The sequence below is a fragment of the Denitratimonas organivorans genome, from assembly GCF_037478135.1.
Classification (GTDB): domain Bacteria; phylum Pseudomonadota; class Gammaproteobacteria; order Xanthomonadales; family Xanthomonadaceae; genus Denitratimonas.
On record NZ_JBBHDV010000011.1, the window covers coordinates 57,173 to 114,843 of the forward strand.

The following is a 57,671-nucleotide window of genomic DNA, read 5'->3' on the forward strand; positions in this document are numbered from 1 at the left end:
CCGTCAGTTCGACGAAGCGCCGGTCGCGTTCGGAAACTTCGCGGGTGCTGATTTCGATCCGGCTGCGGCTGCGTTCGGCGCCGGCTTCGATCGCGTTCTTGATCAGGTTGTGCAGCACCTGGCGGATGCGGCCGGCATCGGCGGTGACCGCCGGCAGGGAATCGGCGAAATCACGCACCAGCAGCAGGCGCTGGTCGTGTTCGTACAGGTCCAGCACCTGGCCGGCCAGCGTGTTCAGATCCAGCGGCAGCAGTGCCAGTGAGGGCGGGCGGGCATAGTCGCCGAAGCTGTTGACCATGGTTTTCAGCGCATCGACCTGGGCCACGATGGTGTTGGTGGCGCGGTCCAGCACCTGGGCGTCGTCCTCGTCGAGCTTGGGCAGCACGCGCCGGCGCAGGCGTTCGGCGGCGAGCTGGATCGGGGTCAGCGGGTTCTTGATTTCGTGCGCCAGACGCCGAGCCACTTCCGCCCAGGCCGCGTCGCGGCGCGCGCGGTCGATCACGGTGGCATCGTCGAAGACCGCAACCGCGCCTTCGTCCGGTAGGCGTGCGCCGCGCAGCAGCAGCACGCGCGGACCGTCATCGTCCGAGTCCAGCGCGACTTCCTCGCGCCATTCGCGCGCACCCTCACGCAGGCGTTGCAGCAGCACCGTGACCAGCGGTGCGGCGCGTGGCGCGATGCGGCGCAGTTCGGTCAAGGGCCAGGTGCCGTGTCGGTCGGGTGCCAGTCCCAGCATCTGGCGCGCGGCGGCGTTCATGCTGCGCAATTGCAGGCTGCCGTCGACCACCAGCACGCCAGAGGACAGGTGCGCCAGCACGGTTTCCAGAAAGGCGCGCTGGCGTTCGGTTTCCTCGGCGCTGGCATTGGCGCGGGCGCGCGCCAGTTCCAATTCGCGTGTCATGCGGTTGAACGAGCGCACCAGAAAACCCAGCTCGTCGTCCTGACCTTCCGGCAGCTGCGCGTCGAAGCGGCCCTCGGCCACCAGCCGTGTTGCGGTGGACAGCCGCGCGATCGGTGCCACCAGCCGCCGCGCCAGCCCGAACGACACCAGCACCGTGGCAAATAGCGAGATCACCAGCACCAGGCTCAGGATCAGGATGAAGGCGACCTTCAGCGACTCCCGCAGGAATTGCGCCCGTGCTGCCGCATGCACCGCTGCTTCCACACGCAGCACGCGAGCGGCGGTGTCGTCGGGCAGGTCGAACAGCGCCTGCAGGCTGCGATCCGCGCCCAAGCGTGCCAGCACCCGAATCCGCAGACCCTCGCCGACACGCTCGGTGGCGCTGTAGAGCGAGCGGTTGCGCAGCGCGAGACGGGCTTCGTCCTGCGGCGGTCCGGGCAGCAACAGCGCTGGATCATCGGCGGCCACCGCGCGCAGGCGGCCATCGGATTCGAATACCGCCAGCTGGCGTGCGCCATGCGCATCCAATGCGTCTTCCAGCGCCAGATCCAGCCCGAGATCGCCAACCACGGCCAGTTGCGCGGCGATGCGGTCGGTGGTGTTGCGCGCCTGGCCGATATGGTCGTCCAGATAGCTTTGTCCGAGCACCAGGGCATCCTGCAGCGCTGGCACGCTGTTGGCTGGCAGCCAGGAGTCCACGGTGGAGGTGATGAAGCGCGCGCCGAAGCCGTAGACCAGCAGCAGCGGTGGCAGTGCCAGCAGCACCAGCAGCATCAGCAGCCGCCGGCTCAGGCGGGCGCCGGGTTCGCCGCGCCGCAATTGCCGGCGCAGGCGCCAGAGCTGCTGGATGATCGCCAGCGTCAGCAGCAGCAGGGCCAGCAGCGTGGCGATGAAGACCGCCGGGTACCAGCGCGAATAGGCTGGTTGCAGGCCCTGCGCATCGGCCACGACGTACAAGCCGCCGAGCAGCAGCGCCAGTAGTGCCAGCGGCAGTGCGATCCGCAGCGGCCATTGGTGGCGCAGCCGGTTCATGGTGCGGCCCACGGCATCGGCGCCGAATCCAGGCGCCATTGTTCCGGTTCCAGCAAGGCCGGAAAGCGCAGCGGCGTGGGTAGGGCAGCCGGATCCAGATGCACCGCGACCTGGCCCTCGCACTGCGCGTCGGCCGGCAGATCCAGCGGCAGGCGGACCCGGTCGAGCGCCGCTACCAGCGCCGGCAGGCGTGCGAAACCACGCACTTCAGTGTCGTCTTCGCGTTGCAGCTCGTAGCGCCGGTTCAGCGGTGCGTGGCGCAGCCACAAGGCCTGCTGTCGCGTCTGGCCGCAGGCCCGGATGCGGTACACCAGACGCAGGGCGATGCCGTGGTCCAGTGCATCACGCATTGCCTGCGACAGGTCGATGCGCTGGGTCAGTTCCAGCTGCAGGCCGTCAACGCCGGGCAGGGTGCGGGCGCTGGTGATCGTGGCGCGGTCGGGCGGCGGATCAGCGCAACCGGTCAGCAGCGCCAGCGTCATCGCCAGCGCCACGCTTTTCCAGCAGCGCGTAGAAGAAACCGTCGCCGCCATCGGTCTGCGGGAAGCGCTGGGCACCGGCACCGGCACGCTGTCCGAGCGCCTCGGGCAGTGGCAGCGATTGGGCCGAAGGGGTGCGCGCAAGGAAGGCATCGATCTGGCGGTCGTTCTCGTCACGCAGCACGGAGCAGGTTGCATAGACTAGACGCCCGCCCGGCCGCAGCATAGGCCAGGCAGCATCCAGCAGCCGTGCCTGCTGCGCGACCAGGGCCGGGATGTCGTCGGCGCGGCGGTGCCATTTGATGTCCGGCTGGCGCCGGATCACGCCGGTGGCCGAACACGGCGCATCGAGCAGGATGCGGTCGAATGGGCGGCCATCCCACCACGCCTGTGGATCGCCACCATCGCCGGCGATGCAGCTGGCCGACAGCCGTAGCCGCGAAAGCGTGGTTTCGATCCGGGACAGGCGCGTCGCGTCCACATCCAGCGCGACCAGTTCGGCCAGATCGGGGAAGGTTTCCAGGATCTGCGCGGTCTTGCCGCCCGGTGCGGCGCCGATGTCGAGCACGCGCTGGCCGGATTGCGCGTCCAGCTGCGTTGCGGCGAGCTGGGCGGAAAGGTCCTGCACCGAGATCTCGCCTTCGTGCCAGCCGGGCAGCGTGGTCGGTGCCAGCGGACGCGCCAGACGCAGCGCAGCCGGTGCGAGGTCATCTGCCGGAATGGCCTCGATGCCGGCTTCGTGCAGCTTGGCCAGATACGCGGTGCGCGGGCCGCGCCGCAGGTTCACGCGCAGGAACATCGGCGCCTGTTCCAGATTGCGCTCCAGCACGGTGGCGGCCTGTTGCGGCCAGTCGCGCTGCAGCGCGTCGATCAGCCAGCGCGGGTGCGCGTAGGCGGCTTCAACATCGGCCTGCGCGGCGCGGCGCAGTGCTTCGCGTTCACGCATGAAACGGCGCAGCACCGCATTGACCAGCCCGACCAGTCGCGGCTGGCGCAGCGTGCGCGCGGCTTCGGCGGTGGCCGAGATCGCGGCGTAGTCGGCCAGCTGCATCGCGTCCAGTTGCGCCAGCCCGGCCAGCAACAGGCCATGGATCGTGTGCGCGGCACGCGGCAACGGACGTTCGAGCAGGCGCGTCAGCCAGAATTCGTAGCGCGGCAGCCAGCGCACCGCTTCGAAACAGATCGCCTCGCATAGCGCGCGGTCGCGCGGATCGGGCAGACGCGACAAGGCGTCAGGCAATGCAGCCTTCAGCGAGCGGCCATCGAAGCGCACGGCGGCGATGACGCCGGCGGCGAGCGCGCGTACCGTAGCGCCGTCGGAAGGCTTCATCGGCGCAGCTGCGGGCGTGCGTTCAGATAATCGGCGGCGGCCATCGCCTTGCCGCCGTCGCGCTGCACATTCAGCAGGCGCAGCGCGCCTTCACCGCAGGCCACGTCGATGCCCTCGCGCCCGGCCGCGATCACCTGGCCGGGTTCGCCAGCGCCTTCGATCGCGACGGCGCGATGGATACGCAGGCGCTCGCCATCCAGCAGGGCCTCAGCCACCGGCCACGGCGAAAACGCACGCACCTTGCGCGCCAGCCCGGCTGCCGGCTGCTGCCAGTCGAGCTTGGCTTCGGCCTTGTCGAGCTTGTGCGCGTAGGTGGCCTGCGCGTGCTCCTGGACTTCGGAAGGCAGTGCCGCGCCACCCTGGCACAGTTGTGTCAGACCTTTGGCCAGGGTTTCAGCGCCCAGTTGTGCAAGGCGGTCGTGCAGGCTGCCGCCGGTGTCGTCCGGATGGATCGGCGTGGCCGCGCGCAGCAGCACCGGGCCGGTATCCAGACCTTTCTCCATCTGCATCAGGCAGACGCCGGTTTCCGTATCACCGGCTTCGATCGCGCGCTGGATCGGGGCCGCACCGCGCCAGCGCGGCAGCAGCGAGGCGTGTACGTTCCAGGCGCCGAAACGCGGGATGTCCAGCACCGCCTGCGGCAGGATCAGGCCGTAGGCCACAACGATCAGCAGGTCCGGCGCGAAGGCCGCCAGCTGCGCCTGCACATCGGCATCGCGCAGTGTTTGCGGTTGCAGCACCGGCACCTCGTGTTCGAGTGCGACCTGTTTGATCGGGCTGGCCTGCGGCTGGCGCCCGCGCCCGGCGGGGCGGTCGGGCTGGGTCAGCACGGCGAGCACGTCGCCACCTTGCAGTGCGGCGCGCAGCGAGGGTACGGCGAAATCGGGGGTGCCGGCGAACAGCAATCGGAGCGACATCTGATTCCTTCGGAAATGACAACGCGCGGGCAAGCCGCGCGCTGTGGAGCAACGGATGCGGGTGGCTCAGGCCGCGCTGCGGCGCAGTTTGGCCAGCTTGCGCTTGACCATGTCGCGCTTGAGCGGCGAAAGATAATCGATGAACAGCTTGCCCAGCAGATGATCCATCTCATGCTGGATGCAGACCGCCAGCAGGCCGTCTGCGGCCAGTTCGAACGGCGTGCCGTGCTCGTCCAGCGCCTGCACCACGATCCGCTCGGAGCGGGTCACATCGGCATTGATCGTCGGGACCGAGAGGCAGCCTTCCTGGCAGACCTGTTCACCTTCGCGTTCCACGATGCGCGGGTTGACGAACACCAGGCGCTCGTCGCGCGTTTCGGACACGTCGATGACCATGTAGCGGCGGTGGTCGTCGACCTGGCTGGCGGCCAGGCCGATACCCGGCGCGTCGTACATGGTTTCGAACATGTCCGCGATGTGGGCGCGGAAGCCGTCGTCCAGTTCGGCGGGATCGATTTCGCGCGCCACGGTGCGCAGGCGCGGGTCCGGGAATTCTAGGATGGTGAGCTTGGCCATGGCGGCAAGATGCGGGCTGGAGGCAGGGTTTGCAAGGCGGCGCGGGGGCGTCCGTGGCGTCATTGTAGTGCCCGCTGGCGGCCGATCGGAGGAAAAAACGCCGGATGGTTTCGCATCGCTCCGGATTTCCGTTATATTCGTCGCCACTTCAGGGGGCAAACCTGCTTGGGGAATCAGGTAGATGGAAGCCATGCTTAAAAAACTTCTTGCAGTTTCCGCCGCGGCGCTGTTGACCTTCGCCACCTATGCCGTCGCGGTCGAGCTCCGTGCCGACCATCCCGACACCTATGTGGTGAAGAAGGGTGACACGCTCTGGGGCATCGCCAAGCGCTTCCTCGATCAGCCATGGCTGTGGCCGGAAATCTGGCAGGCCAACCCGCAGATCGAGAACCCGCACCTGATCTATCCGGGCGATGTGCTGAGCCTGGCCTATCTGGGCAGCGGCCAGCCGGCGCTCAGCGTCAACCGGCTGTCGCCGCAGGTGCGTGCCGAATCGCTGCCGATCCCGGCCGTGCCGTTGTCCGAGGTGCAGGACTTCCTGCGCAACCAGCACGTGCTGGAAGAGGACGACTACAAGCGGCTGCCGTATGTGCTCGGGTTCGAGGAAAACCGCCTGCGCAGCGCCGAGGGCCAGGTCATCTACGTGCGCGGCGAGGGCCTGGAGCAGGGTCAGCGGGTATCGATCGTGCGCCCGACGCTGCGCTACGCCAGCATGCCGACCGCGACCGACAAGCGCCCCGAGCGCGAGCCGATCGTGCGGCGCGACGAATGGAGTACGGCCAAGGGCCTGGAGCCGAAGAACAACAGCATCCGCTGGGCCCATCACTATGTGACCGGCCGCCGTTTCGAAACGCTGGGCTGGGAAGTGATCGAAGTGGCCCAGGGCCACGTCACCCACTTGGGCGATCCGAACACCATCCTGGTGGCACCAGGTGGGCACGAAGTGCGCGATGGCGATCTGCTGATGCCGTACGAGCCATTCCCCTACGACCTGAGCTTCTATCCGCATGCGCCCGAACAGGTGCCGGACAACGCCCGCATCCTGGCGGTGACCGATCACCTGCAGTTCGGCGGCCGTCACGACGTGGTCGCAATCTCGGTCGGTGCGCGTGAAGGCGTGCGCAACGGGCAGGTCTATTCGATCTGGAACCCGGGTGCGACCGTGCGCGACGACATCCGCCACAAGCACCGCATGGCGGCCAATATGAAGCGCAACCAGGTCACGCTGCCGGACGAGTTCGCCGGCCACGTCATGATCTTCCGCACCTTCGACAAGGTCAGCTACGGTCTGGTCATGGACGGCATCCGTCCGGTCCAGCTCGACGATGTGCTGAAGGCCCCCGATCGCCTCTGAGCGGTCGGGAGCCCAGGGGCAGGTCGCCTTGCCTATACTGCCGGTCGATGCCACGCCTGAACTGATGCAACGCGATGCCTGGCTGCGCGTACTGCGCGCGCCCGGCCTGGGCGGCATCCGCATCCGGCAACTGCTGGAACATTTCGGCTCGATCCAGGCCGTGGCCAGCGCCAACGGCCAGCAGCTCAAGGCCGCCGGCGCACCGGCCGCCGCGATCCAGTGGCTGCTCGATCCCGATCTTGAACGCATCGCCGCCGACCACGCCTGGCTGGATCTGCCCGGCCACCATCTGCTCGGCTGCGATCACGAGGATTTCCCCGCACTGCTGCAACGTGCGCCGCGCGCGCCGGCGGCGCTGTTCATCGATGGCGACCCGCAGTGGTTGTGGTTCGCGCAAATCGCCATCGTCGGCAGTCGCAATCCGACCGATGGCGGGCGTGCCAATGCGCGCGATTTCGCCCGCACCCTGGCGCGCTCCGGGCTGGTGGTCACCAGCGGGCTGGCCGACGGCATCGATGCCTGCGTGCATCAGGCCGCGCTGGACGAAGGCCGCCCGACCATCGCCGTGGTCGCGACCGGGCCGGATCTGGTTTACCCGGCCCGTCACCGCGCGCTGGCCGATGCGGTCGCGGCCAATGGCGCCATTGTTACCGAGTACCCGCCCGGCACGCCCGCGCAACGTGAACACTTCCCGATGCGCAACCGCATCATCGCCGGTCTCAGCCTCGGCACGCTGGTGGTGGAGGCGGCGCAGCGCAGTGGCGCGCTGATCACCGCGCGCGAAGCGGCCGAAGCCGGGCGCGAGGTGTTCGCCTTGCCAGGTTCGATCCACAACCCGATGGCGCGTGGCTGCCACCGCCTGATCCGCGATGGCGCGGCGCTGGTCGAAGGCGCGCAGGAAATCATCGACGCACTGGCGCCACAGGCCGCGCAACTGGCGCAGGCGCTGCGTGGCCGGCTGGAGCCCGGGCCAGCCGCCGGTGCCGTGCCGGAGCGGGAAACTGCGGATACGTCGGCGCAAGGCGATGAACTGGATCCCGATTACCACCGGCTGCTTGCGGCACTGGGTCACGATCCGGTGCCGATCGACGTATTGGCGCAGCGGACCGGGTTGACGGTCGACACCCTATCCTCCATGCTGATCCTCATGGAACTGGACGGGCGGGTTTCCGCCGCGCACGGCCGTTACGCGCTCCGCCAGCCCTGACGTCCCACGACGCACCCGGCCGCGGGCGCAAGCCGAGGATGGATGAAAGAGACCTTGTTGGACGTACTGCTGTACCTGTTCGAGAACTACTTCTACGACGACCCGGATGCGGTCCGGGACCGTGACTCGCTCCAGGCCGGCGTGATCCAGGCCGGTTTCACCCCCGCTGAAGTCTCCAAGGCGTTCGACTGGCTCGATGCGCTGGCGGCGCAGCGCATGGTGTTCCAGCCCGAACGCGACGATGCCTCCGTGCCCGGCCCGGTGCGGCTGTATGCCGAACTGGAGGCCGAACGGCTGGACGTGGAATGCCGCGGCTTCCTGATGTTCCTGCTCGACAACGGCATCCTTGATGCCACCCAGCACGAGTGCGTGGTCGAACGCGCGATGGCGCTGGATCAGGACGAAGTGGATCTGGACGACCTCAAATGGGTCGTGCTGATGGTGCTGTTCAACCAGCCCGGACAGGAAGCGGCCTTCGCGTGGATGGAAAGTTTCATGTTCCAGGACGAGGGCGAGCCGGTGCATTGAGGCACCCGGCACGAAAGCTGACGCCGCCCGTGCGGCCATGATCGAGGTTCGAACGGGTGCGGCCCTGGCCGCATCCTTTGCATCCGGGGAAACACATGACACAGCAGTGGATGGAACCTGGCCGCGAACCTGGGCGCCAGGACGATGTGGTGCAGGCCGGCTTTCTACGGCGCTGGGCGGCGCTGTTTCTGGACCAGCTGATCCTGGGCGTGGCCTATTACGCGCTGCTGATCGTGTTGATGATGGTGTTCGGCATCGCCGGCGGGCTGGATCTTTTCTCGCAGGTGGATGCGCAGGATCCGCCCGGCTGGTTCGTGGCCGCCTACCTGGGCGTGATGCTGCTTTATTACGCCGCCGCCGGACTGTATTTCTCGCTGATGGAAAGCTCGCGCCACCAGGCCACGCTGGGCAAGATGGCGCTGGGCATCAAGGTGGTCAACGCCCATGGTGGGCGGCTCTCGTTCGCGCATGCACTGGGCCGCTGGTTCGCCGCGTTGCTGTCCTATGTGACGCTGTACATCGGCTTCCTGATGGCCGCGTTCACCGGCAAGAAGCAGGCCCTGCACGATCTGGTTGCCGGCACCTTCGTGGTCGATCGCTGGGCCTATACCGAATTCCCCGAGCGCCAGCAGCGCACCCTGGGTGGCTGCGTCATCGTGTTTGTGATCGCGATGATGCTGATGATCGGTATCGCGATACTCGGGATACTGGCCGCGATCGCACTGCCGGCCTATCAGGAATACACCGGCCGCGCCCGGTTCGCGCAGGTTCTGGTGCCGGTCGAGGCGCTGCGCAGCCAGGTCGAGGATGCGCTGCAACGCGATGGCTCCTGCCCGGACAACGGCAGCCAGGGCTTCCTGGCCGCCGAGGCCTACGCCGACACCGGCATCGGCATCAACCGCATCGTGGTGGACGAATTCGATCAGGGTTTCTGCGGCATTTCGGTCTGGATGCCGCCGCTGCGTGGCACGGTCGAGCGCCAGTTCATGCTGGAGCTGGATGTCGACAGCGGCCGCTGGTATTGCAGCGCAACGTCCGGGGTGGAAAACCTTCCGTCCTGGTGCCATTGAGCACGGCGACGGCCATCGGGTGTTCCTTGACAGCCCGGTGCACGGCATGGTTTCACTAAATAACCGGGTCCTGTGCCGCATGGCCCGGCCTGACGAGGCACCGGCTGCGCTGGACAAGTCGCGGCCGGACGAGGATGGTGTCGCGGCCCGCGATCCACCGGCTGCGCCGACAGCGCAGCGTTTCCACTGAACAAGAAGGCGACATGCCCAAGAATCTGCTCATCGTCGAATCCCCGGCCAAGGCCAAGACGATCAACAAATACCTCGGCAAGGATTTCCAGGTGCTGGCCTCCTACGGCCATGTGCGCGATCTGGTGCCGAAGGAAGGCGCGGTCGATCCGGAGCGCGATTTCGCGATGCGCTACGACCTGATCGACAAGAACGAGCGCCATGTCGATGCCATCGCCAAGGCCGCCAAGGGCGCCGAGGCGCTCTATCTGGCCACTGACCCGGACCGCGAAGGCGAGGCCATTTCCTGGCATATCGGCGAAATCCTGAAAGAACGCGGGCTGGTCGGCGACAAGCCGCTGCACCGCGTGGTGTTCACCGAGATCACCCCGCGTGCGATCAAGGAAGCCATGGCGGCCCCGCGCGAAGTCTCCGCCGACATGGTCAACGCGCAACAGGCGCGCCGCGCGCTGGATTACCTGGTCGGCTTCAACCTGTCGCCGGTGCTGTGGCGCAAGGTACAGCGCGGGCTGTCGGCCGGCCGCGTGCAGTCGCCGGCGCTGCGCATGATCGTGGAGCGCGAGGAGGAAATCGAAGCCTTCGTCGCGCGCGAATACTGGACCATCCAGGCCGACATGGCGCATCCGGTACAGCCGTTCACGGCGCGTCTGGTGAAGCTGGCTGGCAAGAAGTTCGAACAGTTCGACCTCACCAACGAAACCGATGCCGAGGCGGCACGCGCACGGCTGCTGGCGCTGGCTGGCGGCGAACTGGCTGTGGGCCAGGTGCAGAGCAAGGAGCGCAAGCGCCGCCCGGCACCGCCGTTCATCACCTCCACGCTGCAACAGGAAGCTGCGCGCAAGCTCGGGTTCTCCACCAGCCGCACGATGCGCGTGGCGCAGAAGCTGTACGAAGGCGTGGCGCTGGGCGATGAAGGCACCGTCGGCCTGATCAGCTACATGCGTACCGACTCCACCCACCTGTCGCAGGAAGCGGTGGAGGAACTGCGCCAGGCCATCCTGCGTGATTTCGGCGCGCACGCGCTGCCGCCCACGGCCAATGTCTACAAGGCCAAGTCCAAGAACGCGCAGGAAGCGCATGAGGCGATCCGTCCCACGTCCGCGCTGCGTTCGCCAAAGGCGGTCGCCGCCTATCTGGATCCCGATGGCGCGCGCCTGTACGAACTGATCTGGAAGCGCGCGGTCGCCTGCCAGATGATCCACGCCACACTCAACACCGTGACGGTGGAACTGGAAGCCGGCCCGGAGGACAGCTTCCGCGCCAGTGGCACGACGGTGGTGGATCCGGGCTTTCTGGCGGTGTATGAAGAAGGCAAGGACACGCGCACTGCCGAGGATGACGACGAAGGCCGCAAGCTGCCGGCGATGCGCCAGGGCCAGACCGTGCCACTGGCGGCGATCCTGGCCAACCAGCACTTCACCGAGCCACCGCCGCGCTATTCCGAGGCCAGTCTGGTCAAGACGTTGGAGGAATACGGCATCGGCCGTCCGTCCACCTACGCCAGCATCATTCAGACCCTGCTGAACCGGGAATACGTCTATCTGGATTCACGCCGCTTCCGCCCGACCGATGTCGGCCGCGCGGTGGCGCGCTTCCTGTCCGGCCACTTCACCCGTTACGTCGACTACGACTTCACCGCCAAGCTTGAAGACGAGCTGGACGCGGTGAGCCGCGGCGAACAGGAATGGGTGCCGCTGATGGCGCGCTTCTGGAAGCCGTTCAAGGCGCTTGTGGACGAAAAGAGCGAGTCGGTCGACCGCTCCGAGGCCACCGGCGCGCGCGTGCTGGGCGAGGACCCTGTCAGCGGCAAGCCGATCAGTGTGCGCCTGGGCCGCTACGGGCCGTTCGCCCAGATCGGCACCAAGGAGGACGAGGACAAACCGCGCTTCGCCTCGCTGCGCCCGGGACAAAGCATCCACACCATCACCCTGCCCGAGGCACTGGAACTGTTCAAACTGCCGCGCACCTTGGGCATGGATGGCGAGGAGGAAGTCACGGTGGCGATCGGCCGCTTCGGCCCGTTCGCCAAGCGCGGCAGCACCTACGCCTCGCTGAAGAAGGAAGACGATCCGTACACCATCGAACTGGACCGCGCGCTGTTCCTGATCCGCGAGAAGGAAGAGATCGCCGCCAACCGCATCATCAAGACCTTCGAGGGCTCGCCGATCCAGGTGCTCAACGGCCGCTTCGGCCCCTACCTGTCCGACGGTGAACTCAACGGCAAGATTCCCAAGGACCGCGAACCGGCCAGCCTGACGCTGGAAGAAGTCCAGCAGCTGATGGCCGAAACCGGCAAGCCGGCACGCAAGGGTTTCGGCCGCAAGGGCGCCGCCAAGAAGGCGGCGGTGAAAAAAACCGCAGTGAAAAAGGCGGCGGTCAAGAAGACCGCAGCGAAGAAAGCCCCGGCCAAGAAGGCGGCCGCCAAGAAGGCTCCTGCGAAGAAGGCCGCAGCGAAAAAGACGGCGGTGAAGAAAGCCGCCGCAAAGAAGGCCGCGGCCAAAAAAGCCGGCGCCGACTGAGCCGGCCCGGCAGCGCTGCCCTCAACCTGCGCGAAGATGGGCCCGGTGACTCACACCGGGCTCCCGCTATTGCAGGGCCGGTCTTGGCCGTGATGAGGCTCTCACGGTGATGCAGAGGCGTCACCTCGTGGCCAAGTTGGTTTTCTCAGGCTTTTGACCGACAGTGTTGGGGTTCCTCCGGATCAAGTCCGGGGCCATCACCAGCCTATGACAGCGCCGAGCTTTTGCAGGAGCGGCTTTGGCCGTGATGAGGCTTTCCCGGTGATACCCGGGCATCAATTCGCAGGCCGCGCCGCTTTTTCAGGATGCTGATTGACCGTGCTGGGCCAGCATCCGGGCCGGTTACTGTTCGGCCTCATCCAGCTGGCGCTGCATCGCCTCGTGCTGTTTCTGCAGCTCGCCTTCCACCGCGCGGGCCTTGTCCAGAGGTTCCTGGATCGCGCGTTGCAATGCCTTGTGTTCATCCTTTGGCGGCGGTGGCGGTTCGTTTTCGCCGCAGCCGGCAAGGGTCAGTACGGCAGCGGCAAGCAACATCGCCATGCCTGTGCGAACAGTGTTCATTCCGCTTCCTCCTGCGGTGTGCCGACCGGCCAGCCACGCAGGGTGGCGACGCCGTGGATGGCTTCGATGTCCACCGCGAGCTGGCGCTGCTGGCGACGCAATACGCCGGCATCTTCGGCATCGGGCTGGATGCGGCTTTCCAGCGCCGCATGGCGGGTTTGCAGCTCGGCCAGCGCCTCACCCAGACGAAAAGCTTCCGCATAGGATTCGCTTTGGCACTGCGTCTGGGCGGTCTTGCCGTGACGCCCGTAGTTCCAGCCGTCCACATCGGCGCAGTCGGCGAAGGCCGGCGTGCTGAGCAGCAGTCCAAAGCCAAGAGTGGAGAACAGGGGCAGCAGGGTACGGGTCGACATGGCAGGTTCCTGGAACGATTCCCTTATCCTACCCGCCTGACGCGTCTGGAGGCAGTGATATGTGGAATCCGCGCTGGGGTCTGGCAGGGCAGACTGCACTGGTCACTGGCGGCAGCGCCGGCATCGGTCTTGCCGTGGTGCGCGAACTGCTCGGGTTGGGCGCCGATGTGCTGCTGGCCGCGCGCGATGGCGATATACTGGCGCAGGTGGAAGCCGAGCTGGCCGAGGAGTTTCCCGAGCGCAGCGTGCGTGCCTTTGCCGCCGATGTGGCAATCGCCGACGAGCGTCAGGCTCTGTTCGACTGGGTCGAGGACACCGGTGCCGCGCCGCACATCCTGATCAACAACGCCGGCACCAATACCTCGCGCGCCGCGATGGACTACGCCGAGGACGAATGGCGCGGCATCTTTGAAACCAATCTGTTCGCCGCGTTCGAGATCTGCCGCTACGCCTATCCGCTGCTGCGCCAGCACCCGGCCAGCGCCATCGTCAATGTCGGCTCGGTGTCCGGCCTGACCCATGTGCGCACCGGCGCGCCTTACGGGGCGAGCAAGGCCGCGCTGCATCAACTCACCCGCAATCTCGCCTGCGAATGGGCCGCTGACGGCATCCGCGTGAACGCGGTGGCGCCGTGGTACATCCGCACCCGCCGCACCGCCGGCCCGTTGGCCTTGCCCGAGTATCGCGAAGAAGCGCTGGCGCGCACGCCGATGGGACGTATCGGCGAGCCGGAGGAGGTCGCGGCGGCGGCCGCGTTCCTGTGCCTGCCGGCGGCCAGCTATGTCACCGGCGAATGCATCGCGGTGGATGGCGGTTTCCTGCGATACGGCTTCTGAGGCAGGCCCGCGGTTCGGCAACACCGCTGGGGGTGACATCGCCTGCCTGCACCGGGAAATGGTGGGCTGGTTCATTCGGGCTCAGCCTCGTTCGGTATCCTTGTTTGACAGGGCAACCACCATCCCTTCAGGGGTGCGGAGATTCACATGATTACGATAAGCCACAGCGCCGGTGCCAGGATTCTGGCGCTGGTATTGGCGGGGTTGCCGGCTTTTGCTTTCGCGCAGACGCCGTTGACGTTGCGTCTGGATGCTGACGACCTTGCCCGTCTGAAAGGTCTGTCGGCCGAGGCCACGGTACAGGCAACACTCCGCAACGTGGGCGCGCCTGCGGAGGGAAAGGCCAAAAGCGACTGGACGTTTCGGCGGATTGAGGTCTATGCAGACGATGCTCAGCTCTGGGTCTCGCGTGCCGAGGGCCTGGAGCCTGCCCCGCGCAGCGCGCTGCGGCATTACATCGGCAGCCGCCCCGGCGAGCGCATCGCGCTGTCGCTGATGCCCGATGGCAATCAGGGCGAAGGCTTGTTGTTGGCAGACGATGGCACCTACCGCCTCGAGGTGAAGGCCGCACGTGGCGGCTTGCGTCTTACCGGGACCTCCACCGATGCGGCGCTCCCGGACGGCAGCCTGCCCGAATCGGATTGCATGGGAGGCCTGCATGGCCCGGTGGCAACCGGCAAACTGGCGGGCTTGAACCGCATCGCCCAGATGACCGAAGCATCGCCTGCCGCAGCCAAGGCCGCGACCCGCCGGGTGACGCTGGCGCTGGATACCGACAACGAACTGCTGAACCTGAAGTTCAATAACAACACGACCAACGCCAGCAACTATCTCGCCGCCCTGGTGGCCGGCATGAGTGCCTTTTATGAACTGGACGCCGCTGCGGGCGGGGCGCAGCTTCAACTGCAGATCGGCCACCAGATCCTTCGTCCTTCGACCACGGCGGACCCCTATCCCTCCGCGCCCGGCTCCTCGATGTCGGATCAGCTCAACGAGTTCGGCGGGTACTGGAAGGACAATTACAGCGCGGTCCCGCGGGCTTTTGCGCTGATGATCTCGGGAAAAATCCCGGGTGGCGGTGCGCAGGGCATCGCGTGGCTCCTGACTTCGGGCAACTTCTGCGACGCCACGGGCACGTCCTGGGGTGGACAAACGTTTGGCCACTACAGCGTCAACCGGGTGTTTATTTCGTCCTCGCTGCCGGCCGCGCAGGACGTGACGCTGGTCGCACATGAGTTGGGCCACAACTTCGGCCTGGATCACACCCACTGCACCAATACATCGGGCGCGCGCCCGGCATCGACCAATACGCTGGACCAGTGCTCGAATTTCGAAGGGTCAATCGGCTGCTACAACGGTCCGACATCTTGCCCGAGCAGCGGGGCGGGCGCGCCTCGTGGCACCTTGATGAGCTATTGCCATCTGCTGACGTGCGGTGGCAGCTACCAGAACGCGGGGCTGTTCCATCCCGTCCAGGTCACGATCCTCAATAGCCGCATCGCGAGCCAGCCGGCCAGTTGCGTGCTGCCGTTGGGCACCTCGAACCAGCCGCCGACGATCACCACACCCGCCAGTTTCACTGTCACCGAGGACGTGGCAAGTTCGCTGAATGGAATTTCCTTTGCCGATCCGGATGCCGGCAGCGGCAGTCTCACCGCGACCTTCACGGTGCCAACCGGCAGTCTGAGCGCGCCAAGCTCAGGCGGTGTTGTCGGGGGTGGCACGCCGAATGCGCGAACCCTGCAAGGCAGCCGGACGGCGCTCAACAGCTATCTGGCAGGTGGCAACGTGCGTTACACCACCGCGCTTAACGCCACCGCCAACGTGACCTTGAGCATCGCTATCAACGACAACGGCCACAGCGGCAGCGGTGGTGCGCAAAGTGACTCTGTCAGCCGCACGATCACGGTCAACGCGGTCAACGATGCGCCAACGCTGTTGGCACCGGCATTTCTGCCGGTATTCACGACTGGTAACGTACCGGTATCCGGCGTCGTTTTCGCCGATGTGGATGCCGGCGGTGGCGGCATGACGGTGACGCTGGTGGCGCCGTCCGGAGTCACGCTCAGTGGCGCCAGTGGCGGCGGGGTCACGGCCTCGGGTAGCGGCGGTACCCGAACCTTCAATGGCAGCCTGTCGGCGCTCAACAGTTATTTCGCGGCCGGCACAGCGCGCATGTCGGGGCCTGGTTTCACCGGCCCGGCCAACTTGCAGATCACGATCAACGACAACGGTAATACCGGCAGCGGTGGTGCGAAATCGGCCAGCGCCAGCGTGCAGTTGCGCGGCGGCATCCTGTTCGCCAACGGTTTCGAATAGCTGTTGTACCGGCCAGATGAGTCGGTGAATTCCAGCATCCCGCTTCGTCGGGATGCCGGGAAGCGGCGTTATGTGGAAGGCTCCGCATCCGGGTGCCGTTCCAGCCATGCCGCCAGTTGCTCGCGGTAGTACTGGAGATCCTCGCTGTAGATGTCATGCACGCAGGGGCAGCAGCTGCTGTCGCAGCAGTCGCTGGGCAGTGGCGGTTCCGGTGGCAGCGGGCGCGGGTCCGGATCGGGCAGGGGAATGGCGTCAGGCGTGCTCATCGCCTCATTTTGCCCGAGCCCGGGCGAAGGCGTCGGCCAGCGCCGAACCGGCGTTGACTGCGGCAGCTGCGCCGCCGCGTGCGGAACCGCGATCGGCACCACGCGGGCCACCATGCGGGCGCGCATCGCGTTCGCGTCCCGCCGGCCCGCCGCTGCGTGTCTGGCCCGGCTCGTCGGACAGCCGCATCGACAGGCCGATGCGCTGGCGCGGGATGTCCACTTCCATCACCTTGACCTTGACGATGTCGCCGGCCTTGACCACCTCGCGCGGGTCTTTCACGAACTTCTCCGACAGCGCCGAGACATGCACCAGCCCGTCCTGGTGTACGCCCAGATCGACGAAGGCGCCGAACGCGGCGACATTGGACACGACACCTTCCAGGATCATGCCGGGCTTCAGGTCGCGGATGTCCTCGATGCCTTCGGCGAAGGCGGCGGTCTTGAACTCCGGGCGCGGGTCGCGGCCGGGTTTTTCCAGTTCCTTGAGGATGTCGCGCACCGTGGGCAGGCCGAATTTCTCATCGGTGAAGTTTTCCGGTTTCAGCGAACGCAGGAAGCCGGTATCGCCGATCACCTGCTTCACCTCGCGCCCGCTGCTGGCCAGGATGCGTTCGACCAGCGGATAGGCTTCCGGATGAACCGAGGAAGCATCCAGCGGGTTGTCGCCATCGGCGATGCGCAGGAAGCCGGCGCATTGCTCGAACGCCTTTTCGCCCAGGCGCGGCACCTTCAGCAACGCCTTGCGGCTGGTGAACGCGCCATTGGCGTCGCGATGCTTGACCACGTTTTCGGCGACGCTGGCCGACAGCCCGGCCACGCGCGCCAGCAGTGGTGCCGACGCGGTGTTCACGTCCACGCCGACCGCGTTCACGCAGTCCTCCACGCGCGCATCCAGCGTGCGCGCCAGCTTCACCTGGTTCACATCGTGCTGGTACTGGCCCACGCCGATGGATTTGGGGTCGATCTTGACCAGTTCGGCGAGCGGATCCTGCAAACGCCGCGCAATCGAAACCGCGCCACGCAGCGAGACATCCAGCGTGGGAAATTCCTTCGCCGCCAGTTCCGATGCCGAATACACCGAGGCGCCGGCCTCGCTGACGACGATCTTGCCGATCTTCGCGCCCGGCAGCTTGGCGATCAGTTCACCGGCCAGCTTGTCGGTCTCACGCGAGGCGGTGCCGTTGCCGATCGCGATCAGGGTCACCCCGTGCTTCTTGCACAGCACGCCCAGCTCAGCCAGCGAGGCATCCCATTGGCGGCGTGGCTCGTGCGGGAACACGGTGGCGGTATCGAGCAGCTTGCCGGTGGCATCGACCACGGCCACCTTGACCCCGGTGCGGATGCCCGGATCCAGCCCCATGACCACTTTCGAGCCGGCTGGCGCGGCCATCAGCAGATCCTTGAGGTTGTCGCCGAAAATGCGGATCGCCTCGTCCTCGGCGGCGGCGCGGGCCTGGCCGAACAGGTCGATGGTCAGGTGCAGATGCAGCTTCACCCGCCAGGTCTGGCGCACCGTATCGAGCAGCCAGCGGTCACCGGCACGGCCATGATCGGCGATGCCCACATGCACCGCGACCCGGCCTTCGGCCTCGGCATGGCCGGCGGCGATGGCGTCGTCCAGCGCATCGGAAGCGACGATTTTCGGTGCGCTGCTGGAAAACGGCAGCAGCGCCAGATCGATGATGCCTTCCTTGCTGGCGCGGAACAGCGCCAGCAGGCGATGCGAGGGAATCTGCGCCACCGCTTCGACATGGTCGAAATAGTCGCGGTACTTGGCGCCTTCGGTTTCCTTGCCGGCGATCACGCGCGCCCGTACCCGGCCATGGGCGTGCAGGAAGTTGCGCATCTCGCCGACCAGCGCGGCGTCCTCAGCGAAGCGCTCCAGCAGGATCGCGCGCGCGCCATCGAGCGCGGCCTTCACATCGGCCACGCCCTTTTCCGTATCGACATAACCGGCGGCAACCGCCTCGGGTGTCAGGGATGGATCATTGAACAGTGCATCTGCCAACGGCTCCAGCCCGGCTTCGCGTGCGATCTGGCCCTTGGTGCGGCGTTTGGGCTTGTAGGGCAGGTACAGGTCTTCCAGCCGCGCCTTGGTATCGGCCGCCAGCAGGTCGGCGCGCAGCGCATCGCTCATCTTGCCCTGCTCCTCGATGCTGGCGATCACCGCCGCACGCCGATCTTCGAGTTCGCGCAGATAGGACAACCGCTCTTCCAGCAGGCGCAGCTGCGTATCGTCCAGCCCGCCGGTGACTTCCTTGCGGTAGCGCGCGATGAACGGCACGGTCGCGCCCTCGTCCAGCAGGGCGATGGCGGCAGTGACCTGGGCGGGCTGCGCCGCGATATCGGTGGCGATGGTCTGGGCGATGCGGTGTTGGAGTTGGGACATGGATCCTTTCCGATGAAACGCGGCCACGCTGGCCGCCAGACGAAAACGCCATCGGGGAGCGACGGCGGGGGCGGAAGTTTAGCTGGCCTTGTTTGGCGCGTTGGGTCTGGGCTACTCACAAGCGCACAGAATCGCCTCTGCACGGCCACGCGACACGCCCTGGGTGCAGCCAAGGCCGGGATAGGCGGAACATTGGCCTTCAGCTCGCTTGCCGGGTTTGATGGTGTGGGAGGTCTGACAGATTCCCTGGCACTGTGCATGATCGGTACAGGGTTGGCCGATGTCGGTGATGCGCTGTTTGCACAACGCCAGCTCGGCACCTTCGACACCAGACCAGATGCCATCGTGGGCGAGGCATTCGCTTTCGCTGAGCATGCCCAGATGCATATTGAGGGAGTATTTATCCGTCCATGCAGGCAGGCGTGTCTCGCCTAGACTGGTGCAGCCCGTACACAAGGCGATGAGGCACAGCCACAGGACTCTGGATGCGATTTGAGGCATGGGAGCTTTATGCAGGAGGGCTTCGGCCGCGATTGTTGCTCATCGTGGCTGAAGTTTCCCTGCGAGCGGTCGCCAGCAAGCTCGCTCCTGCCGGGAGGCGGTAGGGTCAGGCCAGATAGCGCGCAATCGCCAACCCGGCCTCACGCCCGTCATGCACGGCGGTGACGACCAGATCCGCACCGCGCACATTGTCCCCGCCTGCAAAAATCTTCGGATGGCTGGTCTGGTAGCGCAGGCCGGCATCCTGTGCCTTGATGCGGCCATCGGCCTCCAGCGCGACGCCGTGTTCGGCCAGCCACGGCGCGGGGCTGGGGCGGAAGCCGAAGGCCAGGATGACCGTGTCTGCGGGCAGCAGTTGTTCGGATCCTTCGACGATTTCGGCGTTGCGCCGGCCTTGGGAGTCGGCGAGGCCGAGGCGGGTCTGGGCCTCGCGCACGCCGAGCAGGGTGCCGTGTTCGTCATGTTCGATCGCCAGCGGTTGGCGGTTGAACGCGAATTGCACGCCTTCCTCGCGCGCATTCGCGACTTCGCGGCGTGAGCCGGGCATATTGGCTTCATCGCGGCGGTAGGCGCAGGTGACCTGCGCCGCGCCCAGGCGCACGGAGGTGCGCACGCAGTCCATCGCGGTGTCGCCGCCGCCGAGCACGACAACGCGCTTGCCGGCCATGTCCAGGCGCGGATCGGGCGTGCTGTCTCCGGCCAGCAGCCGATGTGCATTGGCGGTCAGGATGTCCAGCGCCAGGTGCACGCCGGCGCCGTGCTGGCCGGGCAGGCGGCCATCAACAGGGGTATAGGCGCCGGTGCCGACGAAGACTGCGTCGTAGTCGCGCAGCAGCTCGGCGAAGGGCAGGTCGCGGCCGATGTCCACGCCGAGGTGGAAGTGCACGCCCATCGCTTCGAGCACGCCACGGCGGGTGGCGATGACTTCCTTTTCCAGCTTGAAGGTCGGGATGCCGAAGCTCAGCAGGCCGCCGATCTGCGGGTGGCGGTCGAACACGTGCGCTTGTATGCCATGCCGTGCCAGACGATCAGCGCAGGACAGCCCGGCCGGGCCGGCACCGATCACCGCCACGCGTTTGCCGGTGGCTTTGACCTGCGAAAGATCGGGCCGCCAGCCCTGACGGAAGGCTTCATCGACGATGTACTTTTCGATGGCCCCGATAGTGACCGCACCGAAGTCGTCATTGAGCGTGCAGGCACCTTCGCAGAGGCGGTCCTGCGGGCAGATCCTTCCGCAAATTTCCGGCAGCGGGTTGGTTTCGTGCGCCAGCGTGGCGGCCTCGAACAGGCGTCCGGCGCGCGCCAGCGCCAGCCAGTTCGGGATGTAGTTGTGCACCGGGCACTTCCACTCGCAGTAGGGATTGCCGCAATCCAGACAGCGCGCGGCCTGCGCCGCAGCTGCATCGGGATCGAAGCCGCCGTAGATCTCCTGCCAGCCGTTGACGCGCACCGGCGTCGGCAGCGGGGCCGGCATCCGGCGCGGCAGGTCGATGAACTGGAACAGCGGATCAGCCATCGCCGCTTCTCCTGTTGCCGCGGCCGTTGAAGGCGCTGGACCACGGTGCTGCGGTGGCTTTCATCGAAGCGATTGCGGTGTTCATCATGCCGCCCTCCGCAGGGTGTTGATCAGGCTTTCCAGCGAGGCCGCGCGTGGCTTGACCACCCAGAACTTGCCGACGAAATCGCGGAAGTCACCGAGGATCTGCTGCCCCCACACGCTGCCGGTATGCGCCACGTGGTGCAGGATCTGCTGGCGCAGGTGCTGGATCTGGCTGTCCATGCTTTCCGGTGAGAAGCGGTGGATGTCGATCAGTTCGTGGTTGTAGCGGTCGACGAAATCGCGCTCCATGTCCAGCACATAGGCGAAGCCGCCGGTGAAGCCGGCACCGAAGTTGACCCCGGTGCGCCCCAGCACGGTGACCACGCCGCCGGTCATGTACTCGCAGCAGTGGTCGCCGGCGCCTTCGATCACGGCGGTGGCGCCGGAATTGCGTACCGCGAAGCGTTCGCCGGCGCGGCCTGCGGCATAAAGTTCGCCGCCGGTGGCGCCATACAGGCAGGTGTTGCCCATGATCGGCGCGTGGCGCGCTTCGAAGCGGCTGTCGGGTGGTGGCCGCAGCACCAGCCGGCCGCCGGCCATGCTCTTGCCGACGTAGTCGTTGGCGTCGCCTTCGAGCAGCAGCTCCAGACCGGCGACGTTGAACGCGCCGAAACTCTGCCCGGCCACCCCGGCAAGATGCAGCCTGAGCGGCGCATCGGCCATGCCGTGATTGCCGTGGCGGCGCGCGATCTCGCCGGCCAGTGTGGCACCGATGGCGCGGTCGCTGTTGCGCACGGTGAAATGGAAATCGCCGCCGCTGCGGTGTTCGATGGCCGGGCCGATCTGTTGCAGCATCTGCCGTGCCAGTGGCGCGTCATCGTGCGGGGTGTTGGCCGGCTCGGTGCAGAAACGCGCGGCATTGGGCGCGGCGCCGGCATCGGACAGCAACGGGGAAAGATCGAGGCCGCGCTGCTTGGCGGTGGTGCCTTCCAGAATCGTCAGGTATTCGGTGCGGCCGATCAGGTCTTCAAGCCGGCGCACGCCGAGTACGGCCATCCATTCGCGGGTTTCCTCCACCACGAAGCGGAAGTAGTTCATCACCATTTCCGGCAGGCCGATGAAGTGCTGTTCGCGCAGGCGTTTATCCTGTGTCGCGATGCCGGTGGCGCAGTTGTTCAGATGGCAGATGCGCAGGTATTTGCAGCCCAGCGCGATCATCGGCGCGGTACCGAAACCGAAACTTTCTGCCCCCAGGATCGCCGCCTTGATCACGTCCAGCCCGGTCTTCAGCCCGCCATCGGCCTGCAGGCGCACGGTGTGCCGCAGTCCGTTGGCGCGCAGTGCCTGCTGCGCTTCGGACAGGCCCAGTTCCCACGGCGTGCCGGCGTATTTGACCGAAGACAGCGGCGAGGCACCGGTGCCGCCGTCGTAGCCGGAAATGGTGATCAGATCGGCATGCGCCTTGACCACGCCGGCGGCAATCGTGCCCACGCCGGCATGGCTGACGAGCTTGACGCTGACCAGCGCGGTCGGATTGACCTGTTTCAGGTCGAAGATCAGTTCGGCCAGGTCTTCGATCGAATAGATGTCGTGATGCGGCGGCGGGGAAATCAGGCCGATGCCGGGCTTGGCGTAGCGCAGCCGCGCGATCAGTTCGTTGACCTTGTGACCGGGCAACTGCCCGCCTTCGCCGGGCTTGGCGCCTTGCGCGACCTTGATCTGCAACACCTCGGCATTGACCAGATACTCGGGCGTGACGCCGAAGCGACCGGAGGCCACCTGCTTGATCTTGCTGCGCTTCTCGCTGCCGTAGCGCGCCGGGTCTTCACCGCCTTCGCCGGAATTGCTGCGGCAGCCGAGGCGATTCATCGCGATGGCCAGTGCTTCATGTGCTTCGGGCGACAGCGCGCCGAGCGAGATGCCGGCCGAATCAAAACGCGGCAACAGGTTTTCCGCCGGCTCCACTTCGGAAAGCGGAATCGGGGTGCGGGAAGGATCGAGTGCGAGCAGATCGCGCAGCGTCGTGACCGGGCGCGCGTTCACGTGCTCGGCGAACACCTTGTAATCGGCGTAATCGCCGCTGCGCACCGCGCGTTGCAGGCTGCCGACCACGTCCGGGTTGTAGGCGTGGTATTCGCCGCCGTGCACGTATTTGAGCAGGCCGCCGGGCGGCAGCGGCGTGGTCTGGTCGGCGCTGGCGCGCACCTGCGCTTCCACTTCCTGCTGCAACGCTTCCCAGCTCGCTCCGCCGATGCGTGAGGGTGTGCCCGGGAAGCACAGATCCACGATATCGCGCTCCAGCCCGATGATCTCGAACAGGCCCGCGCCGCGATAACTGCCGATGGTGGAAATGCCCATCTTCGACATGATCTTGTACAGGCCCTTGCAGATGCCGCGCCGGTAACTGCGTCCCAGCTGCGCCGGCTCGCTGCCGCGCTTGGCATCCAGAATGCCGGCGCGGCCCAGGTCGAACAGGGTCTGGTAGGCCAGATACGGATACACCGCGGTGGCACCGAAGCCGATCAGGCAGGCGAAATGGTGCGGATCGCGCGCGGTCGCGGTTTCGATGATCAGATTGCAGTCGCAGCGGATGCCGCTGCGCACCAGACGGTCATGGATCGCGCCGGTGGCCAGCAGCGGATGCACGAAATTGTGCCCGGCCGGCGGATCAAGATCGCTCAGCATCAGGATCACCGCGCCCTCGCGCACCGCGCGCTCGGCCTCGTCGCAAAGGCGCAGCAGCGCCTGCCGCAAGCATTCGGAAGACGGGTCGTGGTACAGATGCAGCGTGGTCTGGGACTGGCGGAAGGCATCCATCGCCAGGATCTGGCGCAGCTTGCGCTGGCTCAGCACCGGCGAATTGATGATCACCTGGTGTGCGCTTTCCGGCGTCAGTTCAAACGGATTGCCTTCGCGCCCGATGGGTGTCGACAGGCTCATCACGATCGACTCGCGTAAGGGATCGATCGGCGGATTCGTCACCTGCGCGAAGGCCTGGCGGAAATAGTCGTAGAGCGAACGCTGCTGTTGGCTGAGCACCGCCATCGGGGTGTCATCGCCCATCGAGCCGGTGGCTTCCTGCTCGGTTTCGGCCAGCACGCGCAGCACCGATTCGCGCTCCTCGCGCGAGAGCGTGAACAGCTTCTGGTAACGCTTCAGCGTGGCCGGGTCCATCGGTTCGGCCGCCAGTGAAGGGTCGATCAGATCCTGCTCGACATATTTCAGGCCGTTCTTCAGCCAGCGCTTGAACGGTGCGCGGCTCCTGTTGATGGCATCGATGCGGGTGTTGTCCAGCAGCTCGCCCGAATACAGGTCCACCGCCAGCATTTCGCCGGGGCCGAGCTTGCCCTTGGCCACGATCTCCTGCGGCGGGCAATCCCAGACCCCGGTTTCCGAGGCCACGGTCAGGTGCCGGTCGCGCGTCAGCGACCAACGCGCCGGGCGCAGGCCGTTGCGGTCCAGGGTGCAGGCGGCATAACGCCCATCGCACAGCACGATGCCGGCCGGGCCGTCCCACGGATCGCAGTTCAGCCCGAAATACTGGTAGAACGCGGCCAGATCCGGATCGGTGTGTTCCAGCACCGAGGTTGCCGGCGGCACCAGGATGCGCATCGCGCACAGCAGATCCATGCCGCCGGCCAGCAGCAGTTCCACCATGTTGTCCATGCTCTGAGAATCCGAGCCGTGCATCGAGATCGGCGGTTGCAGTTCGCGCAGATCCAGTGCCGGCGTATGCCACTTGGCGACGCGCGCCGTGGCCCAGCGGCGGTTGCCTTCGATGGTGTTGATTTCACCGTTGTGCGCCAGCAGCCGGAACGGCTGCGCCAGCGGCCAGCGCGGCGCGGTATTGGTGGAAAAACGCTGGTGGAACAGGGCCACGCCCGAGGCCATCGCCGGGTGCGCAAGATCGGGGAAGAAATCAGCCAGCGCCGGGGCCAGCACCAGTCCCTTGTAGCCCAGGGTCGAGGCCGACAGGCTGACGACGTAGAAGTCTTCGATATCGGCCAGACGCATCTCGGCGCGGCGTCGTGCCAGGAACAGCATGCGCTGCATCCCGGCCTGGCCGGTCGCTGCCTGCGGGCAGACGAACACCTGTTCGATACGCGGCAGGCAGGCCAGACCGATCGGGCCGCAGGCCGATTCGTTGATCGGCACCCGGCGCCAGCCGGCGACCTGGATGCCGACCCGTTCCAGTTCTTCGGTCAGCACCGCACGGGCGCGCTGCGCGTTGCCGGCATCCTGCGGCAGGAAGATATTGCCGGCGCAGAACCCATGCCCCAGACGGATGCCGGCCTCGTCCGCGACGCTGCGCAGGAACTCCTCGGGCCGGTGCAACAGCAGACCGCAGCCGTCGCCGGTACGGCCATCGGCCAGAATCGCGCCGCGGTGCGACATGCGCGCCAGCGAGGACAGTGCGGTGTCCACCAGCCAGCGGCTGGGCTGGTTGTCGAGCTGGGCAATCAGGCCGAAGCCGCAACTGTCGTGCTCAAGTCGCGGGTCGAGCAGCCCCCGGGTGTGGGTCGACGCCATGTGCCTTCCTTGTGTCGTGATGCCCGTCCGGACATCCGATCCGGATGGTCACGCGCCGGCTCTGATGCTGTGCACATCGACACCGGACCTGCCTGCGGCGACACTTCCATGCATTGCCAGGACAGCGCCGCCGGCAGCCGGATGGCCGCGACGCGCCGTTGGGTTGGGAGTCGAATAAAACACAGTTTGTTGCAGTGCCGCAATAAAAAATTTCAATGGATTCGTGCCACGCGCCAGTCGCGCTGGAGGCAGGAAAGCCCATCGGCCAACTTGTCGGAATAGCGTTCCGCTCCCCTCTCCCGCCTGCGGGAGAGGGGTTGGGGGAGAGGGAGGATTTCTCGCAGCCTCAGCTCAATTCCTGCGGTTTTTGGTTCCCGCGCAACGCCGTCACTGCGGCGAGGATCGCTTCCAGTACCGCCTCGGTCTCCCCAAGCACCTGGTGATTCCAGAAGCGCAAAACGGTGAAGCCCTCGTTCCGAAGGAATCCGTCACGGTGCTGGTCATAAGTGGCCTGCTGCTCGTGTTGCCCGCCGTCGACTTCGACGATCAGTGGCGGGTCAAAGCAGATAAAGTCGACGATGTACGGGCCGACGGGTTTCTGGCGCTTGAACTTCAGGCCCAGAAATCGCTTGGCCCGCAGCCTGTACCAGAGATGTTGCTCGGCATCGGTCTGGTGGCTGCGCAGATATCGTGCGCGTTCGAGCAGCGTCATGGCGGTTGCTCCGGGTCAGGTATTGCCAGATGTTGCCTGATTGCCGCGATGTCTTTCCGAAGTCACCCTCTCCCCCAGCCCCTCTCCCGCAGGCGGGAGAGGGGAGTTTTCTTATCCGGTTTCCGGTATCGCCGCTGCCGGCGCGCGTTTCTTCTCCAGCCGCGACAGCGCCAGGAAGATCGACGGGGTGGTGTAGAGCGTCAGCACCTGGCTGACCAGCAGGCCGCCGACGATGGCGATGCCCAGCGGTTGGCGCATTTCCCAGCCTTCGCCGGTGGCCAGCATCAGTGGCAGGGTGCCGAACAGGGCGGCCAGGCTGGTCATCAGGATCGGGCGGAAGCGCAGCAGCGCGGCTTCCTGGATCGCGGCGTGCGCGGACAGGCCGCGTTCGCGTTGTGCGGCGAGCGCGAAGTCCACCATCAGGATGGTGTTCTTCATCACCACGCCCACCAGCAGGAACAGGCCCAGCAGCGAGATCAGGTCCAGCGGTTTGTTGCTCAGCAGCAGCGCCAGCAGTGCGCCGATGCCGGCCGAGGGCAGGATCGAAAGGATGGTCAGCGGCTGGATCGGGCTTTCGTAGAGAATGCCCAGCACGATGTAGACCGCCAGCACCACGCCCAGGATCAGCCACAGCTGACGCTGGCGCATTTCCTTCAGGCTGCCGGCCTCGCCCGAGAGCTGGCCGATGACTTCGCTGGGCAGCATGATCTGCGCCATCGCGGCATCGATGGCGTTGACCGCTTCGTCTAGCGTGACGCCCGGCGCCAGCGCGAACTGCACCCGGGTGGAGGCGAACTGGCCGCGATGCTGGACCCGGTCCGGCGCGATGCCGTAGTCGTAGCTGGCGAATGCTGAAAGCGGCACGCGCTGACCGTCGCCGGCAATGGCGTAGACCTGGTCCAGCGTGTCCGGATGCTGGGTGTGGCGCGGGTCCAGTTCCATCACCACGCGGTACTGGTTGAGGCTGCCGTAGAGCGTGGCGATCTGGCGCTGGCTGAAGGAGTTGCTCAGCACCGAGGCGATGGTGCGCATGTCCACGCCCAGCCGTGCGGCGGCGTTGCGGTCGATGTCCAGCGCCACCTGGCGTGCGCCTTCGTCGCCGGAGGCCTGCACATCGACCAGTTCCGGCAGCAGCGTCAGTGCATCGGCCACGCGCGTGGTCCAGCTGCGCAGCAGGTCCAGTTCGCCGGACATCAGCTCGAACGAATAGTTGCCGTCGCCTCCGCCACCCCCGCCGCCGATGCGCAGGTCCTGGTCGACCCACAGCCACAGCCGGCCGCCGGGGATTTCCGGGGTCTGCGCGCGGATCCGGTCGATCACCTGCTGGCTGGAAATGCCGCGTTCGGCCAGCGGCTTGACCTTGATCATGATGAAGGCGTTGTTGATGCCTGAGCTGCCGCCGATGTAGCCGATGATGTCTTCGATCGCCGGATCGTCCATCAGCACCTGGCGGTAGACATCCAGTTTGGGCTGCATCACCTGGAACGAGAGGCCGTCGTCGCCGCGCGCAAAACCGCGCAACTGGCCGGTGTCCTGCTGCGGCACCACGCCCTTGGGCACGATCATGAACAGCCAGATGTTGAAGCCGATCACCAGTGCGAACAGCGTCAGCAGCAGCGCGCGATGCTGCAACGAGGCCGCCAGGCTGCGCGCATAACCGGCCCGCAGCCGGGCGAAGAAGCGCCGGCCGGCCTGCTGCACGCGGTTCGGTGGTGGCAGATCCTCGCCGCGTCGCAGCAGGCGTGCGCACAGGCTCGGGGTCAGGCTCAGCGACACCGCCAGCGATACGAACATCGCCGCCACCAGCGTCACCGAGAACTCGCGGAACAGGCGTTCGACAAAATCGTCCAGGAACAGGATCGACACGAACACCACTGCCAGCGCCAGGTTCATCGACAGCAGCGTGGCGCCGACCTCGCGCGCGCCGCGCAAGGCGGCGGGTAGCGGCGCCATGCCGGCTTCGATATGGCGCGAGATGTTTTCCAGCACCACGATGGCATCGTCCACCACCAGCACCGCCGCCACGATCAGCGCCATCAGCGACAGCGTGTTGAGCGAAAATCCGCACAGCCAGATCACTGCCAGGGTGCCGGCCAGCACCACCGGAATCGCCAATGTCGGCAGCATCGCGGCGCGCAGGTTGCCAAGGAAGGCCAGCACCACCAGCACCACCAGCGTGACCGCCAGCAGCAAGGTGATCTGCGCTTCGGACAGCGTGGCGCGGATCACCGGCGAACGGTCCATCGCCACGCTCAGATCCACGCCTTCGGGCAGCAGTGCACGCAGCGCCGGAATCTGCGCGTGGATCAGGTCGATGGTGTCGACCACGTTGGCATCGGGCTGGCGGTTGACCACCAGCAGCACCGCGTCGCGGTCGTTGTGGAAGCCGGCGGCGTAGCGGTTTTCGACGCCTTCGGAAACCTGTGCCACATCGCCCAGCCGCACCGGTCGGCCGTCGCGCCAGGCGACCAGCAGTTCGGAGTAATCGGCTGCATCGCGCAGTTGCAGATTGGCCTCCACCTGCCAGCTGCGGCGGCCGTCCTGCACCGCGCCCAGCGGTCGCAGTGCATTGGTGCTGCGGATCGCGGCGGCGACTTCATCCAGCGCGATGCCGTACTGGTTCAGCGCGTTGGGATCGAGCGACACCCGCACCGCAGGCAGCGAACCGCCGCCGACATCGACCTGACCGACGCCGGGAATCTGGGTCAGCTTCTGCGCCAGGATGGTCGAGCCCAGGTCGTACAGCGCGCCCGGCGTCAGGCGTTCGGAACTGAGCGCCAGCGCCAGGATCGGCGCCTGCGAGGGATTGATCTTGCGCGCCTGCGGCAGGCCCGGCATGCCGCTGGGCAGCTGCGGTGCGGCCTGGTTGATCGCGGCCTGCACATCGCGCGCGGCATCGTTGATATCGCGCCCCAGATCGAAGCTCAGATCGATGCGCGCCATGTCCTGCGAGCTGTTGGAGCGGATCTCGGTGATGCCCGGAATCGCGCCGAGCGCACGCTCCAGCGGCGTGGCCACGTTCGCCGCCATCGACTCGGGACTGGCGCCGGGCAGGCTGGCGGTGACCTGGATCGCCGGATAATCCACCTGCGGTAGTGGTGCCACCGGCAGCATGCGGTAGGCCAGCGCACCGGCCAGCACCAGCGCGATCGCCAGCAGCGCGGTGGCGATCGGGCGCTGGATGAAGATGCGCGACAGGTTCACCGTGGCCGGTGCCGAGCCGTCCTCACGCATGACCGTCCGCCGTCGCTGCGGCCATATCCGGATTGCCGCCGGCATCGCGCTTGCCACGGTGCGCGAGTCGGTCGAAGAACAGGTAGATCACCGGCGTGGTGTAGAGCGTCAGCACCTGGCTGACGATCAGGCCGCCGACCATCACCAGCCCCAGCGGCTGGCGCAGTTCGGCGCCGGAGCCGGTGGCCAGCATCAGCGGTACCGCGCCGAACAATGCCGCCAGCGTGGTCATCAGGATCGGGCGGAAGCGCAGCAGTGCGGCTTGGTGAATGGCTTCGCGCGGCGCCATGCCGTCGTGGCGTTCGGCGTCGAGTGCGAAGTCGATCATCATGATCGCGTTCTTCTTGACCAGGCCGATCAGCAGGATCACGCCGATGATCGCGATCAGGTCCAGGCTGGTGCCGGTCAGCAGCAGCGCGGCCAGCGCGCCGACCGTGGCCGAGGGCAGGGTGGACAGGATCGTCACCGGGTGGATGAAGCTTTCGTACAGCACGCCCAGCACGATGTACATCACCAGCACCGCCGCCAGGATCAGCCACAGGGTGGAGGAGAGCGAACCACGGAAGGCTTCGGCCGCGCCCTGGAAGCGCGATTCGATGCTGGCCGGCAGGCCGATCTCGGCTTCAGCGGCCTCGATCGCGGCGACCGCTTCGCCGAGCGACACACCGGGTGCCAGATTGAACGAGATCGTCGTGGCCGGGAACTGGCCGATATGGTTGCGCAGCAGTGTGCTCGGGCGTTCCTGCACGCGCGCGATGCCGGCCAGCGGCACCGGTTCTCCACTGGCCGAGTTGACCCGGATGCGGCCCAACGCTTCGGGCCCGAGCTGGAACTGCGGCATCGCTTCGAGCACCACGCGGTACTGGTTGGCCTGGGTGAAGATGGTGGAAATCTGGCGCTGGCCGAAAGCGTCGTACAGCGCCTCGGCGATGTCGGCGGCGCTGATGCCCAGGCGCGCGGCGGCGGTGCGGTCGATCTCCAGCCAGGCCTGGCTGCCCTGTTCGGCCAGATCGCTGGCCACATCCAGCAGTTGCGGCTGCTGTTGCAGATGCGAGACGAGCCGTGGCGTCCACAGCGCCAGCGCATCCATGTCCGGGCTGGACAGGCTGAACTGGTACTGGGTGCGGCTGATGCGGTCCTCGATCGACAGTTCCTGCACCGGTTGCAGGTACAGCGCGATGCCCGGCACGCTGGCCACGCGCTGGCGCAGGCGTTCGATCACTTCTTCGGCGCCGGCATCGCGTTCGGCGTGCGGCTTGAGTTCGATCAGCATGCGGCCGGTGTTGAGGGTGGAATTGGTGCCGTCCACGCCGATGAAGGACGACAGGCTGGCCACGTCCGGGTCTTCCAGCACCACATCGGCCAGCGCCTGCTGGCGCTGCGCCATGGCCTGGAACGAGACCGATTGCGGCGCCTCGCTGATGCCCTGTATCAGGCCGGCATCCTGCACCGGGAAAAAGCCCTTCGGCACTGCCACATACAGCGCAACGGTCAGCGCCAGCGTCGCGACCGTGGCCAGCAGCATCAGCGGCTGGCGGTTCAGCACCCAGGTCAGGGTGCGATCGTAGAACGCGATGACGCGGTCGAACATGTCGCCCTGCTGGTGCGAATCGTGCGCCGCGCCGTCGCCGGATTGGCGCTTGAGGAAATACGCGCACAGCATCGGCGTCAGCGTCAGCGAGATCACCAGCGACAGCGCGATCGCCACCGCCAGCGTGATCGCGAATTCGTGGAACAGGCGGCCCACGACATCGGCCATGAACAGCAGCGGGATCAGCACAGCGATCAGCGACAGCGTCAGCGAGATCAGCGTGAAACCGATCTGTTTGGCGCCCTTGAGCGCGGCCTGCATCGGTCTTTCGCCGGCTTCCAGATGGCGCGCGATGTTTTCCAGCATCACGATCGCGTCATCGACGACGAAGCCGGTGGCAATCGTCAGCGCCATCAGGGTCAGGTTGTTGAGCGAAAACCCGGCCAGGTACATGACCCCGAAGGTGCCGACCAGCGACAGCGGCACCGCGATCGACGGGATGATCGTGGCGGCCATGTTGCGCAGGAACACGAAGGTCACCATCACCACCAGCGAGATCGCGATGACCAGTTCCTTCTGTACCCCGCTGATGGAGGCGCGGATCGATTCGGTGCGGTCCGACAGCACCGTTACATCGACATCCTGCGGCAGCGTGTTGGTCAGGCGCGGCAGCAGGCCGCGCACCTGGTCCACGACCGCGATCACGTTGGCGCCGGGCTGGCGCTGGATGTTGACCAGCACCGCCGGCGTGTCACCGGACCAGGCCGCCAGATAGCGGTTTTCCGGGCCCTGTTCCACCGTGGCCACGTCACGCAGGCGCAGCGCGCCGCCGTCGCGCCAGGCCAGCACCAGCTCCTGGTATTCCTCGACCGAGCGCATCTGGTCGTTGGCGTCCAGCATCACCGCGCGGGTCGGGCCGTCGAAACTGCCCTTGGGAAGATTGACGTTGGCGGCGGAAATCGCGCGCCGGATGTCGGCGCTGGTGAGGCCGGCCGAGGCCAGTGCGACCGGATTGACCTGGATCCGCACCGCCGGACGCTGGCCGCCGGCCAGGCTCACCAGCCCGACACCGGGAATCTGCGCCAGACGCTGCGCCATCCGGGTATCGACCAGATCGTAGATTTCCGGCAGCGGGCGCGTGTTCGAGGTCACCGCCAGGGTCAGGATCGGAGTGTCGGCCGGGTTGACCTTGCGGTAGATCGGCGGCACCGGCAGATCGTTGGGCAGGAAGCTGCCGGCGGCGCTGATCGCGGCCTGCACTTCCTGCTCGGCGATGCCGATGTCCACTTCCAGACTGAATTGCAGCGTGACCACCGAGGCTCCGCCGGAGCTGGTCGAGGACATCTGCTTGAGCCCGGGAATCTGCCCCAGGCGGCGTTCCAGCGGCGCGGTCACGGCGCTGGTCATCACTTCCGGGCTGGCACCCGGATACAGCGTGGTGACCTGGATGATCGGGTAGTCGACCTGCGGCAGCGCCGCCACCGGCAGCAGGCGGTAGGCCAGCACGCCGGACAGCAGCAGCGCGATCATCAGCAGCGTGGTCGCTACCGGGCGCTCGATGAACGGGCGCGAGAGGTTCATGGCGTCTGGGTTTCGTCTTCGGCGGGCAGCGGCTCACCGTCCTCGACGATGGTCACGCTGCTGCCTTCGCGCAGCCGGTCCAGCCCTTCCAGCACCACGCGCTCGCCCGGCGCCAGTCCTTCCAGCACGATCACGCGTTCGCCTTCGCTGGCGCCCAGGCGCAACTGGCGGATGCTGACGGTGTCGTCCTGACCCACGACGAATGCGAAGTTGCCGCTGCTGCCGTATTGCACCGCGGCGTTCGGGATCGTGGTGGCCTCGTCGCTGCTGACGCGCAGGCGCACATTGACGAACTGGTTCGGAAACAGGCGGCCATCGTCGTTGTCGAAATGCGCGCGCAGGCGCAGCGTGCCGGTCTGGGTGTCGATGCGGTTGTCCAGGCTGGCGAGCGTGCCTTGTGCCAGCAGATGTTGTTCGTTGCGGTCCCAGGCCTCGACCGCCAGCGCCGGGCTGGCGCGCACCGCATCGAGCAGACGCGGCAGCTCGGATTCGGGCACGGTGAACAGCACGCTGATCGGGTCCATCTGGGTGATCGTGACCAGCCCTTCGCTGTCGCCGGCGCGCACCAGATTGCCCACGTCCACATTGCGCAGGCCGACACGGCCGGAGATCGGCGCGGTGATGCGGGTGTAGGACAGTTGCAGCCGCGCATCATCAACGCTGGCCTGATCGGACTGGCGCCGGGCCTGGTATTCGCGCACCAGCGATTCCTGCGCGCTCAGTTGCTGCGCCGAGACATGGCCCTTGACCTGCAATTCGCGGTAGCGGTTCAGTTCGGTCTGGGCGTTTTCCAGCTGCGCCAGGTTCTGGGCCTGCTGGCCGCGTGCCTGCGCCAGCTGGACTTCATAGGAGCGCGGGTCGATGCGTGCCAGCAGATCGCCGGCTTCGACCTTCTGGCCCTCGTCGAAGGCCACTTCCACCAGTTCGCCATCGACCCGGCTGCGCACCGTGACGGTGTTCAGCGCGGTCACGGTGCCGAGTGATTTCAGGTGCAGATCCAGGCGCCCGTGTTCGGCCGGCGCCACCCGCACCGGTACCGCCATCGAGCGCATGTCGCGCCAGCGCCGCTGCTGCTGGGACTGCTCCGGTTCCGGTCCGAATTTCTGCCAGGCCAGGATGCCGATCACGACAAGGGCGACGCCGCCCAGCAGCCAGAAGAAGGGGCGCAGGCGGTTGGGGGACGGGGCAGGGGCTGGCATGGAATCTCCTGGGGACGCACGGCGTCCTCGCGCGTGGACACGGTGCGGAAAACGGGGTTGTAGGCGTGGTGGCGGCTGCGCAGGACGAGAAGCGTGACGGGAGTAGGGCCGGACGACCCGCATTCGAACCGCGCACTCTAATCCGGGGATGGGGCACCGGCGTCTGCCAAAAGGCATGTTGCCGGCCGCCGGGACAGCATCGGTTTGGCGGGGCGGTCCGGACAGGGACCGCGCGCGGCGTCAATGGTTCACGTCGGCCATCAGTTCCAGCAGCCCGGCGCGGAATTGCGGGCCGCCGCCGTGCGCCGGGTGGCGCAGCTTGACCGCGTCCACGCCCAGTTCCTTCAGGCAGGTCATGCCGATATTGCCCACCGCCGCGATATGGCGCGGCCGGTACAGGGAAATCAGTTTTTCCAGCTGCGGCAGCGCGTCGCGGCGCAGTTCGGCCGGGGTCGGGGTGCGGTTGGACTCGTCCACGCCGGGCTTGTGCGGGTGCAGCGGAAACGCCGGCCACACCAGCGGCGGGCAGGGCAGTTCCTGGATCACGCGCTGCACCACGGTGGAACTGGCTTCGCTGCAGAGTTTTTCGGCAGGTTCGATCAGCCGGTAGCCGGCCGCCTCGCCGCCGAACAGGCCGAAGCGGTCGGCCGGGCCCATCATGATCTTTTCCGAACAGAAGTTGACCCCGGTGCGCCAGGTGCCGCGATAGCCGGGCGCCTCGCCGATCAGCAGCACGCCCGGGCGCCACGGCAGCAGTTGTCCGAGGAAGATTTTGAGGTTGGAAAGGCGGATGCGCCCGGCTTCGGTGTCCGGGTCATACAGCGCATGCGCATCGGCGCGGTCGGAAAATTCCTTCAGCATTGCGAACCACGGCGCCAGCCGGGTCAGCATGCGGCGTGCGAAAGCGTGGTCCATGCCGGTTCCTCCAAAGATGCGCGAAACAAGCCTGCCGGCCATGGTACTGCCGGCGTCCGAAAGAGGTGTTTGAAGCTGAACCCGCGTTCATTGTTTCGCGCTTTCGGGTGTGGGCGGCTGATTCCGGTGCTGGTGGAAGCGCCGGCCATGCTTCGGTTTTCCGCGCTGCAACAGGGTTTTCGCTGCACTGCCGCATTTTTTCGGGAAAGGGGCTTGACATTGCGCTGAAGCCGGGTCAAGCATCGGCCCCATGTTGATTTCCGCTTACCAGCACCTGCCGCCCGCAATGCCGCGAATGCCCGGCCACGGGCTCCTTCCAGGCCTTGTACTTATTAGCCGACACCCGTGCGGAACGGCGGCTTGGGCCTGACAGAAGCAGACATCCCCAAGACACCGAAACCCCGCACCGGGAAACCGCTGCGGGGTTTTTTATTTCCGCCCTCCCGATCCGCAGGCCGCCCCTTCGCCACCTGGAACCTCCATGCACAGTGACGCCATCAAAACCGGACCCGATCACGCCGCCGCCCGCGCCATGCTGCGCGCCACCGGATTGACGGCCGAGGACATCAAAAAGCCGCTGATCGCAGTGGTGCACAGCTGGTCGGACGTGTCGCCGTGCAATCTCAATCTGCGCGAGCTGGCGCGGGAAGTGCGCGCCGGCATCAGTGCCGCCGGCGGCACCGCGTTCGAGTTCAACACCATTGCCGTGACCGATGGCATCGCGATGGGCAGTCCCGGCATGAAGGCATCGCTGGCCTCGCGCGAGGTGATCGCCGATTCGATCGAACTGGCGGTGCGCGGCCACTGCCTGGACGGCGTGGTGGTGCTGTGCGGCTGCGACAAGACCATTCCCGCCGCCGCGATGGCGCTGGCGCGGATGGATCTGCCCGGGCTGATGCTCTACGGCGGCAGCATCCTGCCCGGCTGCCACAAGGATCGTGCGGTGACGATCCAGGACGTGTTCGAAGCCGTCGGCGCGCACGCCGCCGGCAATATCGACGATGCCGAACTGGAAGCCATCGAAGGCGCGGCCTGTCCCGGTGCCGGCGCCTGCGGCGGCCAGTTCACCGCCAACACGATGGCGCTGGCGACCACTTTCCTGGGCCTGTCGCCGGTCGGCATGAACGACATCCCGGCGCCGGATCCGGCCAAGCTCGGCGCCGCCCGCGCCTGTGGCGAGCGCGTCATGGAACTGGTGCGGCAGGGGATTTCGGCGCGCAGCTTCGTGACCCCGGATTCGGTCCGCAATGCCGCCGTCGCGGCCACCGCCACCGCCGGTTCGACCAATGCCGTGCTGCATCTGCTGGCGATTGCGCGCGAGGCCGGTTTCCACTTCGCGCTGGACGAATTCCACGAGATCAGCCGCCGCACTCCGGTGATCGCCGATCTGAAGCCGGGCGGGCGCTACATGGCGCCGGACATGTACCTGGCCGGCGGTTCGGCGCTGGTCGGGCAGCGCCTGATGCAGGCCGGCCTGATCGCCGACGCGCCGACGGTCAGCGGCAATACCTTGTTTGAAGAGTTCGCCAAGGCCAGCGAGCGCGAAGGCCAGAAGGTCATCTACGACGCCGCCAGCCCGGTCAAGCAGCGCGGCGGCTACGGCATCGTCTACGGCAACATCGCGCCGGACGGCTGCGTGGTGAAACTGGCCGGACACGAGGCGCTGAAGTTCGAAGGCCGCGCCCGCGTGTTCGATGGCGAGGAAGCCTGTTTCGCCGCCGTGCAACGGCGCGAAATCAGCGCCGGTGACGTGGTCGTGATCCGCGGCGAAGGCCCGGTCGGCGGCCCCGGCATGCGCGAGATGCTGGCGGTCACCGCAGCGCTGGTCGGGCAGGGCCTGGGCGGCGATATCGCGCTGATCACCGACGGCCGTTTTTCCGGTGCGACCTACGGTTTCATGGTCGGCCACATCTGTCCGGAAGCCGCGCTCGGCGGCCCCATCGGCAAGCTGCGCGACGGCGACCGCATCGTCATCGATGTCGAAGCGCGCACCATTTCCACCGACGCCGATCTGGCCTCGCGCCCACTCGAATGGAAGCCGACGCAGCGCGAAACCTCGGGCGCGCTGGCCAAGTACGCAGCGCTCGTTTCACCAGCCTCGGAAGGCGCGGTCACTGCGTTCCCGCCGAGGCGGGAATCGGGAGTGGGGAATCGGGAATCGTAAAAGCCCGCGACGCACTCCCACATCCGCCCCACCCGATTCAACCCGATACCCCTCAACCAATCCGCACTTCCATTCCCCATTCCCCAACGGAGTTGCCCCATGAAAACCTACACCGCCGCCGACGCCAATCCCGCCGCCCTGCGCGACAAGCTGACCGTGATCTACGGCTACGGCAGCCAGGGCCGTGCCCATGCCCGCAACCTGCACGAATCCGGTTTCAAGGTGCTGGTCGCGGCGCGCCCGGATGGCGCCAGCTTCAAGCAGGCCCAGGCCGATGGCCTGGCCGTGGACACGCCGGAAAACGCGATCCCCAAGGCCGACCTGATCGCGCTGCTGACGCCGGACATGGTGCAGGCCGAGCTGTATGAAAAGGTCGTCGCGCCGCTGGCCCGTCCCGGCGTCGCGCTGCTGTTCGCGCACGGTTTCAACGTGCATTTCGGTGAAATCACCCCGCGCACCGATCTGGACGTGTTCCTGGTCGCGCCCAAGGGTCCGGGCGCGCTGGTGCGCAGCCAGTACGAAGAAGGCCGCGGCGTGCCCTCGCTGTTCGCGATCCACCAGGACGCCACCGGCAAGGCCAGGGAACTGGCGCTGGCCTATGCCGACGGCATCGGCGGCACCCGTGGCGGCGTGATCGAAACCACCTTCGCCGAGGAAACCGAAACCGACCTGTTCGGCGAGCAGGCGGTGCTGTGCGGCGGCGCCACCGAACTGGTCGTCATGGGTTTTGAAACCCTGGTCGAAGCCGGCTACCAGCCCGAGATCGCCTATTACGAATGCCTGCACGAGCTGAAGCTGATCGTCGACCTGCTGTACGAAGGCGGCATCACCCGGATGCACCAGTTCATCTCCGAAACCGCGCAGTACGGCGACCTGACCCGTGGCCCGCGCGTGGTCGACGAGCACACCCGCCAGCAGATGCGCGCGGTGCTGCGTGAGATCCAGGACGGCCAGTTCGCGCGCGAGTGGATTGCCGAGCACAAGGCCGGTCGCGGCCGCTACCAGGAACTGAAGCAGCGCGATCTGGACCACCAGATCGAATCGGTCGGTGCGCGCCTGCGCGCCAACATGAGCTGGCTGCAGGATTCGGCGAAGAAGAAGGCCGCCTGATCCCGCCCACACTGCGGAAAACCCCGGTGCCGCCTCTCCGGCACCGGGCTGCAAGCAAAGGAAACCGATACCCATGACCGCCCAGGCCCATACCGTTCCCGATACCCCGATCCGTGGCGCCGACGCCTTGCTGCGCGCGCTCGTGGCGCAGGGCGTGGACACGGTATTCGGCTATCCGGGCGGCGCCATCATGCCGGTCTACGATGCGCTGGTGGATGCGCCGATCCGCCACATCCTGGTGCGGCACGAACAGGGCGCCGCGCTGGCCGCCAACGGCTACGCGCGGCACAGCGGCAAGGTCGGCGTCTGCATGGCCACCAGCGGCCCGGGCGCGACCAATCTGGTCACCGGCATCGCCGACGCCTGGCTGGATTCGGTGCCGATGGTGGCAATCACCGGCCAGGTGCCGACCGCGCTGATGGGCACCGACGCCTTCCAGGAGGTGGACATCCTGGGCATCACACTGCCGATCGTGAAACACAGTTTCGTGATCCGCGATCCGGCCCGGATCGAGGCCACCGTGCACGAAGCCTTCCGCATCGCGCGCGAAGGCCGGCCCGGCCCGGTGCTGATCGATTTTCCGAAAGACGTGGCAACCGCGCAGGTGCCCGCCACGCCGTTCAGCCCGCCACCGGCACCGGCAGCGGAGCCGGTCGACCACAACGCGGTGCAACGTGCCCGCAGTCTGATCCAGGGTGCGCAGCGGCCGCTGTTCTACACCGGCTACGGCGTTGGTCTGGCCGATGCGCAGCCGCAGTTGCGCGCGCTGGCCAAGTCCACCGGCATCCCGGTGGTCAGCACCTTGAAAGGCTTGGGTGGGCTGCCAAGCGAAGACAAACAGTTTCTCGGCATGCTCGGCATGCACGGCACCCGCGCCGCGAATCTGGCGGTGCAGGGCTGCGATCTGCTGATCTGCATCGGCGCGCGTTTCGACGACCGTGCCACCGGCAAGCTGGCCGAATTCGCGCCCGGCGCGCGCGTCATCCATCTGGATGTGGACCCGGCCGAAGTCTCCAAGTTGCGCTATGCCAATGTGCATCTGGTCGGCGATCTGCGCCAGTTGCTACCGCTGCTGGACTGCCGCCCGCAGATTTCCGAATGGGTGGCGCAGTGCGCGCAGTGGCGCGAACAATCGCAGCCGCGCTACGACGCGCCGGGCGAGGACATCTATGCCCCGGCTCTGCTGCGCCGGCTGAGCGAAATCGCACCGCCGGAAACAGTCGTGGCCTGCGATGTCGGCCAGCATCAGATGTGGGTCGCGCAGCACTGGCTGCACCGCAGCATCAACCAGCACCTGACCTCCGGCGGCCTGGGCACGATGGGTTTCGGCCTGCCGGCGGCGATGGGGGTCAAGCTCGGCAGCCCGGACACCCCGGTGATCTGCGTCAGCGGCGACGGCTCGATCCTGATGAACGTGCAGGAGTTGGCGACGCTGCGGCGCTACGGCATCGCGGTCAAGACCGTGCTGCTGGACAACAGCCGCCTGGGCATGGTGCGGCAATGGCAGGAACTGTTCTTCGACGAGCGCTATTCGGAAACCGACCTGTCCGACAACCCCGATTTCACCGAAGTCGCGCGCGCCTTCGGCATCGCCGCCGCCAGCATCGAGCGGCGCGACCAGGTCGAAGACGCGCTGGCCGCGCTGCTGGCCGCCGACGGTCCTTTCCTGCTGCACGTGAGGATCGATCCGCAGGCCAATGTCTGGCCCCTGGTGCCGCCCAATACCGCCAATCAGCACATGCTGGATCCGGCTGATTCCGACCGTTCCAAGGAGACTTCCGATGCTTGAATTGACGCTTACGCTGGCCCCGGTCGAAGGCGCGCTGCTGCGGCTTCTCGGTCTGATCGAACGGCGCGGATTCCCGCTCGGAGCGATCCAGAGCCGGCCCACGCCGGCCGGTCTGGACGTGCGCCTGACCCTGGCCGCCGATGACCGCCCGGGCGATGTGCTGCTGCGTCAGGTGCAGCGCCTGCACGACGTGCGCCAGGCGCGCATGGACTTCATCCAGCCGCAGCCGGTCGCGCATCTGCGCCGCGCCGCAGCTCCCGTTTTTACCCGCGTCGATGCCGCCGGCACGCGCGATTCCCAGACGCTGACTTTCCCGGCAGGAGGCCAACCGGCATGAGCGAAGATTTCGTACGCATTTTCGATACCACCTTGCGCGATGGCGAACAGTCGCCCGGCTGTTCGATGACCACCCCGCAGAAACTGATCCTGGCGCAGCAACTGGCCGATCTGGGCGTGGACGTGATCGAAGCCGGCTTCGCCGCCGCCAGCCCGGATGATTTCGCGGCGGTCAAGGCGATTGCCGGCGTGGTCAAGGGCAGCACCGTGGCCGCACTGGCGCGCTGCCAGCAGCACGATATCGAGCGCGCTGCCGCCGCCGTGGAAAACGCGGAAAAGCCGCGCATCCACACCTTCATTGCGACCTCCGACCTGCACATGGAACACAAGCTGCGAATGAGCCGCGAGCAGGTGCTCGCATCCATCGCGCAGCATGTTTCGCTGGCACGTTCGCTGTGCGAAGACGTGGAGTTTTCCGCCGAAGATGCCTCGCGCTCGGACCAGGAATTCCTGGTCAAGGCGATCGAAGCCGCGATCCAGGCCGGTGCCACCACGATCAATATCCCCGATACCGTGGGCTATGCGGTGCCGGCCGAATACGGCGCGCTGTTCGCGTATGTGAAGCAGCACGCGCGTGGCGTGGAAAACGTGATTCTGTCCTCGCACTGCCACGACGACCTGGGTCTGGCCGTGGCCAATTCGCTGGCCGCCATCGAGAACGGCGCGCGTCAGGTGGAGTGCACCATCAACGGCATCGGCGAGCGTGCCGGCAACGCCGCGATGGAGGAAATCGTCATGGCACTGCGCACCCGCCCCGGTTTCTACGGCGTGCAGACCCGCATCCGCACCCAGCGCCTGTATCCGGTGTCGCGCCAGCTGGTGGCGCTGACCGGCAGCCAGATCGCGCGCAACAAGGCCATCGTCGGTGAAAACGCCTTCGCGCACGAGAGCGGCATCCACCAGCACGGCATGCTGCGCAACCGCTCCACCTACGAAATCATGTCGCCCGAGGATGTCGGCGTGCCGCGTTCCTCGCTGGTGCTGGGCAAGCACAGCGGCCGCGCCGCGTTGGCCGACCGCTTCAAGGCGCTGGGCCACGAACTGGATGAGGAAGCGCTGAATCGCGCCTTCGTTGCCTTCAAGGACCTGGCCGACCGCAAGAAGGAAGTCTTCGATGGTGATCTGGAGGCCATCGCGCTGGGTTCCAGCGGCGATGAAACCGGCCCCTGGCGCCTGACCTCGATCCAGCTCGGCGGCCGCATCGGGCAGGGCGCCAGCCCGGAAGCGGTGATCGAAATGGTGCACGAGGACGGCCGCAGCGTGCGCCAGAACGCACTCGGCGACGGCCCGGTGCACGCGCTGTTCTCGGCGATCGAATTCGCCACCGGCTTCCACTACGGTCTGAGCGACTACCAGGTGCGCTCGATCTCGACCGGCGAAGATGCACAGGGCGAAGCCCGGGTGAAAGTGCACGCCGAAGGCCGCGACTACCATGGACGCGCGGTTTCCACTGACGTGCTGGAAGCCAGCGCGCTGGCCTTCCTGGAAGTGGTGAACAGCTTCGAACGCCGGCGCCAGTTTCTGGCGCAGAGCGCGGCGGCCTGAGGTAATGCAATGACCGCTGCACGCACTATCATCGACAAGATCTGGGATGCCCATTGTGTCCGCGCCGAATCGGACGCGGCTCCGGCCATCCTCTACATCGACCTGCACCTCGTGCACGAAGTCACCACGCCGCAAGCGTTCGATGAACTGCGTTCCCGTGGACTGACGGTTCGGCGTCCCGAACGCACGTTGGCAACGCTCGACCATTCCACCCCGACGCTGCCGCCCAATCCGGACGGCTCGCTGCCGTATGACAGCGAAGCCACCGCGAACCAGGTGGCGACGATGGAACGCAACTGCGCCGAGTTCGGCATCACCCTGCACGGCTTCGGTTCCGGCCAGCGCGGCGTGGTGCATGTGATGGGTCCGGAACTGGGCGCCACGCAGCCGGGCATGACGATTGTCTGCGGCGATTCGCACACCGCCACGCATGGTGCGTTCGGCGCGCTCGCGTTCGGCATCGGCACCACCGAAGTCGGCCATGTGCTGGCCACGCAATGCCTGCTGCAGCGCCGCCCGAAAACGCTGGCCGTCACCGTCAACGGCAGGCTGCGCCCGGAGGCCACGGCCAAGGATCTGATCCTGCACATCATCGGCGTGCTGGGCATGGATGGCGGCACCGGCCACGTCATCGAATACCGCGGCGAAGCCATCCGCGCGCTGTCGATGGAAGGCCGCATGACCCTGTGCAATATGAGCATCGAAGCCGGCGCGCGCGCGGGCCTTGTCGCACCGGACGAGACCACCTTCGCCTATCTGCGCGGCCGCCCGAACGCACCGCAGGGCGCGGAGTTCGACAAGGCCGTTGAGCGCTGGAAAACCTTTGTCGGCGACGAGGGCGCGCGCTTCGACCGCGAAGTCATCATCGATGCCGCCGACGTGGCCCCGACCATCACCTGGGGCACGAATCCCGGCCAGGTCGTCGCCATCGACCAGCCGGTACCGGCCGCACGCGACGACATTGCGCAGCGCAGCCTGTCCTACATGGGCTTTGCCGGCGGCGCGCCGCTGCTGGGTCAGCATGTGGATGTGGTGTTCGTCGGTTCCTGCACCAATGGCCGCATTTCCGACCTGCGCGCCGTGGCCGATGTGCTGCGCGGAAACACGATCGCCGCGCATGTGCGGATGCTGGTGGTGCCCGGTTCCGATGCGGTCAAGCGCCAGGCCGAAGCCGAAGGGCTGCACGAGATCATCCGTGCCGCCGGCGCGCAATGGCGTGAGCCGGGCTGCTCGATGTGCCTGGGCATGAACGGCGATCAGGTCGCCGCTGGCGAACTGTGCGTTTCCACTTCCAACCGCAACTTCGAGGGCCGCCAGGGCAAGGGCGCGCGCACCGTGCTCGCCAGCCCGGTGACCGCCGCCGTCTGCGCCATTGCCGGCGTCATCGCCGATCCACGTGATTTCACTGTCGGGGAGGCCGCCTGATGGAACCGTTCGTTCGCTTTGAATCCATCGTCGCGGTGCTGCCGGAAGAAAACATCGACACCGACCAGATCATCCCGGCACGCTTCCTTACCACCACCGAACGCGCCGGCCTGGGCCGCGCCTGCTTCGCCGACTGGCGCTTCGATACGCAAGGCAACGATCGCCCGGATTTCCCGCTGCACCGCCCGCAACTGCGCGGCGCCGGCATCCTCGCCGCCGGCCGCAACTTCGGCTGCGGCTCCTCACGCGAGCATGCGCCGTGGGCCTTGCTGGACTACGGCATCCGCGTCGTCATCTCCACCCGCATCGCCGACATCTTCCGCAACAACGCACTGAAGAATGGCGTGCTTCCGCTGGTCGTGGATGAGGCAGACTGGCAGCGCATCGCCGGCTTCGAAGCACAAAAGATCGTCGTCGATCTGGAAGCCCTGCACATCGAACTGCCCGATGGCAGCAACATCGGTTTCGAGGTCGAAGCCTTTGCCCGGCAATGCCTGCTGCAAGGCGTGGACCAGCTCGGCTACCTGCTGCTGCAGCAAGACGCCATCGATGCATTCGAAAAAACGCGTGCCGCCTGAGCGCCTTCGCCCACCCGCCATGCAACCACGCCCACCCTCGCCAAAAACCAGATCCCTCTCCCCTGCTTGCGGGGGAAAGGATTGGGGTGAGGGGGCGAGCAGCGTAGCGGCGAGTGCTTTCGCAATGCTCGCCAGCGAGTACCCTTCAGGCCGGGCACGTTGCGCCTGCTGACAGATCGGATACTCCGATGAAACCTTTTCACCTGCTGCTGACGACGTTCCTGACGGCCACATTCGCCGCCATCGTTCCAGTTCATGCCGCTGACCCGACTTACACCTCGTGCCAAACCACCGAAAGCCTGCCGCCGCCGGGTGGATGGGGAGAGCTGGATGCCGAACTTCCGTACAGCGCGTTCCGCCTGGCGATCCTGCCGGATGCGGGGCGCAGCCCCGGCAATTTCGTCGCCACCATCGTCAAGCACAGCACCGCCACCATCGAACTGCGGCGCCCGGGTCGGGTCTGCGCTCTGACACTCGGGTTGGATGACTGCCCGGCTATTGGCGAAGTTGCGAAGGCGGTGGAGCAACTGGAGGTAGGCATCGCCCATCAGCATGCCGCTGAACCGGATCGCATCGTTCTGCATGGCACCGGCTACCAGATCCAGGTGCGCGGTTCGGCCGGTCAGCGCCATTCCCTTTATTACTACGGCGAACACGACAACCCGATTGCAGGCTTCCTGCACGACGCGCGCGAGCGTCTGCTTACCTGTGTGCCGGATTCGGCGCGCGACTTCATTGATTCACCTTCAGAGTCATGAAGGCAATGCCGACCGTCCGCCACAGGGCCGGTATCGGTTTGCCCTGACCATCATTCCCAGCAGACAACCATCCCCATGAAAGCCACCTTCACCCTCCTCCCCGGCGACGGCATCGGCACTGAAGTCATCGCCGAAGCGCGCAAGCTGCTTGCCGCCATCGCCACCCGCTTCAACCACGACTTCACCCTCAAAGAAGCCCTGATCGGCGGTGCCGCGATTGACGCCAGCGGCGATCCGCTGCCGCCTGAAACCATCGCGCTGTGCGAACGCGCCGATGCGGTGCTGCTCGGTGCCGTGGGCGGGCCGAAGTGGTCTGATCCGAATGCACCGGTGCGCCCGGAGCAGGGCCTTTTGAAACTGCGCGCCACGCTCGGCGTCTACGCCAATCTGCGCCCGGTCGCGCCGCATCCGGTGGCCGCCAAACATGCGCCGATCAAGGCCGAACTGCTGCAGGGTGTGGATCTGTTGTTCGTGCGCGAGCTCACCGGCGGCGCGTACTTCGGCGAGAAGGGCCGTGAGCGGGATGGCCAGGTCGCGTTCGATGTCAGCCGCTATTCGGTGGCCGAAGTGGAACGCGTCACCCGCCGCGCTGCGCAGCTGGCGCGTGGCCGTCGCAGCAAGATCACCCACGTGGACAAGGCCAACGTGCTGGAAACCTCACGCCTGTGGCGCAGCGTGGTCACGCGCGTGCTCGGCGAGGAGTTCCCCGACATCGAATTCGAGCACGTGCTGGTGGACGCGATGACGATGTACCTGCTGCATCGGCCGGCCAGCTTTGACGTGATCCTCACCGAAAATCTGTTCGGCGACATCCTCACCGACGAAGCCTCGGTGCTGGCCGGCTCGATGGGCCTGCTGCCTTCGGCTTCCATCGGCGATGGCAAGGCCGGTCTGTACGAACCGATCCACGGCTCGGCTCCAGACATCGCCGGCAAGGGCATCGCCAATCCGTATGCCACGCTGCTGTCGGTGGCGCTGGCGCTGCGTCATTCGCTCGGCCTGGAAGACGAGGCGCGCGTGGTCGAGGCCGCCGTTTCGCAGGCGCTGGATGCCGGCGTGCTGACCCACGACCTTACCGCCGAAGGCGCCGTTTCCACTTCGCAGGCCGGCGATTACGTCGCCGCAAAAGTGCGCGACGCCGGCTGAATCCGCTTCGCCCCCCTCTCCCCCGCTGGCGGGGGAGAGGGCTGGGGTGAGGGGGCAAACACCGCAGGATAAAAACACCAACAGAGAACCTCACCGCATGAACCGCCCCCACCCCGCCATCGATGACGCCAGCGCCTGGCTGCGCGCGATCCTGACCGCACCGGTCTACGACGTGGCGCAGCGCACACCGCTGGATCCAGCGCGGCGGCTGTCACGCCGGCTGGGTGAGACCATCCTGCTCAAGCGCGAAGACGAGCAGCCGGTGTTCTCGTTCAAAGTGCGCGGCGCCTACACCCGGCTGGCGCGGCTCACGCCGGAAGAACGCGCGCGCGGTGTGCTCGCGGTATCCGCCGGCAACCACGCGCAGGGTGTGGCGTTGGGCGCGCGCGAACTCGGACTGGATGCGGTCATCGTGATGCCGGCCACCACGCCGCGCATCAAATCCGACACAGTGCAGGCGCTCGGCGCGCGTGCCGAGCTGCACGGCGATTCCTACGACGATGCCGCCGCGCACGGCATGGAACTGCTGGCGCGCGAAGGCCGCACCCTGATCCATCCCTACGACGATCAGGACGTGATCGCCGGGCAGGGCACCGTCGCGATGGAACTGATGGCCGACCACCACGGCCGCATCGACGCGGTGTTCATTCCCGTCGGCGGGGGCGGCCTGGCCGCCGGCATGGCGACCTACATCAAGGCGCTGGACCCTTCCATCCGCGTGATCGCGGTGGAACCGGACGACGCCGCCTGCCTCAAGGCCGCCTGCGAGGCCGGGCACCCGGTGCGGCTGGACCACGTCGGCATCTTCGTCGATGGCTGCGCGGTGCGTGAGATCGGCGCGCTGCCCTTCGCACTGCTGCGCGGGCGCATTGATGAAGTGATCACCGTCGATGCCGACCAGGTCTGCGCCGCGATCCGCGACGTGTTCGAAGACACCCGCTCCATCGTCGAACCCGCCGGTGCGCTGGCCGTGGCCGGCATGAAACGCTGGTGCGCGGAAAATCCCGGCAGCGGCCGCACCCTGGTCGCGGTGCTCAGCGGCGCCAACATGAATTTCGACCGGCTCGGTTATGTTTCCGAACGTGCCGGCATCGGCGAACAGAACGAAGCGATCTTCGGTGTCACCATCCCGGAGCGGCGCGGCGCCTATCTCGAGCTGATCCGCGCACTGGGCCAGCGCGCCATCACCGAATTCAATTACCGCTACCACGGCCCCGGCCAGGCGCAGATCTATCTGGGCGTGCAATTGAAAGGTGGCGCCGCCGAACGCACCGCATTGCGCGACATGCTGGCCGGGGCCGGCTATCCCGTCGCCGATTACACCGAAAACGAAACCGCGCGCCTGCATGTGCGCTATCTGGTCGGTGGCCCGGCCCCGCTGCAACGCGAACGCCTGTTCCGCTTCGAATTCCCCGAACGCCCCGGCGCACTGCGGCATTTCCTCGAAACCCTCGGCAGCCACTGGAACATCAGCCTGTTCCACTACCGCAACCACGGCGCCGCCGATGGCCGCGTGCTGTGCGGCTTCGAAGTGGCCGAACCCGACGACACCGCCTTCGCCGCCGACCTGGAAAAACTCGGCTACTGGTACACCGAAGAAACCGGCAACCCCGCACTGCTGCAATTCGGCCTGGGCAGCGCATAGCACCGGATCCGGCCACAGGCATTTACCGATCCAGCGGGCTGCGTACTCCGTGCCCGCCGCGATTGAGTACATGGGTGTAGATCTGTGTGGTGGCCACATCCTTGTGCCCGAGCAACTCCTGGATGGTGCGGATATCCTGACCGGCCTCCAGCAGGTGCGTGGCGAAAGAATGCCGCAGCGTGTGGCAACTGGCAGGCTTGTCGATGCCAGCCAGGCGCACCGCACGCTTCACCGCCTGCTGCAATACAGACGCATCCAGATGATGCCGCCGGATCTGGCCCGAACGTGGGTCAGTGCTGCGCCTGGACGCGGGAAAGACGTATTGCCACGCCCACTCGCGCCCGGCATTGGGAAACTTGCGCGCCAGCGCATCCGGTAGCCACACCTCGCCCAACCCCGCCGAAAGGTCGCGCTCATGCATGCGTCGCGCCTCGCGCAGCTGATCCTGCAGCGCCTCCACCGCCATCGCCGGCAACATCGTGCGCCGATCCTTGCCGCCCTTGCCTTGCCGCACCGTGATCTCGCGCCGACCAAAATCCACATCTTTCACCCGCAGCCGCAGGCACTCCATCAGCCGCAGCCCGGCACCGTAGAGCAATGCCGCCCCCAGCCACGTCACCCCGCTCATCCCGTTGAGCAGGGCCATGACTTCGTCGCGGCCCAGCACCAACGGCAGCCGCTCCGGTTTTTTCGCCCGCTTGATGTCGGCCATCCACGGCAACTCGATGCCCAGCACCTGCCGATACAAAACAGCAAGGCCGCCAACGCCTGATTCTGCGTCGACGCCGAGACATTGCCTTGAACAGCAAGTGTCGTGAGGAAGCGCTCCACCTCCATCGCGCCCATCTCGCGTGGATGACGCACGCCATTGGCGAGAATGAAACGCCGCGTCCAGCCGACATAGGCCTCCTCGGTGCGCGATGAATATCCCAGCCGGCGCACCCGCTCCCGAACCTGATCCAGCAGCTTCGGCGGCTTCCCACCGCCTTGTGCCGCGTCCGGCTTGCTTGCCGCTCCAACCACCCTGTGCGAGGATCGCTGCATGACGCCTTCCTGAACCACAAATGCGGGCAGATTAGGCGGTGGGATTAGGCGGTGGAATCCGACAATCCCTTGATCAAGGGTAGGATTTTTTCCAAACGTGCTGCGATACCACGGATTAGGTTGTGGGATTACGCGGCGATGTATCATCTAATTGTAGTTAGGCAATAACGCATACACGCCCGCTATTGCGGAGAAGTTGAGCAATAGATAAGAAGAACAGGAGCCGTTGGAAGTGAGACTTAGCAAAGCGCGCATTCGGATGTACCGCAGCATCCGAGACACCGGAGAATTCGAGGTCGAAAACGGCAAGACTATCCTCGTCGGCCCAAACGAGGCCGGTAAAACGGTCATCCTTCAGGCGCTCCAGCAGCTCAACAAGCCGAAGGAGGTCGCAGGATTCGACGCGCTGCGCGACTACCCGCGGTCAGATTACGATGACATTAAGCGAGGTTTGGTGGATCCCGCCGACGTCACGGTCGTCGAGGGTCATTTCAAGCCTGATGAAGACGACCTCATAGGCCTTCCGGAAGCTTACAAAGACTGCACGTACGTCCTTGGCCGTAACCTCGACAACAGCGCTTGGCACCATCTCGACGGCGCTCCGGCCATTCCGACATTCGGCTCGTTGGCAAAGGATCTCAATCGGTTGTCCGCGCACGTTGACGCGCGGAAGAATCCTGATGAGCCTGCACCGAGTACTGCGCTCGCGGAGATCACGGCGGGTTGGAATGATTCAACCTCCCTCAGCGGCGAACGGGCGACAAAGCTTAAATCATGGCTTGAAAAGACGCTGCCGCTGATCGACGAAGCGAACCGCTCCGAGGACGAGCGCTACGACCGCCTTCGTGCAGCGTGCAGCGTTGTCGAAGAGCGAGTTGCCGTACTCAAGCACTTTGAGAAGCGTATTCCAGTCTTTGTCCTTTTTAACAACTATTTCCGTGTACGCCCGCGGATTCACCTCGCACATCTTGCGCAGCGTGTCGAGAGCGGCGTACTCGACGACGAACAGTACGACTACGGGAACCTTTGCCTCCTCAAGCTTCTGGGGTTTACCGCAAGGGAACTCGCTGATATCGGGAACACTCCCCAGCCAAAGCCCGGCGACTCAGCAGCACTAAAGTCGTACAAAGACAACCTCGATTCGCGAAGCTACCAACTCAACGCGGCGAGTGTGAAGCTCACCCGAGAGATCGTTTCGGTCTGGATGCCGAATCCTGACCGCGCGGAGGCAGACCGGCTCCGCATCCAGGCAGATGGGCAGTACCTGAAAGTCGTGGTTGAGGACGAACTGGGCGTTGAGATAGAGCTAGACCAACGTTCCGAAGGGTTTCAGTGGCTCGTCTCGTTTTTCGTAGTGTTCTTCGCGGAGGCTGCAGAGAAGCACAAGAACGCAATCCTCTTGCTCGATGAGCCTGGCCTAAACCTTCACGGGCTCAAGCAACGGGATTTCCGAGAAACCATCTCGCGCCTCGCTGAAAACAATCAGACTCTTTACACGACGCACTCACCTTTCCTTGTTGGCCCCGATGAACTGGACATTGTGCGTGTCGTTGACATGACGAACCGAACCGTCGGAACTAAGGTCCACAGGAGTCTGACGACTGGAGATCCCGCAGCATTGCTCCCGCTCCAGGAGGCTCTCGGATACGACCTGGCGCAGAGCCTCTTCTCTCAGACACGAAACCTTATTGTGGAGGGTCTGACAGACTACTGGTATTTGGAGGCCGTCGCACAGCTTCTCCGTGCCTCGGGCGACGCTGATCTCGACCAGAAGATCGCACTCGTCTTCGCAAATAGCGCGGGGAAGGTGGTGTACTACGCAACCATCCTGCACGCGCATAAGTTAAAGGTTGCTGCGCTCCTCGACTCAGACGCTGCGGGCGATCAAGCCGCTCAGCAGGACACTCTTGTCTACACGCTTGGGAACAAGAAGATCCTCCGGACGAAGGATTCCTACATGGGCACTGTCACCAAACCGGAAGTCGAGGATCTTCTCCGGGAAACGTTGGTGCAGGTCGCTCGCAATGATCTCGGCTGGGATGTCACGGCTGCGGCTGCGTCTCAGGTTTCTCGCCCGATCGTGGACGTCTTTGCAGCCGAAGTCGCCGACTTCTCCAAGTACAAACTAGCCAAGGCTTTCTTGCGCTGGGCACGATCACATGAAGCATCCGACCTGACAGAAGACGAGCGGAAACAGTGGGCTGGATTGATTGGCTCGATCAACAAAGCCCTGAAGTAAGAAATTGCCACGGCGGTGTCACCGGTGGTAAGTGCAACCATGATATGCAACAGGAAAAACAGCCTAACCAGTAGCTAGAGCCGACGGCTACGCCGCGGCTCAGCTTTGCGTTGGGCGTCGAGCGGAGTGCCTGGCCTGTTCTGTCCATCTGCTCAAAGGGAGAGCTAGGTGATGCCAAAATCGTGCCTGAAGTGCGGACACGAGAATCCAGAAACGCCAAGCAGCGAGTTGGCGGAGTGCCCAAAGTGCGGGGCGATCTACTCGCGTGTTGAGGCGCACATCCAGCAGCAAGCTAATAAGCAGGCTGCGGAAGAAGCAGCACGCCAGGCAGCGAGCGCAGCAGCAGCGGATGCTGAGCGTAAGCGCGCTGCATCCCGTGATGCGTACGCACAGAATACGGCTGAGGCACAGCGTCGCAAGCTCCTCGGCGCAGCTTACGTTCCCTCGGCAGGTGCTGCCGCTCCCAAAGCCCCAACCATTGTCAAGACGTATAAGGGATCGCATGCACGCGCAATGGCGGCGTTCCAGGCAGAAGCTCCGCGCATGGCCGCCGAGGGGTATGTGCCGACGTCGCAAGAATGGGCGCCTGGCTCTTACGGCTGCGGTACCTTTCTGCTGGCGCTTCTGCTTTGTGTGATTGTCATCGGCATCATCGTCTTCATCTACATGCTAATTGTGAAGCCGGATGGCACGCTGTCTGTTACCTATGAGTATCGACGACCGGCCGCGGCTCCGCCTACCAGTCACGAGGCTACCAAGGCATGCCCGAAGTGTGCGGAGGATGTCAAAGCAGCGGCGAAGGTTTGCCGGTATTGCGGACACGCCTTTGAATAGCGGCGGATGCGGGCTCTGCGGGTCGACGCCCAACTATCTGTTCAAGCCGACCGCTGAGGATAAGCTTCGTTCTTCCGGACCGCTGTCGCGCAGCGGCGGCTTAACACTGAGTTAGGGGGCACGCATGACAATCTGGGTCGGTCAGGTTGAAGGAGAAGCTCTTGTTTTCGATCCTTCGATCCAATTGCCGGACTGCCCGCACCTGTTCCTTTGGAGCCCAGCATCTTCCACGATGGGAAAGTTCATTGCCGAGGGCATCAGAAAACGCATCAAGCCGTGCCGCAATGAAGATAACTTGGCCGCCTACATAGCGGCATACAAACTGTGGCACACGAACCACGCCTCATCGTGGATTGAAAACGAGAAAATCTACTATGAGAAGCGCAAGTTGCTAGATGCGGAGCTTGAAAGAAAAAGAATAGAACAAGAAGAAACAAGAAGAAAGCGAGAAGAAGCTCGAATCTTGTATGAGCTGCAGGAGCCAGAGCGTGTTGCGGAAGAGGCCAGAAGGAAAGCTAAACTTGCAGCCGAATTTCAGCGCTCCCAAATTGAAGAAAAAGAATTTTATGAATTGGTGGCTGAACTTAAGCCGCTGGAATTTACGCATAGCAGCCACGTTTCGAACTACATCAAAAGGAACAAGCTAGGAAAAAAGTATCGCTATATTTCGGGCATCTTGCGTATGGAGAAGGACGGGGATAGCTGGGCCTATCCCGGCGGGATTCAGCCGAAGTTTTACGCCAGACTGTGCGATGAACTAGGCCTCTCCAATAAGGGGTCTGGAGCGGTGCCCATCTCCTTCGAGCCGTTCGATAGCATCAAAGGCGATCATGAAGAGAGATAGGTTGCGTCGAGCGCTCCCTAACAATTCATGTATGGACTCCCCCGTCAACCCCTGACGGCATGGTTTTGTGAAGCACCAGCTTCACGGCATGTGATTCTGGCTTTTCATCCTGCTGACGCTTTTGCTTCAACTCCGGCAAACGGGAGCGGTTGCATTCGTGTATTCGGCTTTGCGGTGGGCTTTGCCCGAGCCATCATGGAATCCGCGAGTTGGGGCCAGACGTTCAAACGATCACGAGGATCAACATGGTGGCCTGCCATCCATGGCGGCCACCCTCCGGGCCATCGCTGCGCGATGTCAAAAACCGCTCCCGGCGGTTTTTTGTTATCGGCTTGGTCGTCTCGGGGACCGACACGCTTGCATGAGTTGAGGCGGTGCAACAGCAGAACGGGTAAACGGTATTGCGGTGTTTCTTGCTGCGGTGAATCGGTAACGCGGTAATTGGGTTGAGGTGAAAGGGAATCAGCCGGCTTGCTGTTCTCGGCGGCTGACGTGTTCGGGATCGAAACTCGCGCCGTGGTGTTCGGCCGCCCAGAGCCGCCGCGCGGTCTTGTTGCCCAGCGCCACCACGGCCTTGTTGTGGCCTTTGCGTTCGGCCAGCGCCAGCGCCCAGTGCTGGGTGCGATCCAGCGGCTGGCCGCGTTTTTTCGCCTTGTGTGCCGCCATCAGGGCCGAGCGGGCGCCGTGGATCAGCAGGGTGCGCAGGTACACATCGCCGCGCTTGGTGATGCGCCCGAGTTTGCGCTGGCCGCCGCTGGAGTATTCGCGCGGGGTCAGGCCCAGTGCGCTGGCGAAGTGCCGGCCACTGGGGAATCGGGCAAAGTCGCCGATGCCCGCGCTCATCGCGGTGGCGGTGATCAGGCCGATACCGCTGGCGGCCATCAGGTGCTGGCTGCGGGTATCACGTCGGACGATATCGGCCAGCTGCTTTTCGATGGCGGCCATCGCTTCCTGGCAGGACACGATCCGATCCAGCAGCCCGGCCAGCGCGTGACGCAGGTCCATCGGAATATCGTTGTCGCCATCCTCCAGCGCCGCCAGCACGGCGGGACGTACCTTGTCGGCACCGGCGGGAATGGCGAATCCGAACTCGCGCAGCAACCCGCGCACCGTGTTGATCGCGGCGGTGCGCTCGGCCTTGTGATGCTCGCGGATGCGATGCAGACCCTGTACGCCTTGTTGTTCCGGTGTCTTTACCGGGACCGGCCGGATATCACCGCAGCGTGCCGCTTCCAGCAAGCCGGCGGCATCGGCACGATCGGTTTTGTTGCCACGCACGTACGGACGCACATGCTGCGCCGGCAGCAGTTCCACCGCATGCCCGAGTCGCATAAAGCGTCGCGCCCAGGCGTGCGCCGAACCGCAGGCTTCCATCACGATGCGCAATGGCGCGCGGTTTTGCAGACACTCGGCAAACGGCCCGCGTTTGAGTCGCTTGCGCGCAACGATGCGCCCCGTCGCATCGGCAAACGCCAGCTCGAACACATCCTTGGCCAAGTCCACCGCCAGCGTGACGGCGGCGGACGATTCATTGCGAACAGGTTTGGTGGTAGCGTGCATGTCGGACTCCTCCCGTGATCCCGTGTCCTGATGGCGAACACCTTCAGTCTGGCTCATCGAAGCCGTGTGGCGACGCGGGGGGAGTCCATTCGATCATTCAAGCCGACGCCGCTTCGCGGCGCGGCAGGGTTGAATCCGCCGGGTACGGGCACTCGCGATGCCGGACAGGCAGGCAGTAAAGGCTCGGGCATGCTGATCAGTGCGACCAAGCAAAAGTAGGGGCCATCACCAGTCAGTCGTCTTCAAACCGCGGGTCAGGATCATCGTTGTACGACGCTGGGTGGTAGAACAGGCTTTCGCGATGATCCAGCTCATCGGCCTTGCGTCCGAGGAAATCATCATCGCCTTGCGGCGCTTGCCCCGCCATCTTGGCTGGGGCCGGTTGCATTCGTTTATTCGGTTTGTTGGCGGGATATTTCCCCGGGGTCTTACTCCAGACAGGTCGTTTTCATGGGGTGCGGTGGTGTGGCCGTATATGGCCGGGGCAAACAGTCGGGTCAGGGGAGTGGGCAGTATGTTGCGACTTGAGGGTTGGTCCCGGGTGCGCTGCGCTTACCCGGGCTACTTGTTTGCTGCTTGATGATTGAATTTTGCGGGGGTGGAAAAGAAACGGGCCGGCGGATTTCTCCGTCGGCCCGTTCTGTTTCGGGTGTTGCTGGGTTGGGGCGGTGGGAGCCGGTGGTTTCGGTTCCGTTTGGCAGGATCAGCCGGCCAGCGCTTTCTTCACCAGTGCCGAGACCAGGCCCATGTCGGCCTGACCGGCGAGTTTGGGCTTGAGTACGCCCATCAGTTTGCCGATGTCGGCCGGGCCGCTGGCGCCGGTTTCGGCGATGGCGGCGGCAATGGCGGCGCTGATCGCGGCTTCGTCGAGCTTGGCCGGGAGGTAGACGTCGATCACGGCGATTTCGCGGCGTTCGATGTCGGCCAGGTCGTCGCGATTGGCGGCTTCGTACTGGGAAACCGAGTCGCGGCGCTGCTTGAGCATCTTTTCCAACACGGCCAGCACGGCGGCGTCATCCAGTTCGATGCGCTCGTCCACTTCGCGCTGCTTGATGGCAGCCAAGACCAGGCGGATCGTGGCCAGACGTTCCTTTTCGCCGCTCTTCATCGCGGCTTTCATGTCGTCGGTGAGGCGTTGCTTGAGGCTCATGGCTGGGACCTGGGATGGGTTGAAAAGCTGGGGTTGGGATTCGGGATCGGGAAGGGCGGAGAGCAAACAGCTCGCGGGATTCCAGCTTCTACGAATCCCGATTCTCCATTCCCGAATCCCTGCCCCCAACACAAAAAGCCGGCAGCGCAGGGCGCGGCCGGCTTTCAGGTCAGCGCGCGGCGACTCAGTAGAGGCGCTGGCGCTTGGTCACATCGCGCGAGACGCGGCGCAGGTGGCGCTTTACCGCTGCGGCGGCCTTGCGCTTGCGCTCCTGGGTCGGCTTCTCGTAGAACTCGCGCTTGCGGGTTTCGGCCAGGACACCGGCCTTTTCGCAGGTGCGCTTGAAGCGGCGCAGGGCAAACTCAAACGGCTCGTTTTCGCGGACTTTGACGCTGGGCATGGAAGCTCCGGATGCTGAACTTGGGGGCGCCGGGACAGCCCCGGTCGTTGTGTGAGCCGCGTATGATACTGGGCAATTATCGTCCAGTGCAAGCCCGGCGCCTGTGGGTGCTGTCGGGCGTGCCTTCAGCCCGGAAGCTTCCATGATCGTCCTCGGCATCGAATCCAGTTGCGATGAAACCGGCGTCGCGGTGTACGACACCGCCGCCGGCCTGCGTGCGCACACGCTCTACAGCCAGGTGGCGATGCACGCCGATTACGGCGGCGTGGTGCCGGAACTGGCCAGCCGCGACCATGTGCGCAAGCTGGTGCCGCTGGTGCGCGAGTGCCTGGCGCAGGCCGGGCTGCAATTGTCGGATATCGACGGTGTGGCCTATACCGCCGGCCCGGGGTTGGTGGGTGCGTTGCTGGTGGGCGCGGCGGCGGGACGGGCGCTGGCGTTCGCGCTGGAAGTGCCGGCCATCGGCGTGCACCACATGGAAGGGCATCTGCTGGCGCCGCTGCTGGAAGAGAACGCACCGCAGCCGCCGTTCGTGGCATTGCTGGTGTCTGGCGGCCATTCGCAGCTGGTGGATGTGCGCGGCATCGGCGATTACCAGTTGCTGGGCGAAACCCTGGACGATGCCGCCGGCGAGGCCTTCGACAAGACCGCCAAGCTGATGGGGCTGCCGTATCCGGGCGGGCCGCATCTGGCGCGGCTGGCGGGCGAAGGGCGGCCGGGCGTGTTCACGTTCTCGCGCCCGATGACCGATCGCCCCGGGCTGGATTTCAGTTTTTCCGGGCTCAAGACCCAGGTGTTGCTGGCCTGGCAGCAGTCCGACCAGTCGGCCCAGACCCGCGCCGACATCGCGCGCGGTTTCGAGGAGGCGGTGACCGACACCCTGGCGATCAAGTGCGAACGCGCGCTGGTACAGACCGGCCGGCGCGCTCTGGTGGTGGCCGGTGGCGTCGGCGCCAACCGCCGATTGCGGGCGCGGCTGGATGAGCTGGCGCAACGACGCGGGGTGGCGGTGTGCTTCCCGCGCCCGGAGTTCTGCACCGACAACGGCGCGATGATCGCCTTCGCCGGCGCGCTGCGTTTGCAGGCCGGCCAGTATGAAGACGCCGCGATCCGGGTGCGTCCGCGCTGGGAGATGGCGGGCCTGTCGCCTCTGGCGACAGGCGGGGATTCGGGAATGGGGATTGGGGATTCGTAAAAGCAGGAATCCCGCGAGCTTTTCGCTCTTCGCTTTTGGGATTCCTGAATCCCAATCCCCGCCTTCCACGGCACCCTTGGCCGTTTGCCTCTACCATTCCCGATTCTCTACTCCCCATTCCCGCCCCCATGGACACCGTTTTCATCGAACAACTCGAAGTCGAAGCCCTGATCGGCATCTACGATTGGGAGCGCAACATCCGCCAGCCCTTGTGGTTCGACATCGAAATGGCCTTCGACAACCGCGTACCGGCCGCCACTGACGCCATCACGGACACGCTGGACTACAAGGCGGTCAGCAAGCGCGTTGCGGGCTATGTGGAGGCCAGCGGTTTCGGGCTGGTGGAAACGCTGGCCGAGCGCGTGGCGGCGCTGATCCTGGACGAATTCCCGGTGCGCCGGGTGCAGTTGAAGCTGAGCAAGCCCGGTGCGGTGCGTGGTGCGCGGGCGGTCGGGGTGAAGATCGTGCGTGAGCGGGCGGTGGCGGCATGAATGCGTTGATCGAAGGCTTCGACACGCTGCGCCAGACGCTGGAACCGCACCCGTGGCTGTATGCGGCGGTGGTGGTGGCAGCCTTGTGTCTGGCGGCGTGGCTGGCGAACTTCGTGACCAAGAAGGTGCTGCTGCGCGCTTTGCGCCGGGCGCTGCGTGCCACGGTGATGCCGGCGGCGACCGGCGAAGGGCGGGATTTTCGCTATGGCGTGATTCCGCGTCTGGCCAACATCGTGCCGGCGCTGGTGCTGATGGCCGGCGTGGTGCTGGTGCCGGGCCTGCCCGAAGCCGTGGTCAAGGTGGTGCGCAATGTCGGCGCGGCGTTTATCGTGCTGACCGTGGCGCTGGCGATTTCCAAGGCGCTGGACATGTTCAACACCCTGTACCAGCGCCGCGAGAGTGCCCGCGACCGGCCGATCAAGGGCTATCTGCAGCTGGTCAAGATCATCGTGTTCGCGATTGCCGCGGTGCTGATGATCGCGGTGCTGATCGACCGCTCGCCGCTGGTGCTGCTGTCCGGGCTGGGCGCGATGATGGCGGTGCTGATCCTGGTGTTCCAGGACACGCTGCTGTCGATCGTGGCCGGCGTGACGGTCAGTTCCAACGACATGATCCGCGTCGGCGACTGGATCGAAATGCCGTCGGCCAGCGCCGATGGCGATGTCATCGATGTCTCGCTGCACACGATCAAGGTGCAGAACTGGGACAAGACCATCACTGCGGTGCCGATCAAGCGCTTTCTCAGCGAGTCCTTCAAGAACTGGCGCGGCATGGAGGAATCCGGTGGGCGCCGGATCAAGCGCGCGCTGTATCTGGACCAGAGCTCGGTGCGCTTTCTGGATGAAACCA

The 57,671-nt window shown here is 65.8% G+C and carries 45 protein-coding genes and 1 pseudogene (2 of these 46 running past the window's edge); 24 read left to right on the forward strand and 22 right to left on the reverse strand.

Annotated features, from left to right (window positions below; genetic code table 11):
- The 5 genes from WDB66_RS11625 to def form a co-directional block, all read right to left on the reverse strand.
- A protein-coding gene (locus tag WDB66_RS11625; RefSeq protein ID WP_339398755.1) for a sensor histidine kinase crosses the window boundary here: on the reverse strand, positions 1 to 1,972 show its 5' portion. The gene continues 197 nt to the left of window position 1, outside the view; the window shows 1,972 of its 2,169 coding nt (coding positions 1-1,972); its start codon is at positions 1,970 to 1,972; its stop codon lies off the left edge, out of view.
- Positions 1,930 to 2,427 carry a DUF4390 domain-containing protein gene (locus WDB66_RS11630; protein ID WP_339398756.1) on the reverse strand — a complete coding sequence of 166 codons (498 nt, stop codon included), beginning with the start codon at positions 2,425 to 2,427 and terminating at the stop codon, positions 1,930 to 1,932. Before WDB66_RS11630 ends, WDB66_RS11625 begins: the two co-directional genes overlap by 43 nt.
- Entirely contained in the window at positions 2,384 to 3,742 is a 1,359-nt protein-coding gene (gene rsmB / locus WDB66_RS11635; protein WP_339398757.1) for a 16S rRNA (cytosine(967)-C(5))-methyltransferase RsmB, read from the reverse strand. Before rsmB ends, WDB66_RS11630 begins: the two co-directional genes overlap by 44 nt.
- Positions 3,739 to 4,659 (reverse strand): methionyl-tRNA formyltransferase, encoded by a 921-nt coding sequence (fmt, locus tag WDB66_RS11640; RefSeq protein ID WP_339398759.1) that lies wholly within the window; start codon positions 4,657 to 4,659, stop codon positions 3,739 to 3,741. The genes rsmB and fmt overlap by 4 nt, the downstream gene beginning before the upstream one ends.
- A gap of 66 nt (positions 4,660 to 4,725) precedes the next feature.
- Positions 4,726 to 5,235: a peptide deformylase gene (def, locus tag WDB66_RS11645; RefSeq protein ID WP_339398760.1), complete on the reverse strand. Its 510-nt coding sequence runs from the start codon at positions 5,233 to 5,235 to the stop codon at positions 4,726 to 4,728.
- 190 nt (positions 5,236 to 5,425) lie between these two features.
- On the opposite strand from def, the gene WDB66_RS11650 reads away from it, so the two are divergent.
- The 6 genes from WDB66_RS11650 to WDB66_RS11675 all read left to right on the forward strand — a co-directional run bounded on the left by WDB66_RS11650 (position 5,426) and on the right by WDB66_RS11675 (position 12,102).
- Positions 5,426 to 6,589, forward strand: coding sequence for a LysM peptidoglycan-binding domain-containing protein (locus tag WDB66_RS11650; protein WP_339398761.1), 1,164 nt, complete (start codon positions 5,426 to 5,428; stop codon positions 6,587 to 6,589).
- Positions 6,590 to 6,617: 28 nt separating this feature from the next.
- Complete coding sequence (gene dprA / locus WDB66_RS11655; protein ID WP_339398762.1) at positions 6,618 to 7,796, forward strand: DNA-processing protein DprA; 1,179 nt, start codon at positions 6,618 to 6,620, stop codon at positions 7,794 to 7,796.
- A 42-nt stretch (positions 7,797 to 7,838) separates the two neighbouring features.
- Positions 7,839 to 8,324, forward strand: a complete 486-nt coding sequence (locus tag WDB66_RS11660) for a DUF494 family protein (protein WP_339398763.1) — start codon at positions 7,839 to 7,841, stop codon at positions 8,322 to 8,324.
- A gap of 95 nt (positions 8,325 to 8,419) precedes the next feature.
- Entirely contained in the window at positions 8,420 to 9,394 is a 975-nt protein-coding gene (locus WDB66_RS11665) for an RDD family protein (protein WP_339398764.1), read from the forward strand.
- 46 nt (positions 9,395 to 9,440) lie between these two features.
- Positions 9,441 to 9,584 (forward strand): hypothetical protein, encoded by a 144-nt coding sequence (locus WDB66_RS11670; protein ID WP_339398765.1) that lies wholly within the window; start codon positions 9,441 to 9,443, stop codon positions 9,582 to 9,584.
- Between the two features lie 13 nt (positions 9,585 to 9,597).
- Positions 9,598 to 12,102 carry a DNA topoisomerase I gene (locus WDB66_RS11675; RefSeq protein ID WP_339398766.1) on the forward strand — a complete coding sequence of 835 codons (2,505 nt, stop codon included), beginning with the start codon at positions 9,598 to 9,600 and terminating at the stop codon, positions 12,100 to 12,102.
- Between the two features lie 342 nt (positions 12,103 to 12,444).
- Here WDB66_RS11675 and WDB66_RS11680 read toward each other — a convergent pair whose 3' ends face one another.
- Positions 12,445 to 12,663 carry a hypothetical protein gene (locus WDB66_RS11680; protein ID WP_339398767.1) on the reverse strand — a complete coding sequence of 73 codons (219 nt, stop codon included), beginning with the start codon at positions 12,661 to 12,663 and terminating at the stop codon, positions 12,445 to 12,447.
- Entirely contained in the window at positions 12,660 to 13,016 is a 357-nt protein-coding gene (locus tag WDB66_RS11685) for a hypothetical protein (protein ID WP_339398768.1), read from the reverse strand. Before WDB66_RS11685 ends, WDB66_RS11680 begins: the two co-directional genes overlap by 4 nt.
- A gap of 59 nt (positions 13,017 to 13,075) precedes the next feature.
- Here WDB66_RS11685 and WDB66_RS11690 point away from each other — a divergent pair, with 59 nt between their 5' ends.
- Together WDB66_RS11690 and WDB66_RS11695 are read left to right on the forward strand one after the other, a co-directional pair.
- On the forward strand, positions 13,076 to 13,852 hold the full coding sequence (locus tag WDB66_RS11690) for an SDR family oxidoreductase (protein ID WP_339398769.1): 777 nt from the start codon (positions 13,076 to 13,078) through the stop codon (positions 13,850 to 13,852).
- Between the two features lie 147 nt (positions 13,853 to 13,999).
- Positions 14,000 to 16,171 carry a M12 family metallo-peptidase gene (locus WDB66_RS11695; RefSeq protein WP_339398770.1) on the forward strand — a complete coding sequence of 724 codons (2,172 nt, stop codon included), beginning with the start codon at positions 14,000 to 14,002 and terminating at the stop codon, positions 16,169 to 16,171.
- 68 nt (positions 16,172 to 16,239) lie between these two features.
- On the opposite strand, the gene WDB66_RS11700 is transcribed toward WDB66_RS11695, so the two are convergent.
- The 10 genes from WDB66_RS11700 to WDB66_RS11745 all read right to left on the reverse strand — a co-directional run bounded on the left by WDB66_RS11700 (position 16,240) and on the right by WDB66_RS11745 (position 34,569).
- A complete protein-coding gene (locus WDB66_RS11700; protein ID WP_339398771.1) occupies positions 16,240 to 16,437 on the reverse strand; it encodes an oxidoreductase-like domain-containing protein in 198 nt (65 codons plus the stop codon).
- A 4-nt stretch (positions 16,438 to 16,441) separates the two neighbouring features.
- Positions 16,442 to 18,826 carry a Tex family protein gene (locus tag WDB66_RS11705; protein WP_339398772.1) on the reverse strand — a complete coding sequence of 795 codons (2,385 nt, stop codon included), beginning with the start codon at positions 18,824 to 18,826 and terminating at the stop codon, positions 16,442 to 16,444.
- Between the two features lie 111 nt (positions 18,827 to 18,937).
- The gene (locus WDB66_RS11710; RefSeq protein ID WP_339398773.1) at positions 18,938 to 19,327 is read right to left on the reverse strand and encodes a hypothetical protein; all 390 of its coding nucleotides are present in this window, start codon (positions 19,325 to 19,327) and stop codon (positions 18,938 to 18,940) included.
- A 106-nt stretch (positions 19,328 to 19,433) separates the two neighbouring features.
- The gene (locus WDB66_RS11715) at positions 19,434 to 20,843 is read right to left on the reverse strand and encodes an FAD-dependent oxidoreductase (RefSeq protein WP_339398774.1); all 1,410 of its coding nucleotides are present in this window, start codon (positions 20,841 to 20,843) and stop codon (positions 19,434 to 19,436) included.
- 84 nt (positions 20,844 to 20,927) lie between these two features.
- Positions 20,928 to 25,397: a glutamate synthase large subunit gene (gene gltB / locus WDB66_RS11720; protein WP_339398775.1), complete on the reverse strand. Its 4,470-nt coding sequence runs from the start codon at positions 25,395 to 25,397 to the stop codon at positions 20,928 to 20,930.
- 346 nt (positions 25,398 to 25,743) lie between these two features.
- Positions 25,744 to 26,109: an endonuclease domain-containing protein gene (locus tag WDB66_RS11725; RefSeq protein WP_339398776.1), complete on the reverse strand. Its 366-nt coding sequence runs from the start codon at positions 26,107 to 26,109 to the stop codon at positions 25,744 to 25,746.
- Positions 26,110 to 26,220: 111 nt separating this feature from the next.
- Entirely contained in the window at positions 26,221 to 29,343 is a 3,123-nt protein-coding gene (locus tag WDB66_RS11730; protein ID WP_339398777.1) for an efflux RND transporter permease subunit, read from the reverse strand.
- Complete coding sequence (locus WDB66_RS11735; protein WP_339398778.1) at positions 29,336 to 32,455, reverse strand: MdtB/MuxB family multidrug efflux RND transporter permease subunit; 3,120 nt, start codon at positions 32,453 to 32,455, stop codon at positions 29,336 to 29,338. Before WDB66_RS11735 ends, WDB66_RS11730 begins: the two co-directional genes overlap by 8 nt.
- A complete protein-coding gene (locus WDB66_RS11740) occupies positions 32,452 to 33,654 on the reverse strand; it encodes an MdtA/MuxA family multidrug efflux RND transporter periplasmic adaptor subunit (RefSeq protein ID WP_339398779.1) in 1,203 nt (400 codons plus the stop codon). The genes WDB66_RS11735 and WDB66_RS11740 overlap by 4 nt, the downstream gene beginning before the upstream one ends.
- A 240-nt stretch (positions 33,655 to 33,894) precedes the next feature.
- Complete coding sequence (locus tag WDB66_RS11745) at positions 33,895 to 34,569, reverse strand: uracil-DNA glycosylase (protein ID WP_339398780.1); 675 nt, start codon at positions 34,567 to 34,569, stop codon at positions 33,895 to 33,897.
- A gap of 481 nt (positions 34,570 to 35,050) precedes the next feature.
- On the opposite strand from WDB66_RS11745, the gene ilvD reads away from it, so the two are divergent.
- The 10 genes from ilvD (at position 35,051) to ilvA (ending at position 47,065) form a co-directional block, all read left to right on the forward strand.
- Positions 35,051 to 36,733 (forward strand): dihydroxy-acid dehydratase, encoded by a 1,683-nt coding sequence (gene ilvD / locus WDB66_RS11750; protein WP_339398781.1) that lies wholly within the window; start codon positions 35,051 to 35,053, stop codon positions 36,731 to 36,733.
- 99 nt (positions 36,734 to 36,832) lie between these two features.
- Positions 36,833 to 37,843: a ketol-acid reductoisomerase gene (gene ilvC / locus WDB66_RS11755; RefSeq protein ID WP_339398782.1), complete on the forward strand. Its 1,011-nt coding sequence runs from the start codon at positions 36,833 to 36,835 to the stop codon at positions 37,841 to 37,843.
- A gap of 73 nt (positions 37,844 to 37,916) precedes the next feature.
- The gene (ilvG, locus tag WDB66_RS11760) at positions 37,917 to 39,632 is read left to right on the forward strand and encodes an acetolactate synthase 2 catalytic subunit (RefSeq protein ID WP_339398783.1); all 1,716 of its coding nucleotides are present in this window, start codon (positions 37,917 to 37,919) and stop codon (positions 39,630 to 39,632) included.
- Positions 39,625 to 39,969 carry an ACT domain-containing protein gene (locus WDB66_RS11765; RefSeq protein WP_339398784.1) on the forward strand — a complete coding sequence of 115 codons (345 nt, stop codon included), beginning with the start codon at positions 39,625 to 39,627 and terminating at the stop codon, positions 39,967 to 39,969. The genes ilvG and WDB66_RS11765 overlap by 8 nt, the downstream gene beginning before the upstream one ends.
- Entirely contained in the window at positions 39,966 to 41,513 is a 1,548-nt protein-coding gene (locus WDB66_RS11770; protein ID WP_339398785.1) for a 2-isopropylmalate synthase, read from the forward strand. The genes WDB66_RS11765 and WDB66_RS11770 overlap by 4 nt, the downstream gene beginning before the upstream one ends.
- A 9-nt stretch (positions 41,514 to 41,522) precedes the next feature.
- Positions 41,523 to 42,938, forward strand: a complete 1,416-nt coding sequence (gene leuC, locus WDB66_RS11775) for a 3-isopropylmalate dehydratase large subunit (protein ID WP_339398786.1) — start codon at positions 41,523 to 41,525, stop codon at positions 42,936 to 42,938.
- Positions 42,938 to 43,516 (forward strand): 3-isopropylmalate dehydratase small subunit, encoded by a 579-nt coding sequence (gene leuD / locus WDB66_RS11780; protein ID WP_339398787.1) that lies wholly within the window; start codon positions 42,938 to 42,940, stop codon positions 43,514 to 43,516. The genes leuC and leuD overlap by 1 nt, the downstream gene beginning before the upstream one ends.
- A gap of 188 nt (positions 43,517 to 43,704) precedes the next feature.
- Positions 43,705 to 44,274: a hypothetical protein gene (locus tag WDB66_RS11785; RefSeq protein ID WP_339398789.1), complete on the forward strand. Its 570-nt coding sequence runs from the start codon at positions 43,705 to 43,707 to the stop codon at positions 44,272 to 44,274.
- A 75-nt stretch (positions 44,275 to 44,349) separates the two neighbouring features.
- Positions 44,350 to 45,420: a 3-isopropylmalate dehydrogenase gene (gene leuB / locus WDB66_RS11790; protein WP_339398790.1), complete on the forward strand. Its 1,071-nt coding sequence runs from the start codon at positions 44,350 to 44,352 to the stop codon at positions 45,418 to 45,420.
- A gap of 97 nt (positions 45,421 to 45,517) precedes the next feature.
- The gene (ilvA, locus tag WDB66_RS11795; RefSeq protein WP_339398791.1) at positions 45,518 to 47,065 is read left to right on the forward strand and encodes a threonine ammonia-lyase, biosynthetic; all 1,548 of its coding nucleotides are present in this window, start codon (positions 45,518 to 45,520) and stop codon (positions 47,063 to 47,065) included.
- Between the two features lie 22 nt (positions 47,066 to 47,087).
- Here ilvA and WDB66_RS11800 read toward each other — a convergent pair.
- Positions 47,088 to 48,109 (reverse strand): annotated as a pseudogene (locus tag WDB66_RS11800) (integron integrase).
- Positions 48,110 to 48,368: 259 nt separating this feature from the next.
- Here WDB66_RS11800 and WDB66_RS11805 point away from each other — a divergent pair.
- The 3 genes from WDB66_RS11805 to WDB66_RS11815 all read left to right on the forward strand — a co-directional run bounded on the left by WDB66_RS11805 (position 48,369) and on the right by WDB66_RS11815 (position 52,026).
- Positions 48,369 to 50,348 (forward strand): AAA family ATPase, encoded by a 1,980-nt coding sequence (locus tag WDB66_RS11805; protein ID WP_339398792.1) that lies wholly within the window; start codon positions 48,369 to 48,371, stop codon positions 50,346 to 50,348.
- Positions 50,349 to 50,519: 171 nt separating this feature from the next.
- Positions 50,520 to 51,182: a zinc ribbon domain-containing protein gene (locus WDB66_RS11810; RefSeq protein WP_339398793.1), complete on the forward strand. Its 663-nt coding sequence runs from the start codon at positions 50,520 to 50,522 to the stop codon at positions 51,180 to 51,182.
- 124 nt (positions 51,183 to 51,306) lie between these two features.
- A complete protein-coding gene (locus WDB66_RS11815; protein ID WP_339398794.1) occupies positions 51,307 to 52,026 on the forward strand; it encodes an ATP synthase subunit B family protein in 720 nt (239 codons plus the stop codon).
- 462 nt (positions 52,027 to 52,488) lie between these two features.
- Here WDB66_RS11815 and WDB66_RS11820 read toward each other — a convergent pair whose 3' ends face one another.
- The 4 genes from WDB66_RS11820 to rpsU all read right to left on the reverse strand — a co-directional run bounded on the left by WDB66_RS11820 (position 52,489) and on the right by rpsU (position 55,136).
- Positions 52,489 to 53,586, reverse strand: coding sequence for an IS110 family RNA-guided transposase (locus WDB66_RS11820; RefSeq protein ID WP_339398795.1), 1,098 nt, complete (start codon positions 53,584 to 53,586; stop codon positions 52,489 to 52,491).
- Positions 53,587 to 53,818: 232 nt separating this feature from the next.
- A complete protein-coding gene (locus WDB66_RS11825; protein WP_339398796.1) occupies positions 53,819 to 53,974 on the reverse strand; it encodes a hypothetical protein in 156 nt (51 codons plus the stop codon).
- A 315-nt stretch (positions 53,975 to 54,289) separates the two neighbouring features.
- Positions 54,290 to 54,736, reverse strand: coding sequence for a GatB/YqeY domain-containing protein (locus WDB66_RS11830; RefSeq protein ID WP_339398797.1), 447 nt, complete (start codon positions 54,734 to 54,736; stop codon positions 54,290 to 54,292).
- Positions 54,737 to 54,920: 184 nt separating this feature from the next.
- Positions 54,921 to 55,136 (reverse strand): 30S ribosomal protein S21, encoded by a 216-nt coding sequence (rpsU, locus tag WDB66_RS11835; RefSeq protein WP_137912178.1) that lies wholly within the window; start codon positions 55,134 to 55,136, stop codon positions 54,921 to 54,923.
- A gap of 142 nt (positions 55,137 to 55,278) precedes the next feature.
- On the opposite strand from rpsU, the gene tsaD reads away from it, so the two are divergent.
- The 3 genes from tsaD to WDB66_RS11850 all read left to right on the forward strand — a co-directional run.
- On the forward strand, positions 55,279 to 56,331 hold the full coding sequence (gene tsaD / locus WDB66_RS11840) for a tRNA (adenosine(37)-N6)-threonylcarbamoyltransferase complex transferase subunit TsaD (protein WP_339398799.1): 1,053 nt from the start codon (positions 55,279 to 55,281) through the stop codon (positions 56,329 to 56,331).
- A gap of 128 nt (positions 56,332 to 56,459) precedes the next feature.
- Positions 56,460 to 56,822, forward strand: a complete 363-nt coding sequence (folB, locus tag WDB66_RS11845; RefSeq protein ID WP_339398800.1) for a dihydroneopterin aldolase — start codon at positions 56,460 to 56,462, stop codon at positions 56,820 to 56,822.
- Positions 56,819 to 57,671: the 5' portion of a mechanosensitive ion channel family protein gene (locus tag WDB66_RS11850; protein WP_339398801.1), read on the forward strand. The gene runs 425 nt beyond the window's last position; only the first 853 of its 1,278 coding nucleotides appear in the window; its start codon is at positions 56,819 to 56,821; its stop codon lies beyond the right edge, outside the window. Before folB ends, WDB66_RS11850 begins: the two co-directional genes overlap by 4 nt.

Bases quoted from the DNA above. Each gene is read 5' to 3' on its own strand.
- gltB (WP_339398775.1), bottom strand. From the start codon at position 25,397: ATGGCGTCGACCCACACCCGGGGGCTGCTCGACCCGCGACTTGAGCAC.
- WDB66_RS11650 (WP_339398761.1), top strand. From the start codon at position 5,426: ATGCTTAAAAAACTTCTTGCAGTTTCCGCCGCGGCGCTGTTGACCTTC.
- WDB66_RS11680 (WP_339398767.1), bottom strand. From the start codon at position 12,663: ATGAACACTGTTCGCACAGGCATGGCGATGTTGCTTGCCGCTGCCGTA.
- WDB66_RS11820 (WP_339398795.1), bottom strand. From the start codon at position 53,586: ATGCACGCTACCACCAAACCTGTTCGCAATGAATCGTCCGCCGCCGTC.
- WDB66_RS11695 (WP_339398770.1), top strand. From the start codon at position 14,000: ATGATTACGATAAGCCACAGCGCCGGTGCCAGGATTCTGGCGCTGGTA.
- WDB66_RS11740 (WP_339398779.1), bottom strand. From the start codon at position 33,654: ATGCCAGCCCCTGCCCCGTCCCCCAACCGCCTGCGCCCCTTCTTCTGG.
- WDB66_RS11770 (WP_339398785.1), top strand. From the start codon at position 39,966: ATGAGCGAAGATTTCGTACGCATTTTCGATACCACCTTGCGCGATGGC.
- WDB66_RS11690 (WP_339398769.1), top strand. From the start codon at position 13,076: ATGTGGAATCCGCGCTGGGGTCTGGCAGGGCAGACTGCACTGGTCACT.
- ilvC (WP_339398782.1), top strand. From the start codon at position 36,833: ATGAAAACCTACACCGCCGCCGACGCCAATCCCGCCGCCCTGCGCGAC.
- WDB66_RS11785 (WP_339398789.1), top strand. From the start codon at position 43,705: ATGAAACCTTTTCACCTGCTGCTGACGACGTTCCTGACGGCCACATTC.
- WDB66_RS11825 (WP_339398796.1), bottom strand. From the start codon at position 53,974: ATGCAACCGGCCCCAGCCAAGATGGCGGGGCAAGCGCCGCAAGGCGAT.
- WDB66_RS11660 (WP_339398763.1), top strand. From the start codon at position 7,839: ATGAAAGAGACCTTGTTGGACGTACTGCTGTACCTGTTCGAGAACTAC.
- WDB66_RS11685 (WP_339398768.1), bottom strand. From the start codon at position 13,016: ATGTCGACCCGTACCCTGCTGCCCCTGTTCTCCACTCTTGGCTTTGGA.
- tsaD (WP_339398799.1), top strand. From the start codon at position 55,279: ATGATCGTCCTCGGCATCGAATCCAGTTGCGATGAAACCGGCGTCGCG.
- WDB66_RS11710 (WP_339398773.1), bottom strand. From the start codon at position 19,327: ATGCCTCAAATCGCATCCAGAGTCCTGTGGCTGTGCCTCATCGCCTTG.
- WDB66_RS11705 (WP_339398772.1), bottom strand. From the start codon at position 18,826: ATGTCCCAACTCCAACACCGCATCGCCCAGACCATCGCCACCGATATC.
- WDB66_RS11700 (WP_339398771.1), bottom strand. From the start codon at position 16,437: ATGAGCACGCCTGACGCCATTCCCCTGCCCGATCCGGACCCGCGCCCG.
- fmt (WP_339398759.1), bottom strand. From the start codon at position 4,659: ATGTCGCTCCGATTGCTGTTCGCCGGCACCCCCGATTTCGCCGTACCC.
- ilvD (WP_339398781.1), top strand. From the start codon at position 35,051: ATGCACAGTGACGCCATCAAAACCGGACCCGATCACGCCGCCGCCCGC.
- WDB66_RS11730 (WP_339398777.1), bottom strand. From the start codon at position 29,343: ATGCGTGAGGACGGCTCGGCACCGGCCACGGTGAACCTGTCGCGCATC.
- WDB66_RS11670 (WP_339398765.1), top strand. From the start codon at position 9,441: ATGGTTTCACTAAATAACCGGGTCCTGTGCCGCATGGCCCGGCCTGAC.
- WDB66_RS11810 (WP_339398793.1), top strand. From the start codon at position 50,520: ATGCCAAAATCGTGCCTGAAGTGCGGACACGAGAATCCAGAAACGCCA.
- WDB66_RS11675 (WP_339398766.1), top strand. From the start codon at position 9,598: ATGCCCAAGAATCTGCTCATCGTCGAATCCCCGGCCAAGGCCAAGACG.
- leuD (WP_339398787.1), top strand. From the start codon at position 42,938: ATGGAACCGTTCGTTCGCTTTGAATCCATCGTCGCGGTGCTGCCGGAA.
- folB (WP_339398800.1), top strand. From the start codon at position 56,460: ATGGACACCGTTTTCATCGAACAACTCGAAGTCGAAGCCCTGATCGGC.
- WDB66_RS11805 (WP_339398792.1), top strand. From the start codon at position 48,369: ATGTACCGCAGCATCCGAGACACCGGAGAATTCGAGGTCGAAAACGGC.
- WDB66_RS11725 (WP_339398776.1), bottom strand. From the start codon at position 26,109: ATGACGCTGCTCGAACGCGCACGATATCTGCGCAGCCACCAGACCGAT.
- leuB (WP_339398790.1), top strand. From the start codon at position 44,350: ATGAAAGCCACCTTCACCCTCCTCCCCGGCGACGGCATCGGCACTGAA.
- WDB66_RS11745 (WP_339398780.1), bottom strand. From the start codon at position 34,569: ATGGACCACGCTTTCGCACGCCGCATGCTGACCCGGCTGGCGCCGTGG.
- ilvG (WP_339398783.1), top strand. From the start codon at position 37,917: ATGACCGCCCAGGCCCATACCGTTCCCGATACCCCGATCCGTGGCGCC.
- ilvA (WP_339398791.1), top strand. From the start codon at position 45,518: ATGAACCGCCCCCACCCCGCCATCGATGACGCCAGCGCCTGGCTGCGC.
- WDB66_RS11735 (WP_339398778.1), bottom strand. From the start codon at position 32,455: ATGAACCTCTCGCGCCCGTTCATCGAGCGCCCGGTAGCGACCACGCTG.
- def (WP_339398760.1), bottom strand. From the start codon at position 5,235: ATGGCCAAGCTCACCATCCTAGAATTCCCGGACCCGCGCCTGCGCACC.
- leuC (WP_339398786.1), top strand. From the start codon at position 41,523: ATGACCGCTGCACGCACTATCATCGACAAGATCTGGGATGCCCATTGT.
- WDB66_RS11715 (WP_339398774.1), bottom strand. From the start codon at position 20,843: ATGGCTGATCCGCTGTTCCAGTTCATCGACCTGCCGCGCCGGATGCCG.
- WDB66_RS11830 (WP_339398797.1), bottom strand. From the start codon at position 54,736: ATGAGCCTCAAGCAACGCCTCACCGACGACATGAAAGCCGCGATGAAG.
- WDB66_RS11815 (WP_339398794.1), top strand. From the start codon at position 51,307: ATGACAATCTGGGTCGGTCAGGTTGAAGGAGAAGCTCTTGTTTTCGAT.
- rsmB (WP_339398757.1), bottom strand. From the start codon at position 3,742: ATGAAGCCTTCCGACGGCGCTACGGTACGCGCGCTCGCCGCCGGCGTC.
- WDB66_RS11765 (WP_339398784.1), top strand. From the start codon at position 39,625: ATGCTTGAATTGACGCTTACGCTGGCCCCGGTCGAAGGCGCGCTGCTG.
- rpsU (WP_137912178.1), bottom strand. From the start codon at position 55,136: ATGCCCAGCGTCAAAGTCCGCGAAAACGAGCCGTTTGAGTTTGCCCTG.
- WDB66_RS11665 (WP_339398764.1), top strand. From the start codon at position 8,420: ATGACACAGCAGTGGATGGAACCTGGCCGCGAACCTGGGCGCCAGGAC.